Here is a 57339-nt window from a genome sequence, read left to right as displayed (position 1 = left end):
TTCTACCCGTATAGTGATGTTGCTAGAACCAATTGAGAACCGTGTTGGCGATCGAATCTCCTGCCTGTGATCCGATTATTCCGCCAACGACTCCGCCAATGACGCCGCCGATGGCTGCGCCGGCGGGACCCCCGATGCATACGCCGATCGCTGCGCCTCCCTTTGCTCCGAGAGTGGCTCCGCCCCAAGCTCCAGCAGCCGAGAATGCGCCTTTAGTCCCCGCGCGGGCTACCTTTTCTCCTTCTCCTAGCGAGGGGTTATGAGAGTCCTTCTGCCACTGGCCATAAGCGCTCGTAGCAAATGACAGCACGGTGCTTCCTCGTCCCGCCCATTTCAGGGCAGGTTGGGCTCTACTGGCAGCATTGGCGATCTTCGCTGCTGTGGTTCCCTTGGCGCTGGTTGGGAGCTTCCAATTCTCCAACTTGCTGTCGTGCAGCGCGTGACGAATTCTGCCGACGGGCCGCCCATTGTGGGCTCCGTGATGGGCGATAGGCTTTCCCTTGGAATTTGTCCATTCTAGATTGGCTTTGCCTTGGTGAAGACTAAGGCCTTGTGCGGCAGTGGTGATATTATCGGCTCGGTCGACACCCCATGAGATGATGCTTGCCGCAACCATCCAACTGCCACCATTGAGGGAGGGCAGCACTGCATTCACAAATGGATTGTTCTCCCCCGTGATGGCTGCGCAGGCGTCCGAGAAGGTCTGGCGCGCCTCCGTCTCCTTGGTGCGAATGTCACTGGTCTCGGTCTCCAATGTGTTGTACAGGGCGATCTTCGCCTGCTCGTCGCCGTCCTGCTGCACCTGCTCGGCGTTAGCTGGGTCCGGGCCGTCAGGGAAGGAGCTGGTCGGCTCGTTAATGAGCTCCCCCGACAGCGAGAGGCCTCCCGCGGTCGCCCGATCCCGAATATCCGCAAGACTCGCCTTGACCGCATCCAGGGACGAGGCGAAGTTCTCCAGAGCGGTCTTGTAGCTGCCCAGGTCCGCCACAAGATCCTCACAGGAGGTGATCGCCTGAGAAGCTGTCGTGGTCGCGCTCCCAGCAGACAGCCCCTCCAACTCGCACAGGGCGGTGCGCCCGCTGATGAGGTTGTCCTCGCAGGAATCCACGTGCGTCTTAATGGTGCCGATATCAGTCGCGGAGGACCTGATATCGCTGGGCGTGGCGTCAAGATGCGTATCGATGCTCATAGCAACCTCCCTCACTACCTGTGGGTTCGATGACTGCCGTCGACGGCCGCGGCTGCACCTCTAGTAGTTGCGCAGAGGGTCCAACCTGGTGGTGCGGGGACCCCGAGACGACGACGAGCGTCCCGGCACTGCGGTGCTCGACTGAGGCGCGACTCCTCCAGCACCGGGGCCCTGGCCGGATCTGGCCGAAGGGCCCGGAGGGGTTGTCCAGGAGGGCGCCTGGGGTCCCACGAGCGAGGGCCGGCCCATTGAGGATGCCGGCGTGCACATCGCCGCCTGCGAGTCCGCCGTCGACAGGCTGCTGTCCGCCGCGGACAGGCTGCTGGACAAGGAGGGGATCGTCGACTGCAAGCCGGACAGGGCCGACTGGAGGTTGGACACCACGGTGGCCGTCGCAGAGACCGACCAGCCGCACCCCGACGGGGAGCTCACCGAATCACCACTGATGTTGGCGCTCGCCAGGTCGAAACTGTTGGTGGCGCTGGAGGCCTGACTGTGACTCCACTGCAAGCTGCTCATGATGCCCTCATGCTCGATGGGACGTGCGGGACAAGGCAGGAGGCTATCACCCGATCACGGTCGGGTCACGGCGGGAGGGTCTCCCAGCCCGAGGGCCCCGCCCGTCGCGGGCGGGCTCCGCGGCCCGGGCCGGCCAGGACGGGCGGCCTGCTTGTTGACTCCCGACAGCCTAGGCTAGGCTTGCCTTGCTTGTATTTGTCCAGATATGACATGGAGATCGGGTGTTCCTCGCCAACCTGCTCATCGCCCTGCGAGAAGGCCTGGAGGCCGCCCTCGTCGTCAGCATCCTGGTCGCCTACCTGGTCAAGACGGGGCGCCGGGACGTGCTGCCCAAGCTGTGGATCGGCGTCGGGCTGGCGGCCCTCATCCCCCTGAGCGTGGGAGCGGTCCTGACCTGGGGCCCCAAGACCCTGACCTTCCAGGCCCAGGAGATCCTCGGCGGCACCCTGTCCTTCATCGCCGTGGGCATGGTCACCTGGATGATCTTCTGGATGGGCCGCAACGCCCGGGAGATGAGGCAGGGGCTGGAGTCCTCCCTGTCCAGGAGCCTAGCCGAGCGCGCCTCCGGGTGGGGGGTGGTGTGGATCGCCATCATCGCCGTGGGGCGCGAGGGGGTGGAGACCGCCCTGTTCGTCTGGGCCACCGTGCGCTCCAGCATCGAGAACTCGACCATCCAGACCACGCTGGGGGTGGTCACCGGGCTCGCGCTGGGCATCGTGCTGGGCTGCCTCATCTACCTGGGTGCCGTGCGCATCAACTTCCACCTGTTCTTCGCCGTCACCGGGTACTTCCTGGTGGTGGTCGCGGCGGGCATCGTCGCCTACGGCGTCGGCGATTTCCAGGAGGCCAGCGTCCTGCCGGGCATCATGAACCACGCCTGGGACCTGTCCGCCCAGCTGCCCGCGCCCAGCTCCCCCCTGTACTGGCTCTACGTGGTCCTCAACGCCATGTTCCAGGTCAACCTCCAGCCCACCGTGCTCCAGGTCGTGGGCTGGGCGCTCTACATCGTCCCCGCCCTCATCCTGCTGACGCGGAAGATCCGCGGTACCCGGCCCCGCAGCGCCGGCGCCGTCACCTCCCCGCAGCCCTCGACCACCTGAGAACCACCTGAGGACCACCTTAGGCGCACGGCGGCGCCGCGAGGTCCGCCGCGCGCCGGCCGTCCCGCCACCCGCACCATCCGACCGAATCACACCTCCGACCGAAGGAAGACAGATGTCGATCCCGAGCATCAAGCGCCGCAGCCTGCTCACCCTGCTCCCGCTCACCGCCCTGGGACTGGCCGCCTGCGCCGACAACCCCAGGAACTCCACCGGCTCGGGGGCCTCGGCCTCCGCGGGGGCCCAGGCCGTCACGGTCACCATCACCGACGACGGCTGCGAGATCTCCCCGGTCTCCTTCCCCGCCGGCCTGGTCACCTTCACCATCACCAACCAGGGCACCGTCCCCAACGAGTTCGAGGTCCTCACCGACGACAAGCTCCAGATCGTCTCCGAGCAGGAGAGCATCGGCCCCGGCACCACCGCCACACTGACCACCGCCCTGAAGGAGGGCACCTACTACGGCGCCTCCAAGCCCAACATGGTCGGCGAGCTCAAGGGCGTCACCGAGCTGACCATCACCCCCGGCCAGGAGGTCGCCGTCAGCGACGACATCGCCAAGCTGGAGGAGGAGGCCGTCAAGAACTACACCGCCTACGTGCGCGACCAGGTCGGCCAACTGCTGACCGCCACCCAGGAGTTCGTCGAGGTCTACCTCTCCGGCGACGCCGAGAAGGCCAAGACCCTCTACCCCCTGGCCCGCCAGTACTACGAGCGCATCGAGCCCACCGCCGAGGCCTTCGGCATCGAGGAGGCCGGCGACCTCGACGCCGCCCTGGACCTGCGCATCCAGGACCTGGCCGCCGACGCCGGCAAGCCCGTGACCGACGCCAGCGTCATCGAGGGCTGGACCGGCTGGCACCGCATCGAGGCCGACCTGTGGATCACGGACGCCTCCAGCACCTTCAAGTTCGCCGACGACGCGGCGCGCAAGAAGATCGCCGACCAGCTCAACACCGACACCCAGTCCCTCTACGACCTGGTCTACGGCAAGATCAAGGGCGCCGGCGACAAGGACTTCGCCCTGGAGCTGACCGACGTGGCCACCGGCGCCTCCACCCTCATGGAGGAGGTCGCCCTGACCAAGATCGTGGGCGAGGAGGAGACCTTCTCCCACACCGACCTCTACGACTTCAAGGCCAATGTCGAGGGCGCCCAGGTGGCCTTCGGCAACGTCAAGGACATCGTGGTTCAGAACGACCCGGATCTCGCCGACAAGATCGAGAAGCAGTTCAAGGCCGTCGAGGACCTGCTCACCCCCCACGAGTCCAAGAGCTCCGAGGGCCAGGTCGCCTACGTGGACTACTCCACGATCGCCGCCGTCCAGAAGGACGCCGGGGAGAAGCCCGCCGACACCGACTACACCGATGTGCAGCGCAAGTTCTCCGACGCCGTCAACGCCCTGAGCGAGTCGCTCTCGCAGGTGGCCAGCAAGGTCCTGCACTGAGCGCGGCCGAGATCACCCCGGAAGGAGGAGACAGCAGTGAGTGGTCAGCCGTCGTCGGGCGCCTCCCAGCCCGTCGGAACCGGTGAGGCCGAGCAGCCCCTGAGCGCCGGCAGCCCGGCGCAGGAGCCGGCAGCCGACCCGGCCGGGGGACCGGCCGAGGAGCAGACCCCCAGCCGGCGGATGGCCAACCGCCGCACCATCTTCACCAGCGCCGGCCTCGGCGCGGCGCTGGCGGGGCTGGCGGGCGTGGCCGGGGGGCGGGCCTGGGTCTCCTCCCAGAGGGCCGCCGACGACACGATCCTCACCGTCTACCCCTTCCGGGGCGAGCGGCAGGCGGGCATCCTCACCCCCGCCCAGGACAACATGTTCACCGCCGCCTTCACCGTCTCCACCACGGATGTCGAGGAGCTCAAGGCCCTCCTGACCGAGTGGACGGTGGCTGCCGAGCAGATGTGCGCCGGAGAGCTGGTGGGCGGGGAGCCCAGTGCGAACAAGCAGATGCCGCCCAAGGACACCGGCGAGGTCTGGGGCTACAAGCCCAATGGCCTGACCATCACCTTCGGCTTCGGCAAGAGCCTGTTCGTCGATGAGGAGGGCCGGGACCGCTTCGGCCTGGCGGGCAGGCTGCCCGGCATCCTCGACGAGGGCATGCCGACCTTCGCCCACGAGCAGCTCAGCGCCAGCCAGAGCTACGGGGACTTGCTCATCCAGGCCTGCTCCAATGACGCCCAGGTATGCGTCCACGCCATCCGCAACCTCACGCGGATCGCCTTCGGCACCGCCACCCTCAAGTGGAGCCAGATCGGCTACGGCCGCACCTCCTCGACCTCCGTGGAGCAGGAGACGCCCCGCAACCTCTTCGGCTTCAAGGACGGCACCAACAACATCAAGGCCGAGGACGAGGCCTCCGAGCTCGACGAGCACCTGTGGGTGCAGCCCGGTGACGACGGGGCCGCGGACTGGATGGCGGGCGGCACCTACTATGTGGCCCGCAAGATCCACATGTTCGCCGAGATCTGGGACCGCATCCGGCTCATCGAGCAGGAGCAGATCATGGGGCGCGACAAGCGCTACGGGGCGCCGCTGAGCGTCGTCGACCCCACCGAGTCCTCCCAGGAGTTCACCACGGTGGACTACGAGGCCACGGGCGAGGACGGCGAGGCGCTGGTGCCCGCGGACTCCCACATCGCCGTCGTCGCCCCCGAGCGCAACCAGGGGCGGCGGATGCTGCGCCGCGGGTACAACTACACCGAGGGCAACGACACCCTGGGGCGCCTGGAGACGGGGCTGTTCTTCGTGGCCTTCGTGCGCGACCCGCGCACCAACTTCTACCCCATTCTGGACCGCATGACGCAGACCGATGCCCTGGAGGAGTACCTCCAGCACCTGGGCTCGGCGCTGTTCGCCGTGCCACGGGGCATCAAGGACGGCGAGACCATGGTGGGCCAGGCGCTGTTCGACTGAGCGCGCATGCGGCGCCCCACGCCCCGTGGCGGTGGGGCACCGCATGCGGCCATGGCCCGGAGCCCGCGGCGGCTCCACCAGGGCGGTCCTCCCGTGCAGGAGCGCGCAGGAGCATGATGGCCCCATGCGCGACCTGACCGACCTCACCCGCCCCACCACTCCCAGCCGCGCCATCCAGGAGCGCATGGCCGCCGAGACCGCCGAGCGCTCCGCCGCGGCCGGCCCGGCCACGGCCCTCCAGGACGGCGCCGGCGCCCCGGCGCCCCTGCGCTCCCGCCTCGCCGAGGCCATTGAGCGGCTCGCCCCCCGGATCGTCGAGCTGTCCCACGACATCCACGACCACCCCGAGACCGGCTACCAGGAGCACCACGCCGTCGCCGCCGTCGCCGGCCTCCTGCGCGACCACGGCATTGAGCCCGCCGTCGGCGTCTACGGCATGGACACCGCCCTGCGCGCTGGCATCGGCTCCGGCCCCGCCGGCACCATCGCCATCCTGTGCGAGTACGACGCCCTGCCCGACATCGGCCACGGCTGCGGCCACAACGTCATGTGCGCCAACTCCACCGGCGCCTTCCTGGCCCTGGCCGCCCTCGAGGCCGAGCGGCCCGGCACCCTGCCCGGCCGCGTCATCCTCCAGACCACCCCCGCTGAGGAGAACTCCACCGCCAAGGAGATCCTCGCCGTGCGCGGCATGCTCGAGGGCATCGACGCCGCCATCCAGACCCACTCCTACGCCCACGACCTCACCCACCAGACCTGGCTGGGGGTGCGCCGCCTGAGCGCCGCCTTCCACGGCGTGCCCGCCCACGCCTCCTCCCAGCCCTTCATGGGCCGCAACGCCCTGGACGCCGCCACCCTGGCCCTCACCGGTCTGGGCCTGCTGCGCCAGCAGATCCTGCCCATGGACCGCCTCCACGCCGTCGTCGCCGACGGTGGGCGCGTGCCCAACATCGTGCCCGAGCGCGCCGAACTATCCATCATGGTGCGCTCGAAGTACCCCGAGACCCTCAAGGACCTCGTCACCCGCGTCGAGGAGCTCCTCCACGGGGCCGCCCTCATGACCGGCACCGGCGTCGAGATCACCACCGACCCCCACTCCAACGAGATGCCCGTGCGCGACAACGGCCCGCTCCTGGCCGCCTGGGTGCGCTCCCAGCGCGAGCGCGGCCGCGAGCCCCTGCCCGCCGGCGTCCTGCCCGAGACCATCGCCGCCGGCACCGACTTCGGCAACATCTCCCAGCGCGTCCCCGGCATCCACCCCCTCATCAAGGTCACCGACGGCCCCGACGTCGCTCTCCACACCCGCGAGATGGCCCGGGCCGCCGGCTCGGCCACCGGGGACCGGGCCGCCGTCGACGGCGCCTACGGGCTGGCCGCCGTCGCCCTGGACTGGCTGCACGACGCGGGCCTGCGCCGGGCCGTGCGCGCCGACTTCGAGGCCAGCGGCGTCGTCGACGTCGAGGGGTTCTGGCAGGAGGGGCGCCCGGACCAGTGACCGGGGCTCGGCCCGGTGGGCCCGCGCCGGCCGGGGGCGGCCCGGCCGGCGCAGTGCGCCGCCTCAGGCGGTCAGGGCCTCGCGCATGACGTCCAGGCCCACACTGCCCAGGCGCAGGGCCCGGGTGTGGAAGTCCTTGAGCGAGAACTCCTCCCCGCGCGCCACCGCCGCGGCCCGGTCCGCCTCCCGGATGCCCTCCCACAGGCGCTGCCCCACCGCATAGGAGGGCGCCTGCCCCGGCCAGCCCAGGTAGCGGTCCAGCTCGAAGCGCAGGAAGGACTCCCGCATGGCCGTGTTGTGGCGCAGGAAGGCCCAGGCCGAGCCCTCATCCCAGAGGCCCTCGCCCACGCCCTCCAGGCCCGCCAGCTCGGGGGGACGGCGCTTGCCCAGGTGCACCCCGATGTCCAGCACCACGCGCGCCGCCCGCAGCCGCTGCGCGTCGAGCATCCCCAGGCGGTCGGCCGGATCCTCCTGGAAGCCCAGATCCGCCATCAGCTGCTCGGCGTACAGGGCCCAGCCCTCGCCGTGCCCCGAGACCCAGCAGCACTGGCGGCGCCAGGTGTTGAGCTCCTCGCGCAGGTAGGTCTGCATCCCCACCTGGAGGTGATGGCCGGGAACCCCCTCGTGGAACACCGTGGTGCGCTCCTGCCAGGTGGAGAACTCCTCGGTGCCCTTGGGCACCGACCACCACATGCGGCCCGGGCGGGAGAAGTCATCCGAGGGCCCCGTGTAGTAGATGCCGCCCGTGGTGCTCGGCGCGATCCGGCACTCCAGGGCGCGCAGCGGGGCGGGGATGTCGAAGTGGACGCCGTCGAGCGCCGCGATCGCCTCATCGGAGGTGCGCTGCATCCAGGCCTGGAGCGCCTGCGTGCCGTGCAGCATGCGCGCCGGGTCCGCGTCGAGGCGCTCCATGGCCTCGCGCACGGTGGTGCCCGGGCCGTAGAGCTCCTCAGCGATGGCCCGCTGCGCGGCATCGATATCCGCCAGCCGGGCCCGACCCCACTCATAGGTCTCATCAAGGTCGATCCGTGCCCCCAGGAACTCCCGGGAGAAGCGCTCATAGCGCTCCCGCCCCACGGCGTCCTGCGTTCCCGCCTGCGGGGCCAGCTCCTCGGCCAGGAAGGAGGCCAGATCGGCGTAGGCGCCCCGGGCCGCCCGCGCCCCGGATCCCAGCGCCGAGCGCAGCGGGGCCTCCAGGTCGCCCGGTGCGCCCTCGATGAGGGCCGTGTAGGAGGAGGCCTCGCCCGCCTGCTCCGCGGCCTGGGCGATGCAGGCCTCCACCTGGCGCCTGGCCGCCACATCCCCGCGGGAGGCGGCCAGGCGCAGGGACTGGGTGTAGCCCGCCAGGGCCCGGGGCACATCGGCCAGGGCCGAGGCGATCTGCTCCCAGTCCTGGGCGGTGCCGGTGGGCATGAGGTCGAAGTGGTCGCGCAGGGCCTGCACCGCCGAGGTGATGTTGTTCAGGGCGCGCAGGTCCTCCCCGGCTTGGGACAGCTCGCGCTCCAGCCCCAGGCGCTCGCGCATCGCCGCCAGGGTCACGGCGTCGACCCCATCAGCGGGCTCCAGGCCATCGAGAGCGGCCAGGGTCTCGCGGTTGAGATCATCGAGGGCCGCCAGGCCCTCGGGGGAGTAGTCGTCCAGGGCGCCGCGGGGCCCCGGCAGCCCCGCCGTGGTGGCGAACTCGGGTGACAGGCGCGCCAGCCGGGAGACATGCTGCTCGGCGACGGCGTCGATCGCCGAGGGCGTGCGGCTGGGGGCGGGAGCATCGGGAGTACTGGGGGCATGAGGCATGGCCGCACCCTACTGCACATCTTCAAGGGGGTAGGAGCGCGCAGACCCCGACTTTCCCGCATGATTCCGTCGGCCTCCGGTCTGAAGATGTGCAGCGCTGGGCCCGTTGCACATCTTCAGCAGTGTCCGGATCTCCGCGACCCCGGAATCCCGCGGATCATGGGTGTCACGGCTGGGCGGGCGGCCCCGAAGATGTGCAGGGGGCCAGGCCCATGCGCTGGAAGGACGCGAGCGCCCCACGGACCGCGCTCACGACGTACTCCCTCCCGCTCATCACGTGCTCGTAGGCCAGGCGAAGAGGGATGATCCCCCGGGCGATGAGCCGCTGGTCGCGCTCGTGGTCGTGGCGCATCTGCTCCGGTGTGCTGTGGAAGGCGAATCCGTCCGTCTCCAGGTCTAGGAGCTCCTCCACCAGAATGTCGAGCTCTCCCACTCCATCGATGATCACTCCAGTACGGACCCTGAAGCCCGCCTGGACCACGTAGGTGCGGGCCATCGTCTCCAGGATGGAGCGGGCGTGCGGATCGGCTTGAGTGATGAGGCGGCGCGCCCTGCTGGCCCACTGGCCCTGGAGCAGCTCCTCCAGGTCGGGGATCGTGACATGGCGCTGGTTGAGGGCGGAGTCCAGGACGGCCAGGGCATCGATGCCCTCCACATCCGGGCACATGAGGGTCCTGGCCACTGCCTCGGTGGGCGCCACAGTCGGGATGCCCTCGACCATGGCGGGCGTGATCCTGCTCTCGCGGTGGATGCGCACCGGCGCGGTTGGCCGGCTGCGGGTGCTGCGAATGCCGTGATTGTGCTGGAGTGCCAGGTGGGTCCGCACAGGGAGCTCCCGGGTCGGGTAGCCGTAGAGCCGGGCGGCACTCACGCAGGTGACATGGCCGCGGAACCGTCGGGCATTGACGGTGCGCCTGTCAGTGCCGGGCAGCTGGAAGAAGGACGGCGCCGTCTGCGAGAGCAGGTCGAGCTCCGCGGCGGCCTTGAGGATCCGAAGATCCTGGGCGGAGTGCGGTATCTCGTCGAGGTAGGCCGCGCCGCCTGCCGCTGCGATGGCTTGGATGACAGGTTGATCCAGGAGATGATCCACGGCGTTTGCAGTCTTTGTTGAAGTCATTTACCTATGTTTAGTGATGCTTGTTAGGTCTGCAAGGGCTGCGCAAGGCCTGTGGATAACCCCGTTGCACATCTTCAAAAATAGTCCATCTGGTTGAATGGCGGAAAGCCGCGGATCGTCCGAGCAGTGTCGCCTCATAGGGCCTCCAAGATGTGCAGCGCGGGGTCCGTTGCACATCTTCAAGGGGGTAGGAGCGCGCAGGCCCCGACTTTCCCGCATGATTCCGTCGGCCTCCGGTCTGAAGATGTGCAGCGGCCCGGGGCGCAGGGCACGATGGGGCCATGAGCACGACCCACCTGCCCGAGCCCCGCGCCGCCGAGCCCGGCGCACCCCGCCGGCCCTACCGGGTCATCGCCGTGTGCACCGGGAACATCTGCCGCTCCGCCATGGCCGAGGCGGTCCTGCGCGACCGCCTCGAGGCGCTGGGCGTCCTGGGCGAGGCGGAGGTGGCCTCCGCCGGCGTCTCCGATGAGGAGCGCGGCAACCCCATGGACTCGCGCGCCCGCGCCGTCCTCCGCGAGGCCGGCTGCACCAGCGGCGCCGCGGCGCAGACGATCAGGGAGCACCGGGCCCATCGCATCACCGACGCGGAGATCCTCCAGGCCGACCTGCTCCTGGCCATGACTGCGCGCCACCACCGGGAGCTGGTCCGCCGGGCGGAGCGCCTGGGCGCGGACGCCTCCCGCATCCGCATGTACCGCTCCTTCGACCCCCAGGCCGCCCCTGGTCAGGGCGGTCAGGACCTCGACGTGCCCGACCCCTGGTACGGCACGACGGCGGACTTCCTCGACACCCTGGAGGTGGTCGAGCGCGTCAGCGGCGCCCTGGCGCCCCTCCTCCAGGAGCGGGTCCGGGAGTAGGGCGCGGGCCCGGGCCCGGTGCCGCAGCGCCGCTCCGGACCGGCTCGCGCTCAGCCCAGTCGGGCCCGCAGCCAGGCGGTGACCGCCTCCAGGTACTCCTCGCGCGCCGGTCGGGGCGAGAGCACCAGGTCGTGGCACCCGCCCGGGATCTGGCGGAGCGTGACATCGCCGCCCAGGAAGGAGGCGCGCTCGATGATCTGCTCCACCGAGAGCACCACATCGGTGCTCCGGGCCTCCTCCAGGGTCGGGTTGTCCGACCCCGACGCCGTCGAGCAGCACACCAGGATCGGCACTGTGATGCCCAGGCCGTGGTGCACCTCGCGGTGCAGGCGCCGCACCCCGGCGAGGAATCCCGCGCGCACCGGGAAGGACTCCAGCGGCTTGAGCTCCAGGTCCCAGTCCCACTCGCCCGACCAGTCGCGGTGCAGGGCCTCGACGTAGGCGTGGGGCTTGTCCTTGCGGCCCGAGCCCGGCTCATCGATGGCGCGCTCAGGGTCCCGCCGTGAGATCAGATCCACCAGGGCCGACCCGTAGGAGCGCACGAGGGCCGAGCCCCGCAGGTCCAGCCACGGCGAGTTGAGCACCAGCGCATCCACGCTCCCGGGATGATCCGCCGCCCAGATGGCTGCCTGGAGCCCACCGGTCGAATGGCCGTTGAGCACCACCGAGGCGTGCCCGTGCTCGGAGCCGATGATGCGCAGCGCCTCGGCGATCTCCTCATCGTGGACGCGCAGGTCTCGCACATCGTGCGGGGAGGGGTGGCCGACGCCCGCGCGGCCGCAGGAGCGCAGGTCCAGGGCGTAGAACTCATAGCCGGCATCCAGGTAGGCCTGGGCCAGGTGGGTCTGGAAGAAGTAGTCGCTGCGCCCGTGCAGGTAGAGCACGGCCCGCCGGTGGCGGGCGCCCGCAGCGCGCTGGTGGACCAGGACCGCATGGTCGGCGCCGGGCGCCTGGGGCGACTGGGCCACCGGGATGCGCCGCGCCACCCACGGCTCCCCCAGGATGTCCACCGACTCCAGGGGGCTCGACGGCGGAGGCGGCGGTGCCGGGGCGGGGGTGGCGGGGGCGGAAGGACCGGAGGCGGTGCTCATGGGCCCATCCAAGCACGTGCCGACGGCCCTGGGTCGCCAGCCCCACGTACCGCCCGCATCCGCCGGCGCCCCCTGCCCGGCCGTGCTGCCCGGCCGTGCTGCCCGCTCAGGCTGCCCGCGGCGTCCGTGGCCGCAGTGCTGAGAGGCATCGCAGGGCCGAGCGTCGGAAGGCATCGCGCGGGTGCGGGCTCGGGTGCGCCACCCCCGGGACAAGCGTGACCTTCGTCCCTTGGCGGGGCGGGGAGTTGCCTGGCCCGTTCTCCTCTGCGTACTTTGTACCCGACCATCCAGAGCAGCCGAGAGACCTGGCTCGACGACGCTGCAGCAACCCCCTTCGCGGTGAGGGTGCTTCCGCCAGGACCGATGGAGGAGCGCGTGAGCCGATCACAGACAGCCCTAGACGAGCACAGCACCGACCCGCCCGCCCCGACGGCCAGCGCCCCGGAGCCCACGATCTCCCTGCGCGAGGTCCACAAGGTCTACCAGTTGCGCGGCCGTGACCCGGTGCACGCCCTCAACGGCCTGAGCCTCGACGTCGCCCCCGGCTCCATCCACGGCATCGTCGGCACCTCCGGGGCGGGCAAGTCCACCCTCGTGCGCTGCCTGACCTCCCTGGAGCGGCCCACCTCCGGGCATGTCTATGTCGAGGGCAAGGACATGACCGCCCTGTCCTCCCGCGAGCTGCGCGAGGCCCGCCGCCGCATCGGCATGGTCTTCCAGCACGCCAACCTCCTGGAGCAGCGCACCACCGCCCAGAACATCGCCTACCCGCTGGCGCTCGCCGGCGTGCCCCACGGCAGCCGCCACCAGACCGTCTCGCGCATGCTCAGCCTGGTGGGACTGGCCGACCGGGGCGGCTCCTACCCCTCCCAGCTCTCCGGCGGCCAGAAGCAGCGCGTCGGCATCGCCCGCGCCCTGGCCGACGACCCCGCCGTCCTGCTGTGCGACGAGCCCACCAGCGCCCTGGACCCCGAGACCACGCGCTCCATCCTCGGCCTCATCAAGGACGTGCGCGACACCCTGGGCCTGACCGTCATCATCATCACCCACGAGATGAGCGTCGTGCGCCAGGTCTGCGACTCCGTCAGCCTCCTGGACGCCGGCCGGATCGTGGAGGGCGGGCGCCTGGAGGACGTCGTCCTCGACATCGGCTCCCGGCTCTCGCGCGAGATCGTCCCCTTCCCGGCGGTTCCCGAGGGCTCCGTCCCCCAGGGGCACGGCGTCATCGACGTCTCCGTCACCGCCCACCCGGGCCAGCCCGCCGCAGTGGCCCTCATGTCCATGGTGGCCGAGCTCGGCGGCGACATCGCCGCCGGGGTCTTCGAGACCATCGGCGCCGCCCAGATCGGCCGCCTGGCCATCACCGTCCCGGCCCACGACGTCGAGAGCGCCGTCACCGCCCTGCGCCAGGCCGGAATCACCGCGGAGGTCCGCCCATGAGTGCCCTGACCGCCACCGGCCCCCTGGCCTCCCGGCTCCTCCTGGGGGCGGCCAAGAGCTCCAGCACCTGGTTCGACAACCCGGTCATCCAGCGCAAGCTCGGGCTCGCCACCGCCCAGACCCTCCAGATGACCTTCGTCTCCGGGGCGCTGACCATCCTGTTCGGGCTGCTGCTCGGCCTGGCGCTGGTGGCCACCGGCAAGCGGGGGCTGCACGCCAACGCGGGGGTCAACATGGTGCTCTCCCAACTGGTCAACATCGGCCGCTCCATGCCCTTCATCATCCTCATGGTGGCCATCGTCCCCCTCACCCGCCTCATCGTCGGCACCTCCCTGGGATGGCAGGCCGCCTGCGTGCCCCTGACCATCGGGGCCATCCCCTTCTACGCCCGCCTGGTGGAGACCGCGGTGGGCAACGTCGAGCACGGCAAGGTGGAGGCCGCCCTCATGATGGGCGCCTCCGAGCGCCAGATCACCTGGGGCGTCCTGGTGAGGGAGGCCCTGCCCACCCTCATCCAGGCGGCCACCGTCACCATCATCACCCTGCTCAGCTACTCGGCCATGGCCGGGGCCGTGGGCGGCGGCGGCCTGGGCGACCTGGCCATCCAGTACGGCTACCAGCGCTACCAGCTCGACGTCATGGTCATCACCGTCGTGCTCATCCTGCTCATCGTCGCCGCCATCCAGGTGGTCGGCGACATGCTCAGCCGGCTGGTGGACCACCGCTGAGGCGCCCGCCAGCCGGAGAGCCGCAGGCACCGGCCCAGCATCATCACGACCCCAAGCCCGGCCCCGCCCCACGGCGGTGGGCACCACCCGCCCACCAGGCCGCTCCATCCCGGGCGGCAGGCCCTGCCCCGAAAGGAACCCCCATGTCCGCAACCATCACCCGTCGCACCTTCTCCGTCGGCCTGGTCGCCGCCGTCGGCGCCACCCTGGCCGCCTGCGGCTCGGACTCCGGCGTCAGCGGCATCACCAAGGAGGGCGAGACCTCGGTCATCTCCGTGGGCGCCTCCCCCCAGCCCCACGTCACCATCCTCCAGTTCGTCCAGGACAACCTGGTGGAGGGCTCGGGCATCAGCCTGGACATCGTGGAGATCAACGACTACCAGACGCCCAACACCTCCCTGGATGACGGCTCCCTGGCCGCCAACTTCTTCCAGACCCCCAACTACCTGGCCCAGCAGATCAAGGACAAGGGCTTCGACTTCGTGGCCATCTCCGATGTCCACATCGAGCCCCTGGGCCTGTACTCCTCCAAGGCCTCCTCAGTGGAGGAGATCCCCTCGGGCGGCGAGATCATCCTCAACTCCGACCCGGCCAACACCGCCCGCGGCCTCAAGCTCCTGGCCCAGGCCGGGCTCATCGAGCTCGACGCCGCCGTGGAGCAGCCGGCGGACACCGACATCACCTCCAACCCCAAGAACCTCACCTTCACCACCGTTGACGGGGCCCAGGTGGCCCGCTCCATGCAGGACGCGGATGCCGCCGTCATCAACGGCAACTACGCCATCGAGGCGGGCCTGGTGCCCAGCAAGGACGCCCTGGAGCTGGAGAAGGCGGAGAACAGCCCCTACGTCAACCAGCTGGTGGTGCGCACGGAGGACAAGGACAACGCCGACCTCAAGAAGCTCGCCGAGCTGCTCAACCGCGAGGAGGTGCGCTCCTTCATCCAGGAGACCTGGACCGACGGCTCCGTCCTGCCCGCCTTCTGAGGGCCGCTCCTCCCGCCGTTGCACATCTTCAGGCCCCTTCCGGGGCGGCGGCCCCGACTTCTCCGCATGGATGCGTCGGCGTCGCGGCTGAAGATGTGCAACGGCGCCTGCGCTGCACATCTTCAGCGCCGAATCGGAAGCGAGCGCCTGGGCGAACCGCGCAATCATGCGCCTCCGCTGGCCGGTCGATAGTTGAAGATGTGCAACGGGCAGGGGTGGGCGGGGCTCAGGCCGCCATGGCGGCGCCCAGCAGCACCAGGCGCAGGGTGCGCTCGGTCGCGTCGGCCAGGAGCTCCTCCGCCCGGTCCACCGCCTCCCCGAGATCCATGGGAGCCGGGATCATCCCCGCCACCGCATCGATCCCGGCGGCATGGACATCCGCCGCGCCCCGGCCGATCGTGCCCGCCAGGGCGATCACCGGCTTGCCCGCCCGCTTGGCCCGGCGCGCCACCTCGGCCGGGATCTTCCCGCGGGGGGTCTGGAAGTCCACCGCCCCCTCGGCGGTGAGGACCAGATCCGCCTGGGCGATGAGCCCGTCCACATCCATGCCGCAGCGCTCGGCATCCATGAACACCTCGAACCGGGAGAGCAGCTGGGCACCGGTGCCCGCCGCGAGCCCGGCCCCCAGGCCGCCAGAGGCCCCCGTTCCCGGCCCGGTCAGCAGGTCGCGTCCTGCCACCTGCTCGGGGAAGGCGCCGGCCAGCAGCCCCGCCCAGTGCGCCAGCCCGGCATCCAGGGCCTCGACCTGCTCGGGCGTGGCCCCCTTCTGCGGGCCGAAGACCCGGGCCACCCCGCGCTCCCCGGTGAGGAGATTGTGCATATTGCCCGCCACCAGGATCTCTGTGCCGGCCAGGCGGGGGTCCATGCCCGAGGTGTCGATGCGCTCCACCCGCGCCAGGTTGCTGCCGGTGGGCTCGAGCTCCCCGCCCCGGGCGTCCAGCAGCCGGGCGCCCAGGGCCACCAGCGCCCCGGCCCCGCCGTCGCAGGTCCCCGAATCCCCGCAGCCGATGATGATGCGGCGCGCCCCGGCATCGAGCGCCACCGCGATGAGCTCGCCCACGCCGCGAGTGGTGGTCGCGCCCGGGTCGCGCACATCGGCGGGCACCAGGCGCAGCCCGGCGGCCGCCGCCATCTCGATGAGCCAGGTGCCCTTCGAGGCGCCCCCGAGCCGGGCCAGGTGTGAGGTTACGGGCCGGCCCACCGGCCCGGTCACGCGCGCCGCCACCAGCTCGCCGCCGGTGGCGCGGGCCATGGTGGCGGCCGAGCCCTCCCCGCCGTCGACCAGCGGGAGCTCGCTGACGACGGCGCCGGGCAGGACCCGGCGCACACCGCGGGACACCGACTGGCAGACCTCCTCGGGGGACAGGCTCTCCTTGAAGCCGGAGGGGGCGATGACGATACGTGTGGGAATGGTCGTGGACATGGAATCCTCCAGTGGTTCGAGCGGTTGCGGATGCGTCGGTGTCGGATGCGGTCTCATCGGAGGCGGTGGACGGTCTCGGGCGGTGGTCCGGGCAGTGACTCAGTTGGGGGATCGGTCGGTGGTGCGGCCGGGGAGCCAGCAGGGCGCGGTCGTCGTGGCTGCGGGGCGGCTGCCGGTGGGTGCCGGAGGCGCGATGGGCGGCGGGGCCCGCGCCGCTACCAGCTCAGGCCCAGCAGCGGCCAGAGCCAGGCGCTGCAGGCCAGGACCAGCAGGGCCGTGACGGGCCCCAGGATGAGCGACAGGCGCCGCAGGTCGGCCGGCGTGAAGGTCTCGATCTCCTCGGCGGAGGCGAACATGGCCACCGGCTTGGCCGAGGAGGGAAGCGTGTGGCAGAAGCCCGCCGCCGCTGTCGAGGCGAAGGCCGCGGCCGCCGGATCCACGCCGACGGCGGGGGCCAGGGCCACCACGATGGGCACCAGCACCGCGGAGCGGGCCGAGCGGGACTGGATGACCAGATGGGCCGCCGTCGAGAGCAGGACCACGGCCACCATGAAGGGCCATGGGGAGCTGATCGACAGGGCGGTGAAGGCCGTGGAGGCCACCCACTGGGCCGCGCCGGTGCTCACCAGGGCGTCCCCCATGGCCAGGGTCGCGGCCATGAAGACCAGCAGGGACCAGGGCGCCTTGCTCAACGCCTTCTTCAAGGACACCGCTCCGTAGCCGGGAAGGGCCGTCACCAGCACCCCCACCAGGGCCACGATCGCCGGGTCGACGCCGTGCAGGGACTCGGTGCACCACAGGACCACCACCGTGCCCAGCAGGAGGGCCGCCCGGTTCTCCGCCTGGGTCAGGGGGCCGGTCAGCGGTGTGGGGGAGTCCGCGGCCAGGTCGTGCAGATCGATGCTCACGCGCCGGCGCATATCCGACCGCTTGGTGAACAGGGCCAGGATGAGCTCGGCCGCCAGGTGGCTGGACAGGGCCGCCAGGGGCAGGCCCAGCAGCAGCCAGCTGGCGAAGGAGAACTCCCTCCCGCCGGCCGAGGCCACGATATGCGCGGTCACCAGGTGCGCCCCCGCGCCCAGGAAGGAGCCGACCGCTGAGAGCAGGATGACTGTGGGGAAGAGCAGGGACAGGGCGTGGACCAGGCGGGCTCGGGCCCGGCGCAGCCCCTCGTCATCCTGGGGCCGCGCCCGCAGCGCCTTGGCGATGGCCACGAAGACCGGCAGCAGCAGGGCCGCCCGCCCCGAGGTGGAGGGCGCCGCGAAGACCGTGCCCACGATCGCGGCGGTGATGAGGTGGAAGAGGACTCGGGGCCGGTTGGTGCCGGTGACCAGCCAGGCGGCGGCCCGGGCGGTCAGGCCCGAGGCCGTCACGCCCACGGCGATGACGAAGGCGGCCACGAGTAGCCAGATCGTGTCATCGCCGAGGCTGGAGAACAGGTCCTCCGGGCTCAGGGAGCCGCTGAGCACCAGGGCAGTGCCCGCGCCCAGGGACACATAGGTGTCGTCGACCCTGGTGAAGGCCCAGGCCCAGACGGCCGTGATGAAGATGATCAGCGTGATGGTCGCCTGCACCGATGGCCCTGCGGGCGTGAGCAGGTGGGCGGCGGCGACGCCCAGGCACAGTGCCAGGGCGACCGCGGAGGGCAGGATGCGGCCCCAGGGCAGGCTCCGCCCTCGCGCGTCCTCCTGCTCGGGGTCGGGGACCAGTGAGAGCGGCAGGGTCTCGAGGATCGTCATGACACGCCTCCCGTGCCGGGGCCGGGCCGGGGCGGCACCGGCGGATCCGGGCGCGCCGACGGCGGGGGCGCGGGGATGCGGGCCGAGGGCGCCGGGCGCACCGCCGCCGGGGCGGTCCGGCAGGCCGTGGCCCCCGCGCGCCGTGGCTGGGCGCCTGCCGGGATGCCGGCGGCGCCCGGGGCCGGATCGGCCTCCTCGTGCCGGCGCAGCGACCAGTCCGGGCCCGCCGGGATGCGGATGCCCACGGTGGCCCCCTGCCCGGGGTCGGACTGGATGAAGACCGTGCCGTCATGGGCGTCCGCGATCGCGCGCACGATCGCCAGGCCCAGGCCGGCGCCGCGCTGCGGCTCTGCGTCCTCGACCTGGGTGAAGCGCTCGAAGAGCCAGGCGACGTCCTCCGTGCCGACCCCGGGACCGTCGTCCGTCACCGAGATCTCCAGGCCGCTGCGGCCGTAGCCGTCCGTCGTCGGCGCGACACGCAGCTGGAGGGGGCCGGTGCCCCCGTGCTGGAGGGCGTTGCGGGCCAGGTGGGACACGGCCTGGCGGATCCGCTGGGCATCGAGGGCCGCGGTGCCCGCCGCCAGGACCTGGGGGCGCCAGCGCCCGGGGGCCTGCGCCTCCAGGTCGGCCTGCAGGGTGCCGGCCAGCTCCAGGACCTCAACCCGCTGGTGGGGGTGCACGAAGTCGCGGCGCTCGGCCTGGGCCAGGGTGTGCAGATCGTCGAGGACCCCGAGAAGACCGGCGATCGTCGAGCGCTGCGCCAGGTTCTGACGGGTTGCGGGCGCGGCCGCGAGCTGTGCGTCCATGGCGGCCAGCGGCTCGGCGAGCTCATGGTGGGCGCGTGTGACGAAGTGGGCCTGGCTGGCGAAGGCCTCCTCCAGGCGGTCGAGCATCCCGTTGAAGGATGAGGTCAGGGTGGCGATGTCGTCGCGGCCGTGGACGGGCAGGCGGTGGGTGAGGTCCTGCTCGGTGATGGAGCGCGCCGCCTCCCCCAGGGTGCGCAGGGGGCGCAGGATCTGCCGGGAGACGAGCAGGCCGATGAGCCCGGTGAGGATCAGGACGGCGGCGCCGATTCCCACCATGAGCCAGATCGTGGAGTTGAGCGTGCTCACGTGCGGCCCGGTGAAGCTGATGGCGATGAAGGACAGGTGCTGCTGGGGGTCCTCCGGCTGGAGCTCGACCCGGGCCCAGCGGATCTCCCCGTTGCCGTACTCGATGGCTCCCGAGGGGGACTGGATCATCTGGGTGAACAAGGGGTCGGACAGGCTCAGGTCGAGCCTGGGGGTGCCCTCGCCCGACAACTGCTCCGCCTTCCCGGTGGAGTGGTTGACCACGACGACGGACTCGTGCTCGGCGAACTGCTGGCGGGACAGGAAGACCTCGACCAGGCTGGTCGTGGAGGTGAAGGGCTTGGAGGTGGCGGGGTCGAGCCCGGTGGCGGCGAAGCGCTGGAGCTCGGTGACCTCCTGGGTCACCTCCTCATTGGCCCTCTGGGCGATGTCGGCCATGAGGGTGGAGCGCACGGAGACGACCATGGTCACCAGTCCCAGCGCGACCACGAACAGCATCCAGGCCACGATGCGCAGCCGTGCGGGGATGCGGGAGCCGTCGGTTCTCGGGGAGGAGGCGCTCTGCACGGTGGTGGGCATGGGATCAACCCCCCTGCGCGCCGCCACTGAGGTGGACGGCGTCGGGCGCCTGGGGCGGGCCCGGCATGAAGGCCAGGCTCTCTGCGGCCAGCGCCAGCAGGACGGGGATGAGCATGACGGCGGCGAGAGCGAGAATACGGCGTGCGCTGTTCATGTCCTCCATCCTGCCCGGATCGGTGCAGGGCTGCCCGAGATCAGCTTTAGTGTTTTCTTATGTAGAGGGCGGGTGACGGCGTCAGTGGACGCGTGCGGCTCCGGGGCCCCGCGGTCATGAAGCCGTCACGTTTGAGTCAAGAGTTGGGAACGAGCGCCGTGGGCGCATTGCCGGCCGCCCAGGGGCGGGCATAGCCTCTGCCTCCCGCTGGACGTGCCCGGCGGGGAGGAGTGGAAGAAAGGGAAGCGGCGGCTTGATGGGATTGACTGCCCGGCTCAGGGGAGCGCTGGACAGGCACCGGTTCGTCCTGGTGGTCTTCGTGGGAGCGATGGTGGTGCTCCTGGCCGTGGTGATCCCGGCCCGGGCGCAGGCGGTGCGCACTGGCGACCTGCAGGTCTCGGTGCGCGTCACGGGGGCGCCGGCGGCGCTGGTACGGGACTACCTGCTGGACTACACCTGCACCGATGGCCAGGCGGGCACGGTCAGCGCCCGGGGCTCGGGCGCGCCGACGCTCATCGAGGGGGCCTTCCCCGTGGGGACCCGCTGCACGGTGATGGCCGACGCCGAGGAGCTGGCCCTGCCCGGATACGTCGTCGAGCCCGAGCAGGGCCGGGAGGCGGCCGGGAGCTCAGTGGTCATCGCCGGTACCGCGGGCGGCGGCCCGACGCCTGCCGTGGTCGAGATCGACTACCGGGCGGCCCGCTGAGGGGCGGCCCCTCACCGGCGACTGGCCCGGGACGGTAGTGTGGGCGTGGAAGGGGGCCCGATGATCCGCAACATTCATGAGCGCACGATCCAGGCCCCGGCCTCGGTCCTGGCCCCTCTGCTTGACGGGCTGGGCCGGGACGGCGACCGCCTGTGGCCGGCTGGGAGCTGGACCCCCATGGTGCTGGACCGCCCGCTGGCCGTGGGCGCTGACGGCGGGCACGGCCCCATCCGCTACCGGGTGGTGGAGTATGAGCCGGGCAGGAGAGTGCGCTTCGTGTTCCACCCCGCCACCGGCATCTCGGGGATCCATGAGCTCGCCGTGGAGGCCCTGGGGGAGGACCGCTGCCGAATGCGCCACATCCTGCTGGGCCGGGCGCGCGGTGCGATGCGCGCGCTCTTCCCCCTGGTCGTGGAGCCGCTGCACGACGCCGTCATCGAGGATCTGCTGGACAACGCCGAGCGCGAGGCTACCGGCCGGGTGCGGCGCCCCGCCAGGCACCCGGCCTGGGTCGGGCTGTGGTCGCGCCTGGAGCGGGGCCCTGGGTCCGGGGGCTGATCGGGGCGGCGGGGAGCCGGCCCCGCCCCCGGCGCGCCGGACCGCCCGCACCGCCTTGGAGCCGGGTCCTCCTGACGGAGTCGGGTGTGAGCGCCTGGGAGCCAGGAGTCAGTCGACGATGCCGTAGAGGCGGTCCCCGGCGTCGCCCAGACCGGGGACGATGTAGGCGTGCTCGTTGAGGCGCTCGTCTACGGCGGCCGTGACCACGGTGACATTGGCCCGCTCGCCCACGGCGGCCTCCAGGGTGGCCACTCCCTCGGGGGCGGCGATGAGGCACAGGGCGGTCACGTCGCGGGCCCCGCGCTCCAGGAGGTAGTCGATGGCGGCCACCAGGGTGTGCCCGGTGGCGAGCATGGGGTCGATGACGAAGCACTGGCGGCCCGAGAGGTCGTCGGGCAGGCGGTTGGCGTAGGTCTCCACCTCCAGGGTGTCCTCGTCGCGCTTCATGCCCAGGAAGCCGACCTCGGCGGTGGGCAGCAGCCGTGTCATGCCCTCCAGCATTCCCAGGCCGGCCCGCAGGATCGGCACCACGATGGGCCTGGGGCTGGCGATTCGGCGGCACTGCGCCACGGCGACAGGGGTGGTGATCTCGACCCCCTCGGTGCGGACATCGCGGGTGGCCTCGTAGGCCAGGAGGGTGACGAGCTCATCGACGAGCTGGCGGAAGACCGCCGAGGGGGTGCTGGAGTCCCGCAGCACGGAGAGCTTGTGGTCGATGAGGGGGTGATCGGCGATGTGGAGGCGCATGGTCCCAGCCTACGATGCGCGCCGCCCCCCGCTCCCCTCACTTTCGACAATTTGCATGAGATCGTACTTCTCCAGGCCTGGAAAAGGCCGATCTCATGCAAATTGTCGAAGGTTGGGGGTCGGGGGTCCCAGGTGGCGGGGGAGGGGCCGCACTACCGTCGGGCCAGGCGCATCGGGGAGCCGATCCGCAGCAACGATGACAGGCGACAGGGGAGGCCGTGGGCGCACAGGCAGGCGTGGAGGATCATGACTGGAGGGGTCGGCGCGGCGGCCATCGCCCCGGCTGCCCCGACCGGGACGGCCCGCCGGCGCTGAGCACTATCGAGACCCACACCGCCGGGGAGCCCACGCGCGTCATCGTCGGCGGCGTGCCCGAGGTCCGCGGGCGGGACATGGCCGCCAAGCGGGAGGACCTGCGCCAGCGCCTGGACCACCTGCGCCGCGCCCTCATCCACGAGCCCCGGGGGCATGCCGACATGTTCGGCGCGGTGGTCCTGCCGCCCGCCGACGAGCGGGCCGATGTCGGCGTCGTCTTCATGGACGGCGGCGGCTATCTCAACATGTGCGGCCACGGAACCATTGGCACCGTCACCGCCGTCCTCCAGACGGGCATGGTGCCCTCCCGTGAGGGCCTCAACCCCGTGGTCCTGGACACCCCCGCCGGTCTCGTGCGCACCGAGGCGCTGGTGGAGGGCGGCGCGGTCACGCAGGTCTCCTTCGTCAACGTCCCCGCCTTCGCCTACCGGCGCGAGGTGCGCCTCGAGCTCCAGCCCGGGCGGGGCGGGGCGGTGGTGTGCGATATCGCCTTCGGCGGCAGCTTCTTCGCCATCGTGAGCGCGGCTCAGCTGGGGGTGCGGGTGAGCGTCGAGGACCTCCCCGCCCTGACTGAGGCGGCGCTGCGCCTGCGCGAGCGCATCAACGAGGAGGTCCAGGTCCGCCACCCCGACCTGCCGCACATCACCGGCGTCGACCTGGTCGAGGTCTACGAGTCCTCGACCACCCCGGATGTGGACTGGCGCAACGTCGTGGTCTTCGGCAGTGGGCAGGTCGACCGCTCGCCGTGCGGCACGGGTACCTGCGCCCGCATGGCGCTTCTCCACGCTCAGGGACGGCTGCCGGTGGGCCGGGGGCTGGTCCAGGAGAGCCTCATCGGAACCCATCTGCGCGGGGAGGCTCTCGGGACGACGACGGTGGGCCAGTACCCGGCGATCATCCCCCGTGTCACCGGGTCGGCCTACGTCACCGGCTACAGCCAGATGCTCCTGGATCCCCGTGATCCCGTGCGCCACGGCTTCGTGCTCGGGCAGGAGTGAGCCGCTCCCCTTCCTTTCGACAATTTGCGTGAGATCGTACTTCTCCAGGCCTGGAAAAGGCCGATCTCATGCAAATTGTCGAAAGTGGGGGTCATGGGGCGTCTTGCTGGCGTTCAGGCAACTCTCTGGCTGCATCCATACGGTGAAGCGTCAACAACATTCCGGCCGCCCTGGCGCCTGACGGAAGGAGCCCCATGTCCCCAGCATCCGCATCGCCCTGCCCGCCTCCCGCCCTCCCCAGCCGCCGGAGCGTCGTCGCCGGGGCCCTGGGGGCATGCGCCCTGGGCGCCCTGCCGGCGGGGGCCTCCGCCGCTCCCTCCCCCGCGGTAGCGGTCACCCCGGACACCGAGACCCAGCTGCGGACCATCACCACCACGGACACCGGCACCCGCGTCATCGCCACCCGCACCGATGTGAGCAGCGACAAGAAGGTGATGGCCGCCGACCTCTTCGCCCACCCGGCCGACGGCAGGCTCAAGATCGCCCTGGGAGTCGTGGGCGTGAGCAACCACCTGCAGATCATCGATGCCGCCACCGGCGAGCTCGACGCCGCCCTGACCTTCACCGGCCTGTCCGACGGCGCCGGCGTGCGCGAGCTCGTCTACGCCCCCGGGGCCGAGGCCATCATCGCCACCTGCGGCACCAGGATCATCAAGGCCGGTGTGCGCGACCACGCCTGGAAGGACCTGGGCGCCGTCGTCACCGACCAGGGCAAGCGCTGGGCCCAGGGCTACGAGCCCCGCCTCGACTCCGAGGGCATGGTGTGGATCGGCAACCACCCCGATGCCGGCGTGGTGAGGATCGACCCCGTGGGGGAGAGCGTCACCTACGGGAGTGCCACTGCGGGTGAGGACGCCACCTACACCCGCCACATCGCCGTCATCGCGGACACCGTCTACGCGGGCGTGGGCCACGCCGCCCCGCGCATCGTGGCCTTCGACCGCAAGGACCCGGGCCGCATCACCACCACCATCCGCCACCCCCGGGCCGCGAGCGCCGGCTTCGCCCACTACCTGACCGCCCTGGACGAGACCCGCCTGGCCGTCGAGCTGCCGCTGGGCTCCCCCAACGACGGGCGCAGCCTCATCTACGACACCTCCTCAGGCACCTGGACCCAGACCGAGGTCTACCCCTTCAACTTCCAGTACGCCCCCCACCCCACCAGGCCCGGGCACAGCCTGGCCATCCAGGGCAAGGGCGATGGCACCGGCGTGCTGTTCACCATGGATAACGCCACCGGCCGGAAGGTCGCGGAGATCACGGTCATCCCCAACCGCTACGCGCGCAGGATGATGGCGGTCCCCGGCCGTGGCGCCGTCGTCGGCATCGTGGCCTCCACCGAGGCGGGATGCCAGTACATCGAGGTCGACGTCGAGGCGGGCGGGGTCGTGGCGCAACGGGACCTCGCCGTCGCCGCAGCCGGGCTCATCAGCCAGGCGCCCTTCATCCCCGAGGATGAGAACGCCCTGTACGTGGGTGCCTACCAGGGGCGCACCCTGACCCGACTCGACCTCAGTGGCGGTGATCTGGGCGCGGCCGAGGCGCAGCGGACCCCGGGCACCCAGGGGCAGGTGGAGTCCATGGCCACCGACGGCTCCACCCTGTGCTTCGCCAGCTATGAGCAGGCCCGCGTGTGGCGCGCCTCCCGGCCCGGGCTGGGCGAGGCGGCCCTGATCGCCGACCTGGGCTCCCACCAGCAGTCCCGGCCCTTCGGCCTGGCCCTGGCCGGGGGGAGGCTGTGCGTGGGCACTGCTGCGCGATCGGGGATCAGAGGGGGCTCGCTGTCCCTCATCAACCCCGCCGATGGCACTGCCACAGTGCTCACCGACCTCGTTCCCGGCCAGTCCGTGGTGGGCCTGGTCGGTGACGGCGAGGACACCGTCTACGCCACGACCTCCATCAAGGGCGGTGACGGCGATGGCCAGGGCCCCGGCCACGTCCTGGCCTACGACGCGCGTCGGCAGCGCGAGCTGTGGAGGGTCCAGGTGGCCGGGGAGAACGTCCTCAACAGCCCCCTGCTGGTGGAGGGCGCCCTGTACGTCGCCGTGCCCTGCGGCGTCCTGGTGATGGACCCCGCCACCGGCGGTCTCAGGGAGTACCTGCGGTTGCGGCCCGACCCGAGGCGCAAGAGCAGCATCAGCGGCTACCGGCTCTCCACCCTGTCCTACTGCGCCAAGGAGGGGCTGCTGGTCCACACCGGTGCCGGCAAGACCTGCGCGATCGACCCCGTGGCCAGGACCGGCTGGCTCCTGGCGCTGAGGACCGACTGGTCGGTGGTCCAGTCCAGCACCGGGCGGGTCTTCGTCAACGCCCCCGAGACCGAGGTCAGGGAGGTGGCGCTGCGGCCCTGAGGGGCCGGGCGCCCAGGGCCGGGGCCGGGCGATGCTGCCCTTGCGCGTGCCCTTACGCGGCGGCCCGCAGCCAGGTCAGGACCGCGCGCACGCGCCGGTTGTCCTCCCCGGGCGGCAGGTCCAGCTTGAGGAAGACGTTGGCGATGTGCTTGGCCACCGCCCCCTCGGATAGGACCAGCCGCTGCGCGATCTGGGAGTTGGCCAGGCCCTCGGCCATGAGGGCCAGCACCTCGCGCTCGCGTTCGGTGAGCCGGGACAGCCCCGGGTGGGCCGAGCCCGCCTGCGGGCCGGTCCCCCGGGCGCCCGCACCGGGCCCGTGCCCCCCACCTGCGAGAATCCTGGCGATGACCTCGGGATCGACGACGACGCCGCCGGCGACCACCAGCTCCAGGGAGCTCATGAAGTCGGCGACGCGGCCCACGCGCTCCTTGAGCAGGTAGCCCACAGCACCGGCGTCGTCCTCCAGCAGGGTGCGCACATAGGGCCCGGCCACGTAGGCCGAGAGCACGACCACCGGCAGTCCGGGGTGGGCGCGCCGCAGCTCCAGGGCTGCCTGCAGGCCGTCGTCGGCCATCCCCGGGGGCATGCGCACATCGGTGACGACGACGTCGGGCAGGGCGCCGACGGCCGCAAGGTCGTGCACCGCCCGGCACAGCTCCGGGGCGCTGCGGGCCTGGGCCACCACCTCGTGGCCCGCGGCGCCCAGCAGCCCGGCCAACCCCTCCCGCAGCAGTGCCGCGTCATCGGCCAGGACGATCCTCATTGGCGGATTGTCCCATGCTCAGCGGCCCTCACCATGGCAGGGTCATGGGGGCCCGGATGATCACGCGGGTGCCCTGCCCCGGCGGCGAGACGACCTCCAGCGAGCCCCCCACCGTCTCCAGGCGCTGGGCCAGGCCGGCCAGGCCGGTGCCCGCAGGCTTGCCGGTCAGGCCCGGTGCCCCCGGGGCGCCTCCCACCCCGGTGTCACCCACCTCCGCCCGCACGCCGGTGGGACTGCAGGACAGGCTCACCCAGGCGCGGCCGCATCCCGAGTGGCGGGCCGCATTGGTCAGCGACTCGCTGATCGCGAAGTAGATGGCGGTAGCGGTCGGTGAGGGCAGGGCGCAGTCCTCGCCCGAGGCCGTCAGGGCGACGTCGAGCCCCGAGTCGGCGCACAGCTCCCGCACCCCCGCGAGGAGGCCGTGATCGCGCAGGGTAGCAGGGCTGACCGAGCGCACCGTGGCCCGCAGCTCGCCCAGGGCCGTCTCGGCCAGCTCCTGGGCGCGGTCGATCTGGGCGAGCAGGCTCTCCAGGCCCTCGACGCTGCCCGGGGTGCCGGAGCCGTGCGGGCCCTGCGCGGCCCCCGGGCCGGCAGGCGCCCCCCGCCGCGCGGTGGCGTGGGAGGAGCGGTCCGGGGCGGGCCGGGGCGAGGTGAGGGACTGGGCGGCCAGGCGGGCCGATCCCAGGGTGAGGGTCAGTGCGGTCAGGCGCTGCTGCGCCCCGTCGTGCAGGTCCCTCTCGATGCGGGTGCGCTCGGCCTCGAAGGCATCCACGAGGGTGGCCCGGCCGCGGCGCAGGTCTCCCACCTGGCGGCCCAGGGCCGCGGCGCGCTCGGCCTCCCGGTCCCGGCTCAGTGCCGAGACGGCGCTCGTGCGCAGCAGGCCGATCCCGCCGAGCATCATGGCCGCGCACATCCCCATCACCAGTGCTACCAGCGGGGTCCACCACAGCTGCCAGGGCTCGGTCAGCCGGGTGCTTCCGATCTCGACGGTGAACCCGCCACTGGTGGCGGCGCTGATCGGCATGAGCAGGAAGAGGACCGCCAGGAGGGCCAGGAGGCCTGCGAGCATCGATGCGATCCCCGCCAGGACGGCGACCAGGGCCAGGGGCAGGTCCTGGCGCCAGAAGGGCGCGGTGGCCACGCGGCCCGCGGCCCATCTGGGCCAGGGCTCCTCGCGCCACCGGCCCGAGGGGGCGTCGGCGCCCGCGCAGCGGGCCAGGAGCCGTTGGGCCTCGGCGACCAGGGTGATCGACACCGGCAGGAGGGGGCCGATCGCGACCAGGACGGCGGTCAGCGGCCAGCTCACGGCCTGGCCGAGCTCGATCAGCCCCAGGAGCAGTGCTTGTCGGCGGCGGTGCGCTGTGCCTGTGCCTGTGCCTGTGCCTGGGACCGAGCTCCCCGTGGCTGACAGCCCGATGGCGCGCACGGAGCCGCGGGAGCGGGCGGCGCGGGTCCGGCGCTGGATGGTCCGGCCCGGCCGCATCGACGCAGGGGAGGGGGAGAGCGGCATGACCAGGGACAGTACTGGCTGCTGGCAGCCCCTGCACGGGGGCCGGCACCCGTGCGGGGTGGAGCCCGCTCCACCCTCAGCCGGGCAGGCTGGTCCAGTGACTGCGCCGAGGCTCCTCTGATGCGATCTCCCCATGACATCACCATTTCCTCACAGCCCGATGACCCTGCCGGAGGGCCCTGGCCCCGAGGCGTCGGCAATGCCCCGGGCCCTCCGCCCGGATGCCCGACCCCAGGAGGCGCGGGGCGCGGGAGCCCGCCCCCAGGGTTGGGCCCCCGCCTGCCCGCCCGTGCAGCCGACCCCGGCCCGGGCCCCGCAGCAGGTGATCACAGTGGCCGCCGTCGGCCTGCACCGGAGCTTCCGCCTCCCAGGACGGCGAGGCGCTGAGGTCAGTGCGCTGGCAGGCGTGAGCCTCCACCTCCCTGCGGCCAGCCTGACGGCGCTCGTGGGCGCCTCCGGCTGCGGGAAGACCACCCTCCTGCAGTGCATCGCCGGCCTGGACCGCCCCACCTCCGGCTCCGTCAGCCTCCTGGGCAGGCCGACCTCCCGGATGCGGGCCGGGGCCCTGGCCGCCTTCCGCGCCCAGCACGTCGGCTTCGTCTTCCAGGACGACAACCTCGTCACCTCCCTGTCGGCGTGGGACAACGTGGCCCTGCCGGGGCGCCTGCGCCGCCGGCCGCTGGGCCGGGACCAGATCGGCCAGGCCCTGGAGCGCGTGGGCCTGACCGCCCAGGCCCGCCACCTGCCCCACCAGATGAGCGGGGGCGAGCGCCAGCGGGTGGCCATCGCCCGCGTGCTGGCCTCGGCGCCGGACATCGTCTTCGCCGACGAGCCGACTGCGGCGCTCGACGTCGGCTCCGGTGACGCCGTGCTGCACTGGTTCGAGGAGATCGCCGCAGGCGGGGCCACCGTCCTCATGGTCACCCACGATGCTGCTGCCGCCGCTCGGGCCCAGCAGGTCCTGGTCATGGAGGGAGGCAGGATCGTCACGGGCCTGGAGGGAGGCGACCCGCAGGCCGTCTCCGCCGCCGTGCTGGGAGCGCGCCGGGGGCGGACGGCATGATCCGCCTCCTGGTGATGGATCTCAGGCGTCATGCCGGGACCTGGGTGTGGACGGCGGTCGTGGCCCTGGTGGCCGGGGCCGGGGTCTGCGCCCAGCTCCAGATCGTCGAGGGGATGGCGCGGCTCGCGCGGGCCTTCAAGCAGCCCGATGCGGGCCATGCCGTGGCCTGGGTGCTCATCACTGCGATCGGCATTGCGGCTGCCAGTGTCCTGAGCTCGACGGCCTCCCTGGTGATGGCGATGAGGCGCCGCGAGCACGGCCTGTGGAAGGCGCTGGGGATGAGGCCCTCCGCGGTGCGCCGGGTGGTGCTGGGCCAGCTGGGCCTGCTGGGGGCGGCGGCGGGAGCAGCGGGCCTGCCAGGGGGGATGCTCCTGGCCCCGTCCGTGCTGCAGGTCTGGAGATGGGACCAGCACGAGAACCTCTTTCTGCGGGCGGTGGAGCCGCAGGCGGTGCCGGCGCAGGTGGGTGCGGGTGCCCTCGCGGTCGCGCTCTTCACCATTCTTGGGGGGCTGCGGGCGGCGCGCGAGGCGGCGGCTCCGGAGTCGGCGCTCCTGGCAGGCCGCGTGCCGGATGCCCCCGGCGGTGTCCGATGGCGGGCCGCACTGGTCCTGCGGGTCCTGTGCGCCCTGGGCTCGGGCATTGGCTATGCGGCTCTGCTCGCCATGAGCCACAACGCCACCCCCAGGAGCCCTCAGGCCGTTCTCTCCGCCCTGGGATGCGGGCTGGCGTGCCTGTGCCTCGTCATCGCCTCGACCCCGTGGGTGGTGCCAGCACTGGAGAGGCTCCTGGCCGCCGCCGTGCCGGGATCAGGCTTCCGGGTCTTCATCGCGGGGCGGACCTGCGCCCAGGAGTCCGCCCGCTCCACAGCCACGGTCATGCCCTTCGCGGTGGCGATCGGCGTGGTGGCGATCATCTACGGGGGCCAGGCGGTGGAGCTGACGTCCAGCGGCTTCCTCTCCCTCCTCTGCCTGCCCTTCCTGGTGGCCTGGATCGGCGGGGTGGCGGTCATCGCCATGGGTGCCGGGCGTCGTCGTCGTGATGCGGCCCTGCTGGAGGCGGCGGGTGCCAGGCGCGGTGACCTGGTGGCCATCGAGATCATCGAGGGCCTCGTGCACGCCCTGGTGGCCATCGCTCTGGGCGCCGTGGTGAGCCTGGGCACCTCCCTGGCCATGAGCACCGCCTCGGGCAAGCCCTTCCTCGAGGTGGTGGGGGATTCCCCCTGGAAGCAGCTGGCCATCATCAGCGCGGCGACCCTGGGCACCATCGCCGTGGCTGTGGTGGGCTCCTCGCGGGGTCGGGGAGCCGGCCCGGGCCTGGTGCTGCGTGCCCAGGACTGAGGCCGCCCCTCCTCACTTTCGACAATTTGCATGAGATCGTACTTCTCCAGCCCCGGAAAAGGCCGATCTCATGCAAATTGTCGAAGGTTGGGCGGGGGCCAGTCGGGCTCAGACCGTCTCGGAGGTGCTCAGGTACTCCAGCCAGCGCTCGTAGTGGTCCAGGACGTCATGGGCGACCTGGTCGACCGTCCAGTCCATGAGGTCGTAGCCCTGGCCGCCTCCGCGCGGGCGCACCTCCAGGCGCACGGTGAGGTCGTCCGCCTCATGGACGACGGCGCCATAGGCGGGCACCGGGGCCTGGACCATGCGCACCACGTAGCGGAAGGAGTCCAGGCCGAAGGACCGCTCCACGGCCAGCGGATCCTCCTCCGGCGGGGCGGGGGTGCCCGGGGGGCTGACCACCAGGGTGGCGCGCCCCAGGAAGTTGCGCTCGTCGTCGGGGTCCTGGGCCTCCTCGCCCTCGACGTAGACCTGCGCGAGCAGGCTCTCCTTGCGCAGCTCAGCGGCCACCGCCTCCAGCGCGGGCACGATCCGGCCCTCCAGGGCGCGCTTGGCCCGGGCGGGGGAGACCGTGTCGAAGGTGTGGGAGAGGCGGTCGCGCCAGGAGATGCGCTTGAGACCCGCCGCGGTCCCCGTGAAGCCCAGGGCACGGTTGCGGTAGGCCATGGAGCGGGCCTCGGCGTGGGTGGCCTCCGTGCTCAGGGCCCGCCACAGGCCCACCATGACCGTGATGATGACGAAGGAGAAGGGCAGGGCCATGACGATCGTGGCCTGCTGGAGGATCGGGATGCCGCCGGCCAGGAGCATGGCGATGGTCAGGATCCCGGTGAGGGAGGCCCAGAAGATCCGCAGCCAGGCCGGGGCGTCCTGGTGCTCCCCCCGGGCGCGCACGCACAGGTTGGACATCACCAGGGCCCCGGAGTCGGCGGAGGTGACGTAGAACAGGATGCCGATGAACAGGGCCAGGGCGATAAGGCCCGTGCCCCCGGGCATGGAGTTGAGCAGGAGGTAGAGCCCCTGCTCGGGCTGGCTGACAGTGGCCTGGGCGAAGGCGGTGTCCCCGGAGCGGATGAGGCTGAGCGCCTGGTTGCCGAAGATCGAGACCCACATGACGATGTAGCTGAAGGGCAGGGCCAGGGAGCCCAGGACGAACTGGCGGATGGTGCGGCCCCGCGAGATGCGGGCCAGGAACATGCCGACGAAGGCCGCCCAGGTGATCCACCAGGCCCAGAAGAACAGCGTCCACCCGTTGAGCCAGGTCTCGGGGCGGTTGTAGGCGTAGGTCTCCAGGGTCAGCAGCGGGAACTGGGTGGCGAAGTCCCCGATGGATCCCACCAGGGAGTCCAGGAGGAAGGCGGTGTTGCCGGTGACCAGGACCCACAGGGCCAGGCCGATGGCCAGCAGCACGTTGATGTTGGACAGGATGCGCACCCCGCGGTCCACGCCCGAGACGGCTGAGACGGTGGCCATGAGGACGGACAGGGCGATGAGGCCGATCTGCGTGGGGGCGCCCTGCGGCAGCCCGAACAGGATGCTCAGGGCGACATTGAGCTGGACCACGCCGACGCCCAGGGACGCGGCGATGCCGAACACGCCCCCGATGAGCGCCGCGGTGTCGATGAGGTCCCCGGCCAGGCCCTCGACCCGGTCGCCCAGCAGGGGGCGCAGCGTGGAGCGCACCGCCAGGCTGTCGCGACGGCGGTAGGCGAAGTAGGCCATCGACATGCCCACCAGGGAGTACAGGCCCCAGCCGGAGATGCCGTAGTGGAAGAGGGTCAGGACGATGCCCTGCCGGGCGGCGGCGATCGTCTCGCCCTGGCCCGTGGGGGGAGCCATGTACTGGGCGACGGGCTCGGCGATCGCGAAGAACATGATGCCCGTGCCGATGCCGGCGGCGAAGAGCATGGCGGCCCACGAGAAGGTGGAGAAGTCCGGGGTGGAGTTGCTGGGGCCCAGGCGCACGGTCCCGAAGTGTGAGAAGGCCAGCGCCACGACGAAGACGAGGACCGCCGTGACCAGCAGGATGTAGAAGGACCCGAACCAGCGGCCCGTCCAGTCCACGGCGGCGCCGAAGGCCCCCTGGAGGCCGACCGGGTTGATGATCGCCGCTCCTGCGACCACCGCGATGACGATCGCGGAGGCGAGGAAGACCACTCGGTTGAGCGGTCGGGGCTGGACGGCTGTCTCGGTGGTGGTCATGGAGGAATGCGTCACGGAGGTGCTCCGTTCCTTCCCGGGTCCTTGATGACGATCAGATAACTATTGAGACTTTTCCAGGTTTGGCGGGATGCTTCAAGCCGAGGCGGCGGATTCTGGCGGATACGGGCGCGGCGTCCTCGCTGCTGGCGAAGACTTACCATGTTCCTGTGAAGTGGATCATACTATGGATCGGATGGCTTCGCGGAGGGCCGCCGACCAGTGGGTGCGGGCCGCCCGGCCCGGGGCCGCCCGGCTGCAGCCCGGGCCCGGCAGGGACGGCGGGCTGAGGCCCGTCCCGGTGGCGGGTGTGCCAGGCTGGGCCGGTGAGACGGATCGATGGGGCCGACCCGGCAGGGGCCGTGGATGCGGCCATGGCCCGCGCCCTGGAGCTGGCCCGGGACGCGGGGCGCGCCGGTGAGGTGCCGGTGGGCGCCGTCGTGCTGTCAGGCGGCGGCAGGGTGCTCGCCGAGGCCGCCAACGCCCGCCAGGCGCAGTGCGATCCGACGGCGCACGCCGAGATCCGCGCCCTGCGCGCCGCCGGGGCCGCCCTGGGCGACTCCCACCTGGATGGATGCACCCTCGTGGTCACCCTGGAGCCCTGCACCATGTGCGCGGGGGCGATCGTTCTGGCCCGTGTCCGGCGCCTGGTCTTCGCGGCCTGGGAGCCGCGGACCGGCGCCTGCGGCTCGGTGCGCGACGTCGTGCGCGACTCGCGGGCCAACCACCGGGTCGAGGTGCATGCCGGACTGCGGGCCGAGGACTCCCAGGCCCTCCTGACCGGCTTCTTCGCCCAGCGCCGCTGAGGCCGGCCTCCGTGCCGCCGCCCGTCCCGCGCCGCCCCGGCCCGGCGGGGCGGTGATGCAGACCGCAGCCTCCTGGGATTGGGCGCGGGCCGGGCGGGCGTGTACCCTCGACGCCTGAGGTAGCGTGTCCGAGCGGCCGAAGGTGCAGATCTCGAAAGTCTGTGTGGTTCATAGCCACCCTGGGTTCGAATCCCAGCGCTACCGCGCCGGCCCCCGGCAGCCCACGGGCTGCCGGGGGCCTTTTCCTCGCCCCGATCCCGTGCTGCGCGCCATCGGCGCCCAGCGCAGACCCGAGGTGACGGCGCATCGGTGGAATCATGCGGATCCATCCAGTAGCCGCCAGTGCGGATGCGCAGCGGGGAGGCAGGCGGGTCAGGACGGGTCCTCGGGCCAGGCGTGCTTGGGATAGCGCCCCCGCATCTCGGCGCGCACCTGCGGGTAGCCCTGCCGCCAGAAGGAGGCCAGGTCATCAGTGACCGCGACGGGCCTGCGGGCCGGGGAGAGCAGGTGGAGCAGCACTGGCACCCGCCCATCGACGATCCGCGGCGCGGCCTGCCAGCCGAAGCAGTCCTGGACCGCCACCGCCAGCGTGGGCCGCTGCCCGTAATCCACCCGCACCAGCGCCCCCGAGGGCACCTCCAGGCGCTCGGGCGCCAGCTGCCCCAGGCGCGCCGCCTGGGGCCAGGGCAGCAGTGCCCGCAGCGCCTGCTCCACATCCACCTGCGTGAGGCTGAATCGCGACGAGGGGGCCTCCGCCGCCCTGAGCACCGCCGGCACGAGCCACTCCTCGGCGCGCTCCAGCAGACCGCCCTCGTCCACCGCCGGCCAGGGGTCGCCCAGATGGGCGTGCAGGAGCGCCAGCCGGGCGCGCAGCCGTGAGGCCCCCTCGCTCCAGGCAAGCACCTCCAGGCCCTCGTCGCGCACCCGGGAGACGACGGCCCGCGCCACCTCCTGCGGATCCAGGTCCGCCCCGGCGGCGCGGCTCAGGGCGATCGCCCCCAGGGCGCGCACGCGCTGGCTGCGCAGGGTTCCGCCCCGCCAGCTCAGGTGCTCGCGGTGGTCCAGCCAGGGGGCGGCCAGCTCCAGGGCCATGTCCTCGCTCAGCGGGGCTGCCGCCCGGATGAGGCCCTCGCGCCCACCGGTGGGGGAGCGGTCGATCTCTGCCACCGCCAACCACCGCTGCCCGGACAGGGGCGAGCCCTCCGGAAGGCGCGCGCCGTTGCCCGCCACCGTGATGTATCGGGCCGGGGAGCCGGGCCCCGGGTCATCCCCACGGCGCTGGGTGATCCATTGGGGGTGGGCCAGCCCCACCACCAGGGCGATCGCCTCCTGGGCGTCGAGGGGGAGCCGCGATCCCGCCGGTGAGGGGAGGGGCCCCATGCCCTTCCCGGCAGCACGCTCTCCGACGTCCCGCGCTCCCGCGGCCCGCTCCAGGCGGCGCGCCTCCGCGCGCCACGGCCCACTGCCGGGACCGCCGTCACGCAGGCGCCGGGCCAGGGCGGGCAGGTCGGCGTCGGCGGTGCGCAGGTCGGCCGTGAGCAGGGCGGTGGCCTCCGCGGCGCGGCGGCGCCCCAGGACCGGTGAGGCCGCCAGCAGGGCCCGTGCGGGCCGAACATCGGCCGCAATGCCCGCCACGGCGCGCCCCAGGGGCGTCAGGGCGCCGTCGTCGACCAGGCCCAGGGAGGCGAGGGTCTCACGGGCCGAGGCCATGGCCGCTGCCGGGGGCTCATCGATCCAGACCAGATCGTCGTCGGGGGCGCCCCAGGCGGCCAGCTCCAGGGCGGTGCGCGTCAGATCCGCGGTGAGGATCTCCGGCGTGGGTGCCAGCGGCGCCCGGGCCCAGTCGGTGGGCGAGCAGCAGCGGTAGACGACGCCGGGCCCCTCCCGCCCCGCGCGGCCGGCCCGCTGGATGCCCGAGGCGCGTGAAGCGCCCACGGTCACCAGCCCGCTCATGGAGCGGGCCACATCCAGGCGCGGCTCACGGGCCAGCATGGCATCCACGACGATCCGCACCCCCGGGACCGTCAGGGAGGACTCGGCGACGCTGGTGGCCACCACGATGCGCCGCCGGCCGGGGGCGCTGGCCGACAGGGCCGCGTCCTGGGCGGCGGCGGGGAGCCTGCCGTGCAGGGGCAGCACCTCGACGCCGTCGGGCGCGCCGGTGCGCAGGCGGCGGACGACCTCATCGACCTCCCGGGTGCCGGGAAGGAAGACCAGGGCATCGCCCTCATGGGACGCCAGGGCCCGCAGGGCGGTGCCCGCCACATGGGTCAGGAGCTCGCGGGGAACGCCGCGCGGCCCCAGGCGCCCGGCGCGGCAGGGCGCCCACACCTCCTCAACGGGGTGCAGCCCGCTGCGGGCCTCCACGATGCGGGCATCCAGGAGCTCGGCCAGGCGCCCGGCCTCCACGGTGGCCGACATGGCGACCAGGGGCAGGTCCTCGCGCAGGGCGCGCGCATCCAGCAGCAGCGCCAGGAGCAGGTCGCTGTCCAGGGAGCGCTCGTGCACCTCGTCCAGGACGACGGCGGATACCCCGGTCAGCTCGGGGTCGCACTGGAGCCGGCGCAGGAGGAGGCCGCTGGTGACGATCTCGATGCGGGTGGCGGGCGAGGCCCGGCGCTCACCGCGCACCGCATAGCCCACCGTGGCCCCGACCTCCTCCCCCAGGAGGCGGGCCAGGTGCCGGGCGGCGGCGCGCGCGGCCATGCGCCGCGGCTGGGTGACGATGATGCGGCCCGGGGCGGGGGCCCCGCGCCTTGGCCGGGCCCGGGGGCTCCCGGCCTCCGCATCCTCCGGGCCCGCCCCGGTGCGGCCATCGCCCTGGACTCGGAGGTGGTCGTGGACGGCCACGGGCACGAGTGTCGTCTTGCCGGTGCCCGGGGGCGCGGTGATGATGACGGGCCGGGTGCCCTGCGCCAGGGCCGCTCGCAGCCCGGGCAGGGCTGTGAGGATCGGCAGGTCGGGCGGTGAGGAGAGCAGGGCGGCCAGCGGGTCGGGGCGGCGGTCCGGGCACATGCCCCTATCCTCCCCTGCTGCACATCTTCAGCAGTCGACCCATCGGTCGAACCGCAGGATTCCGCGGTTCCGGTCCCGGCGCCCCGCTCCCGGGGCCCTGAAGATGTGCAACGGCAGGGGCGCTGCACATCTTCAGGGGCGCATGGCGCCTGCGATCCCGACCTTTGCGCATGATCCCGTCGGGCTCGCGTTTGAAGATGTGCAGCGGGGTGCCTGAAGGGGTGGGGGCGCATGCGGGATATTCCGTGCACGGCATCGCGCTGGCGCGGGCCTGCGGCCGTCCTGGATAACGGTGCGCCCTCCCGGCGCCGCGGCGCCGGGCCGGCGCCCTGGTCGTTGTCGGCATGGCCCGGGCCCGCCTTCTGCGTCAGCGCGGGAATGAGATCTCCCGGTGAATGACAGCGCTGCCATGCCCCAGGGGATTCAGTTGTTACTCAACTGCAACTATTGATGCTCCTCTAGGTTTTCTCTAGGGAATGTGGCTATGCCTCGTTGAATCGCACAGATCGGGTTGTGCATCTGCCTGTACTCTAGCGGGCAGAATTTGTTGAACTCATCAAAAACGGAGGACCTCATGGCTGAGCAGGCGGCTGCCCCTGGAACCTGGGATGAGGATCCCTCCGGCGTCTCCATCCTTCTGGCCACCGGGCGGGCCCGGCACGACCTGCTGGTCATCGCCGACCCCGCGCTCCTGGGGGGCCTGGACTCCGCGTGGGGGCGCCCCTCGGCGCGCGTGCGCCTGTCCTTCCTGCCCGGGGTGTGCGCCCCCGTCGCCCCCGGGCAGGAGGATGCCCTGGTCTCCTACGAGCGCGACGGCCTGAGCGTCCTGGTGGCCCGCGGCCGCACCAGCCCCATTGAGGGGAAGTCCGCCCGGACCACCACGGCCCTGGCCCGGATCGTCGGGGCCGCCGGGGTGCGGGCCGCCCTGCTGGTGGCGCGGGCCTCCTCCCTGGGCGCGGCGGCCCCGGCCGACCTGCTGGCCGTCGGCGATCACATCAACCTGTCCTGCGCCCCGCTCTTCCCCGCCGATGGGATCGTCTCGGCGGCCTGGGATGAGGCGCTGACCGCCCGCCTGGCCCGCCTGCGCGGCGTGCGGGGCATGGGCGTGGTGGCCCTGACCCCCGGGCCCATGCTCCCCACCCCCGCCGAGGCCCGGGTGCTGGCGGGCATGGGCGCCGACGCCGCGGTGACCGACACGGTGGCCGAGGGCATGACCCTGGCGGCCGCAGGGGTGCCCACGGCCGCGCTGGCCGTCATCGATGAGGTCCTGGCCGAGCCGGCGGCCCAGCCCTCGGGCCGCCGGGCCGCCCCGGCCTCCGCCTCGCGCCTCCAGCGCCCCGCCGCGACGGTGGTGCGCGACGCCATCGAGGCCGTCCTCGGCGGCCTGCGCGCCTGAGCCGGTGTGAGGAGCCGATCTGTGGGATTGCGCCCCTGCTGGGGCGTGATGGCGCTAGGGTCACCGCCGTGAAGCCTTTCCTGTTCCTGGCCACCCGCGACGACGACGAGCCCGCCGACGCCGAGTACGAGGCGTTCCTGGCGCGCACGGGCCTCGATGAGTCCTCCCTGGTGCGGCTGCGCCTGGAGGCCGAGCCGCTCCCCGAGCTCGACCTGGAGGACTGGTCGGGGATCCTCGTGGGAGGCTCACCCTTCAACGCCAGCACCCCCGAGGACCTGAAGTCCAGTGTCCAGCTGCGTGTGGAGGCCGAGCTCAGAGGCCTGCTGGACCGCGTGGTGGAGGCGGACTTCCCCTTCCTGGGGGCCTGCTACGGGGTGGGGACCCTGGCCTGCCATCAGGGGGCCGTCATCGACACCACCTACCGCGAGGAGGTGGGGGCGCCCGAGATCACGCTGACCCGGGCCGGCCGGCAGGACCCGATCTGCGCCGGCATCCCGGAGGTCTTCCGGGCCTTCGTGGCGCACAAGGAGGCGGTCACCGTGCCGCCTGAGCATGCGGTCATCCTGGCCACGGGGCAGGACTGCCCGGTCCAGATCTTCCGGGTGCGCTCGAACCTCTACGCCACCCAGTTCCACCCCGAGCTCGACGGCGACTACCTGGCGCACCGCCTGAGCTTCTACGCCAACCACGGGTACTTCGTGCCCGATGAGCTTCCCGCCCTGCAGGCCCGGGTGCGCGCCCAGGACGTCAGCGACTCCTGGAAGGTGCTGAGGAACTTCGTGGAGGTCCACGCCCGGGACTGACCGCCCTCATGGGGCCGGCCAAGCGATGATGCGCTCGGGAGCCCGGGGTGGCGGCCACCGCGCGGCCCCGATCCAGAGCCGCCGCGGCGGCGCCAACGGGCCTGCAGGGGCTTCTCAGTCGCGGGAGAACTGGGCCACGAAGTTGCGGATGATGCGGCCCGCCTGGTGGGGCTCCTCCGAGCGGGCCTTGGACAGGATGTCCTCGCTCAGGTCCGGGTCCCCGTAGCCGGCCTCGTCGTAGATGCTCACGCGCTGCTTGAAGCGCTCGACGTCGAGCTCGGGGTTGAACTGGGTGCCGTAGACATTGCGGCCCACGCGCACCATCTGCACCGGGCAGTCGGGGGAGGAGGCCAGCAGCGTGGCGTGGGCGGGGACCTCGCCCACGCCCTCGTCGTGGCCGACGAACACCGTGAAGGCCTGGGGCAGCCCGGCCAGAAGGGGGTCCTGGCGCCCGTCGGCGGTGAGGAACACATCCGCCGAGCCGAGCTCCTCGGCGTACTCCGGGCCGGCCGCCGTCCCCAGGTAGCCGGCCAGGACCTGCAGGCCGAAGCCGGTGGCCAGCAGGGGCACCCCCTCCTTGAGGGCCACCGCCAGCAGGTCGCGGACCTGGCGCTCCACATCCAGCTGGCTGCGGGTCTTGGCCCTCGCCGGGGTGGTGATGTTGTAGGGGCTGCCCCCGATGAAGACGCCCGAGACCCGCTCAACGGAGACATCGCGCAGGAAGTCGGCCTCCTCCAGCTGAAGGTGCTGCAGGTCCTCGCGGGCCAGCCCGCTCTGGGCGAGGAAGGAATCGTACTCGTCCTGCGCCACCTCCAGCTCGGAGCGCGTGGACACCATGATGAAAGGCTTCACGGGCCCACTGTAGAGCCTGACGGGCGGGCAGGTGGCCGCATGCCACATCCCGCCCCGCCCGGGGGGCGCTCACGGGCTGATCGCGGCCGCCCAGGCGATCCACAGCCAGAAGGCTGTGCTGGCCGTTCCCACGACCACCCCCATCCACGCCTGGGCCTGGCCCGTGCTCCACGTGCGCCTGAGCCGGCGCAGCGCCCACCACCCCAGGCATGCCGCCAGGAGGCCCGCGCCGGGGATGAAGGGCAGCAGGGCGAGCACCAGCGCCATGGTGGCCACGCGGTCGGTGCGGGGCTGGGGGGCCTGGTAGCCGGGCCCGGAGAAGACCGCGAAGGGGTTGATCTCCTCGGTGCCGGGGAAGACGAAGCCCTCAGGGAGCCTGTCGTAGGACAGGTCCACGGGCACGCCCCCGACCATGCCCACCGTCGGCGGACCGCCGATCGTGCCGGTGGGCCCGGAGGCGGCCCGCCCCTGGTATCCGGGTGAGGTGCTCATGGGCCCATCATGCCCGCCCCCGGACGGCCCGGGCTCCTCCGCCGGGAGGAGCCCGGGCCCGTGGCGCCGATGCGCGGGGCCCGGCGTGCGATACCACACCGCTGCGAGGCCCGTGGCCGGGTCCCGGTGCGTCTATGCTGAAGTTCCGGTGGGTTCCGCCGGATCCTGCCGTGATTCTGGCCGTGCCAGCGCCCGGTCCCATGCTCAAGGGCCCCGAGCCCGCGCGCCGGCTGTTCCTCGTCCTGCAGGAGACAATGTGTCATCATCCCCCTCCTTCCGCGGCTGGCGCCTCCATGGCGACGGCCGCTCCATCGCCCCCGGCGAGGTCGTCGCACCTTCCGAGCGCCTGAGCTGGCCGCGCACCGTGGGCATCGGCGTCCAGCACGTGGTGGCCATGTTCGGGGCCACCTTCCTGGTTCCCCTGCTCACCGGCTTCGACCCGGCCACCACCCTGTTCTTCACCGGCGTGGGCACCCTGCTGTTCCTGGGGATCACCAGTGGCCGCCTGCCCAGCTACCTGGGCTCCTCCTTCGCCCTCATCGCCCCCATCGGCGCTGTCACCGGCTATGTCGCCGACGGCGGGGGCCCGGTCGACCCCCACAGGGCCTCCCTGGCCCAGGGCGGGATCATCGCAGCCGGCCTGTCCCTGGCGCTGGTGGGCCTGGTGGTCCACCTGGCCGGCTCGGCCTGGATCGACCGCCTCATGCCGCCCATCGTCACCGGCGCCATCGTCTCCCTCATCGGCTTCAACCTGGCGCCCTCGGCCTGGAACAACGTCAAGCAGGCGCCGGTGACCGCCGTGGTGACCATCGCCTCCATCCTGCTCATCACGGTCCTGTTCAAGGGGATCGTCGGCCGTCTGGCGGTGCTCATCGGAGTGCTCATCGGCTACGCCACCGCCATGGCGCGCGGGGAGGTGGACTTCTCCGCCATCGCCCAGGCCCCCTGGCTGGGCGCCCCCCACTTCCGCGCCCCCGCCTTCGACCCCTCCCTCCTGGGCCTGTTCATCCCGGTGGTCCTCGTCCTCCTGGCGGAGAACATCGGGCACGTGAAGTCGGTGGCCGCCATGACCGGGGAGAATCTCGACGACGTCACCGGGCGCGCCCTGCTGGCCGACGGCCTGTCCACGGCCCTGGCCGGCAGCGGGGGCGGCTCGGGGACCACCACCTACGCGGAGAACATCGGCGTCATGGCGGCCACCCGCGTCTACTCCACGGCCGCCTACGTCGTGGCCGCGCTGAGCGCGCTGGGACTGTCCATGCTGCCGAAGTTCGGGGAGATCATCGCCACCATCCCCGCCGGGGTGCTGGGCGGGGCCGCCACGGTGCTGTACGGGATGATCGGCATGCTGGGGGTGCGCATCTGGGTGCAGAACCGCGTGGACTTCTCCGACCCCGTCAACCTCAACACCGCCGCCGTCTCCATGGTGGTGGCCATCGCCAACTACACGCTGGTCAGCGGCGGCATGACCTTCGAGGGCATCGCCCTGGGCACGGCCGCGGCCATCGGCATCTACCACCTCATGCGGTGGATCTCCCGGATGAGGGGCACCAACCTGGAGCAGGCCTCCCCGGCCTCCGCGCCCGCAGGCACCGAGCTCGAGGGCCCCGCCTACTCCACGCGCGTCGCCCACATCGAGCGCGCCGAGCCCTCCGAGGCGGCGCCGGACGGGCAGGACTGAGCGGCGGGGACTCCGGTTCCCGGCCTGTCATCGGTCCGCGGTCAGCACCCGCGCCCCATGGCGACGACGGCTGAGCCCTGAGGCCCTCTGAGGGGTCGGGGCTCAGCCGTGCTGTCATCCGCCGCCATCGGCTGCTGACGGCTGCGCCGTCGCCGGGGCCCGCCCGCCGTCCCGGCGCCCGGGGGCTGCTCAGCCCTCCTTGGCCGCGGAGGAGGCGGCCACGCAGTTGTCGGGGGCCGCGATCGCCTGCCCGGAGCCCAGCAGCTGGATCTCGTCGGCGGGCAGGACCGTGTGGGCGTACTCGTCGCCCAGGACCACCGAGACGGTCGGATCAGCGGGCTCCAGCGTGGTGTCGATCTGCACCGTGGAGTCGGGGAAGATCTGGGTCATCGAGTAGGCGCCGGCCAGGCCGGCCTCGGAGGCCATGATCTGGACATTGCCCTTGTACTCGCCCTGCGGCCAGTCCGCAGCGGTGACCACGGTCAGCCCGGCGTCGGTGAGCACCTCCTCCACATTGCTGGCCAGCCCCACGGTCTCCGAGCCGTTGTAGACATTGATCGTCAAGGAGGCCAGGTCCACCGTCGTGGCACCCTCCGGAGGGCAGGGCGGCGGGGTGTAGGCCACGGTCTCCTCCGCCTGGGCGAAGCCCGGCCCCTTGATCGGCAGCGCGCCGGTCCACACCAGCAGCGACACGGCCACCAGACCGGCCATGACGACGACGAGGGAGCCGATGACAGTGGTCTGACGGCGCATCATGCGTCGACGGTACTCGGTGCGGGGGTCTGCGGGAGTGCTCACGCCCTCCAGGGTAGTGGACGCTCCCGCGAGCCGTGATGCTCCCGCATCTGCCGCCTCACGCCCCGGGAGGCGCGGGCGCCAGGCGGGGGACTCCGTCGTCGGCGACCTCCAGGATGCGCGCATGGATGGCGGTGCGCCCCTGCAGCGCGGCGCGCAGGGCCCGGTGCAGCCCCGTCTCCAGGTAGAGCTGGCCGCGGTAGGACACCACGTGGGCGAACAGGTCGCCGTAGAAGGTCGAGTCGTCATCCAGCAGGCTGCGCAGATCCAGGGTGGCGCGCGTGGTGGTCAGGTCGGCGAGCCGGACCTGGCGCGGAGCGATGACCGCCCACTCGCGCTGAGTGGTGACCCCGTGCTCCGGATACGGGGCCGTCTCACGCACTGCCTTGAAGATCACGGCGCCATCTTAGAGGCCCCGGGCGCTCCCGGCTCACTGCGGGAAGGACTCATGGTGGTGACGATTCCCGCCAGTGCCCGCCGGGCCCATCGACAGCCCCCGCGGCGGTATCCGAGGGCCTCCCCTCGCCTCGGGGCGCCCGCCGCGCCTCGGGCGCTGTACCCGGCGGATAACGACCCTGTAACGTGCTCCAGTGTGGGCGGCGCGCCCACGCCCTCGCGCACCACCCGGGTGCTGCTGGAAGGAAGAGGAAGCAGTAGTCATGAGCGAACAAGGGAGCACCCCTGACCAGGCCCTTGACAGCTTCGCCGACCACTGCGCCAGGTGGTTGAGATCCAGTGGGGCCCAGGAGCTGGTGGTGGAGATCGATGCCCTGGGCCGCCGCTCGCACTGCACCCACCGCGCCCTGCGCCGCAGCGGCCTGCTGCGGCGGCTGCGCTGGGTGGAGGGCGGTGTTCCCCGTGAGATCGTGGACAGGGCCATCGAGCTGCGCCGGGCCATGGCCCGGCCCGGGAGCGGTGCCTGGACCACCGCCTTCCTGTCGATGAGCACCCGCGACTACGAGATGATCTCGGACTTCGCCTACGACCGTCGGCCCTACCTCCTGCCGCCATGCACCGGTGAGGACTGCGCCGAGGAGCGGCGCCTCTTCCCCCGGGAGGAGGCCTCTACCCCCGAGTGGATGGAGGCCCTGGTGCGCGACCACCGCAGGCGCGAGGACCGCGACGGCCCCCGCCGCGGCGATGAGGGCGGTGCGCATGAGGGGCTCGGCCCCAGGACCGTGCTCCGGGCCCTCAAGCCCCTGGGAAGGGCCCTCGGCGCGCGAGTCGCGGCGCCGCAGGAGGCCGTTCCCCAGTAGGGCCGGTGCTCCCATGCGCCGTCCCGGGCGCCCCCGGGCGGTATCCGACCACGACCGTCGGACAACGACGACGGCGCCTCGCCCCTCAGGGCGAGGCGCCGTCGTCGTTCCGAGGCCGGCTGGGGATGGCGGGGCTACTTGGCGGTGCCCTTGGCCGAGCCGGTCAGCTCGGAGCCGTCGGAGGAGGTGATGAGGCAGGAGACCTTGCGGTCCCCAGCGTCCCAGGTGTCCTGGGAGGGGGAGAGGTAGGTGGTGCCGTACTCCGACTCCTCGTAGGCCACACCCACATAGTCGCTGAAGCCGGTGCCCAGGCAGGCGGACTCGGCCTCGGACTCGATGGTGGTCTGATCGGGGAGCTGATCGGCGTTGAGCTCGACCTCGGCGTAGACCTCGTAGAGGTGGGGCTCGGAGCAGTCCACCACGGTGACCTGGCCCACCTGCTCAGAGGACTCGCCGAGGTCCTTGATGCACTGGCCCACCGAGATGTCGGTGGAGTGGGTGCCGCCGGTGATGGACTGGATCACACTGCACCCGGTCATGCCGGCGGCCAGGATCGCAGCGGTAGGGATGATGAGGAGTGGCTTGAGTTTGCGCATGCTCGGATCGTAGCGACCCGGGAGATCCGCTGCATTGCGCCATTATGGGGACGACTCCCCATGTACTCCCCATGACTGCCCATGTGCATGGGTAGTGCGGTCTACTGGGCCGCGCCCTTGGCCGAGCCGGTGGTCTCGGTCTCATCCTGGGTGACCACCATGCAGGAGATGAGGCGGTCGCCGTGATCCCACGAGGCCTGGGTGGGGTAGAAGTACGTGTAGGTGTAGGTCTGCGAGGCCTCGGCGCTGATGCCGACGAAGCTCTCGAAGCCGGCGCCGCAGGTCTGCGCGGCGGTGGTCTCGATCTCCTGCTCGGAGGGCAGGGCCGTCCCGGTCATCTCGGACTCGGCGTACACCTCGTACAGGTGCGGCTCGGAGCAGTCCACGACGGTGACGTCACCGACCGCCTCGCCGTTCGCGGCGGATCCCAGGTCCTTGAGGCAGTTGCCGACCGCGACCTTGGTGGAGCTGACGGAGGAGGTCTCGGGGGCGCTGGGGCTCCGGGTGGGGCTGGCGGTGCGCTCGCGGGCGGCGGCGCCGTCATCAGTGCTGTCGTCGCCGGTGGTGGCCTCGCTGGATCCGGTGGTCTGCGCCTCGGCCTGGGAGTCCTGCGAGGGCGGGGTCGAGACGGCCTGGTCCTGGCAGGCGCTCAGGCCCAGGGTCAGCAGGATGGTTGCGGGGATGGCGATCAGGGCGCGGGTGGTTGTGCTCATGTGCTCACCATGCCAGCGGCCTCCCCCGGCGTCTGCGGGTAGTCATGGGCAGCCCTGCCCATCGTCGCCGCGCCCCCGGCGGGCCTCCGGTGCTCGGCTGCTTGGCGAGCAGGGCCGAGCGGGGCCTGGCGGGGCGGCCGGGAGGGGGCTGGAGGCGGAGCGGTCCGAGTTCTTCGTGCCCGGTCCCGGATCATCACCGGAAGGCCGCTGCCCCCGCCGACGTCGGTCGGCGGGGGCAGCGCTCAGGGCGGAGGATGGGGGATTCGAACCCCCGAGGGCTTGCACCCAACACGCTTTCCAAGCGTGCGCCATAGGCCACTAGGCGAATCCTCCAGGTGTGCTGAGCAGGAGATCCCGCTGCAACAGGAAGGGAATATATCGGAGACCGGGGGGCCGGGGCTACCCGCTGGCCGCCCGACGGCGGTGGGATCAGTCACGCGCGAGGGCTCGCCCACCGGGCCCTTCTAGGTTCTGCGCGGCCCGGGAGTCGGGTACACTCGTCCCCGGCCCCTCGTGCGGCGTCATCCAGCGAATCCCCCAGGACCGGAAGGTAGCAAGGGTAAGCGGGCTCTGGCGGGTGCGCGAGGGGTCCTTATGCGCCGGCCTGCGGGGCTCGCGCTCCCGGCGGGGCCCGGCCTGCGGCAGCGGGCGCGCCCACGCCGCCAGAGCACGGCGGCGGCCGTCGTCGGGAGGACTCCGACGACGGCCGCCGCGTGACGCTGCACCACGATTCCCGGCGCGTCGGACCGGGTGGCGGGCGGGGTCGGGCCCAGTGCCCCGCTCATGCCCGCCACGATGAGCGAGGGCCCCTCATGCCGTGGAGGCCCGGTGGATCCCCGCGATCGTCGCATCGAGAGTCGCATCGAAGTCGGCCTGGTCCTGCCCATCGGACAGGCCCTCCAGGAGGGCTCGGGAGAAGCTGGCGATGAGGCCGGGGTTGCGGGCCAGGCGCGCGTTGGCGTCCTCGCGCTCGTAGCCGCCTGACAGCGCCACCACCCGCATGACCCGGGGGTGGCCCATGAGTGGGGAGTACAGGCCGTTGCGACTGGGGATCGTCACCTTGAGGACGACATCGCGGCCCTCGCCCAGGGCGTCGAGGCGGCGGGTCAGCTCGGCGACGAGCAGGTCCTCGGCCTCGGCCTTATCGGGGGCGTGGATGTCCACCTCGGGCTCGATGATCGGGACCAGGCCGGCGTCGAGGATCCTCTCGGCGATCTCGAACTGCTGCGCCACGACGGCGCGCACGCCGGCCTCCTCGGCGCCCAGGATGACCGAGCGCATCTTGGTGCCGAAGATGCCGGCGGCCACGGCGCGCTCCAGGAGGCCCTCCAGGCCGGGGATCGGCTTCATGAGGCGGGCGCCGTCGGCCTCATCGGCCAGGCCCCTGTCCACCTTGAGGAAGGGGACGACCCGCTTGACCTCCCACAGGTACTCGGCGGTGGGGCGCCCCTCGACCTGGGCGTCCATGGTCCGCTCGAAGAGGATGGCTCCGATGATGCGCTCGGAGGTGAAGGCCTGGGAGGTGATGATGCGGCTGCGCATGGCGTGGACCAGCTCGTACATCTCGGCCTCGTTGGTGTAGCGATCGGCGCCGATGCCGTAGGCGGCCAGGGCCTTGGGGGTGGAGCCGCCGGACTGGTCGAGGGCGGCGATGAAGCCCGCGCCGTGTCGGATCTGCTCGGCCTGCTGCTGATTCACGTGGTGTCCTTCGCGCGTGGGGATGGGTGCGGTGGGGGCCGGTGGGCCCGATAACAGCACCATACATGATAATCATTCTCAACAACATGCCCGGTTGCACATCTTCGCGCCGGCCTGCCCCCGGCCCATGGCGCCGTAGCGCCAGATCCGGTGCCGCGGGCACCGCTGGGAGCCGTGAAGATGTGCAGCACGGGCCCCGCTGCACATCTTCACCCGGGCGGCTCGGGCCGGACCCGCGGAATCATGCGGATCGTCGGTCTGGGGCCCGGGCCGCAGGAGCCGAAGATGTGCAGCGGCGGGGCTGGGGTTCCGGGCTAGAGTTCGGAGTGTGACCACCGCCCTGTACCGCCGCTACCGCCCCGACGCCTTCCAGGACGTCATCGGGCAGGACCATGTGACCGCCCCGCTCATGGCGGCCCTGCGCGCCGACCGCGTCACCCACGCCTACCTCTTCTCCGGGCCGCGCGGCTGCGGCAAGACCACCAGCGCCCGCATCCTGGCGCGCTGCCTCAACTGCGCCCAGGCGCCCACCGACACCCCCTGCGGGCAGTGCCCCTCCTGCCGGGACCTGGCCACCGGCGGCCCCGGGAGCCTGGATGTGGTGGAGATCGACGCCGCCAGCCACAACGGCGTCGACGACGCCCGCGATCTGCGCGAGCGCGCCGCCTTCGCCCCGGCACGCGACCGCTACAAGATCTTCATCCTCGACGAGGCCCACATGGTCACCGCCCAGGGCTTCAACGCCCTGCTCAAGCTCGTGGAGGAGCCCCCCGCCCACGTGAAGTTCATCTTCGCGACCACCGAGCCGGAGAAGGTCATCGGCACCATCCGCTCGCGCACCCACCACTACCCCTTCCGGCTCGTGCCCCCCGACATCCTGGAGGGCTACCTGGGGCACCTGTGCGCGGCCGAGGGGGTCGATGCCGGCCCGGGCGTCTTCCCCCTGGTGGTGCGGGCCGGGGGCGGCAGCGTGCGCGACACCCTGTCGGTGATGGACCAGCTCATCGGCGGGGCCCTCGACGGCGCCGTGGACTACCAGCGCGCCGTGGCCCTCCTGGGGTACACCGATATCACCATGCTCGACCAGTGCGTCGATGCCATCGCCGCCGCCGACGGCGCCGGGGTGTTCCGCGTGGTCGACCGGGTCGTCACCTCCGGGCACGACCCCCGCCGCTTCGTGGAGGACCTGCTCCAGCGCCTGCGCGACCTGCTGGTCATCGCCCTGGCCGGGGACCAGGCGGGCCCGGCGCTGGGCTCCCTGCCCATCGATGAGCTCTCCCGCATGGATGTCCAGGCCCGCACCCTGGGGGCAGCGGCCCTGTCCCGGGCGGCCGACATGACGGCGCAGGCCCTGACCGCCATGGTGGGCGCCACCTCGCCCAGGCTCCAGCTCGAGCTGCTCGTGGCCAGGCTCATCGTGCCCGCCGCCGGGGCCCAGGGCGCGGGCGCCGCGGCCGTCGCAGCGGCTCCTGGGCCGGCGGGCCCGGCCGGTCCCGCCGGTGGCCCGTCCGGCCCCGGTGCTCCGAGCCCGAGCGGCGCGGCCCCGGGATCGGGGCGACGGCTGGCGGCGCAGGCCGCCCGCCAGGCATCCATGGGCTCCGCACCGGAGTCCCCGCCGGCCGCTGGCGGCGAGGGCTCCCCGGGAGGCGGGGCGCCGCCCGGGCAAGGTGGCGCGGCTGCCGGTGGCCCGGCCCGGCCCGGCGCCGCGCAGCCACTAGATGGCAACGCCCCCGGGAGGCGGACCGCTGCCCCGGGAGCGGCCGCATCCCCGGGTCCTGCGCCGGTCCCAGCCGCCGGCCCAGCCGGGATGGCGCCTGTGGCCTGGGATGAGGACGAGGCGCCCGCGCTCCCGGGGGATCACCGGGTCTCCGGCGCCCGCGGGGGAGCCGGATCGCCGGGGCGGGCACCAGCGGCGTCATGGCAGGAGGCCGCCCCGGGCCCAGCGGCGCCGTCGACCGGCGCGCCCACCGGGGCGCCCTCGGGGCCCGGCGCAGCGGAGGCCGAGATGCTCCGGACCCGCTGGGAGGAGGTCCTGGAGGCCGCCAAGCGATCGCGCCGCGCGACGTGGGCGCTGGTGGGCCCCAACTCCCGACCGGGCACCTTGGCCGACGGCGTCCTGACCCTCCTGTTCAACGCCCCCGGACTGGTGGGCGCCTTCGAGAACGGCGGGCACGGCCCGATCCTTGCCGCCGCCATCCACCAGGCCCTGGGCCTGCAGGTGGAGGTGCGCGCGATCCTCACCGGTGATGATGGCCCTGAGGGCTCCGGTGGGCCCGGGGGCTCCGGTGGGCCCGGGGGCCCGAGGGGCGGCCGAGGGGGCGGTCCCGGCGGAGGAGCCGGGGCCCGGGGCCCGCAGGGCCTCGAGGGCTCCGGGGGCCCGGGCGGGGCGAGTGCCCCCGGTGGCTGGGATCGCAGCGCTGGCGTCGTCGGCCGTTCCGGCCCCTCCGATGACTGGGAGGCCGAGCCCGCCCCGGAGGAGTGGGAGGCGCCGCCCCCCGCCGGCACCGCGGGCCACGAGCCTTCCGGCGGCGCGGGCCGTGCGGATGCCGCGGACCCGGCGGGCGCCGAGCCCCGGGGCGCCCGGACCGGGACGGTCCCACCCGCGCAGGACGACCAGCAGTGGGGCGCGGAGGCGATTCCTGGTGAGCAGGCCCCCGCCGAGTCGGCCCCCTCGCCCGGGGCAGCGGTCCGGGCCGAGCCTCATCGGCCAGTACCGGCCACCACCGGGGCCCCGCCGAGCGATGACGGCTGGGGCCCTGTTGCCATTCCCGGGGCGGGGGCGGGCCTCTCGCCGCAGGGCCAGGATGCCGCGGGCCCCGGCCCGCGGGGCGCGGCAGTCCCGCCCGCAGGCTCTGGGCGCGCAGTGGAGGACGACGGCTGGGGCCCCGTGGCCACCCCCGGCGGCGCAGCACTCGGCCAGGATCGGGCGCAGCCCCAGACCGGCCCGCCCGGTGCGGGCGCGCAGGACCCCCGGGATGACGGGGATCCGGAGGAGGGCGAGTCCCGCCTGGCCACCGTCCACCGCCTGCGGGCCCTGCCGCCGATCCCGGCGGGCACCCCGGCGGGCCCGGCGTCAGCGGGCAGTCCGGCGGCCCCAGGCCCCGCCGCGACAACGGCCGGGGCCGCCGAGGCCGTGCCCGCGCAGACGGCCGGCCCCGCTGGAGCCGATGATCCCGGCAGCGCCCCCGGGCCGAGGCCCGCCTCCTGGGAGGGGCACTCCACCTTCTCCGACGGCGTCCCCCTGCCCGAGGAGCCCGGCGATCCCGACGGCCCGACCCCGCAGGATCCGGCGACCTGGGCGCCGTCGGGCATGGCGGGCTCCAGGCTCGCCGCCGCCATGGCGGCCGCCCGGGCCGCCGCGCAGAGCGAGGACGCCTCCCTGGCCGATGACACCCCCAGTGACGATGACGAGGATGCTGAGGATGCGGGTGTTGTCGGCCTGGAGGTGGTCAAGCGCATCCTGGGGGCCACTGTCATCGAGGAGATCACCGTGACCCAGGAGGGGCACTGAGATGCCGGCGATCTACGAGGGCGCTGTCCAGGACCTCATCGACGAGTTCGGCGAGCTGCCCGGGATCGGCCCCAAGTCCGCTCAGCGCATGGCCTTCCACGTCCTGGCCGCCGATACCGCCGCCGTCGAGCGGCTCATCGAGGCCCTGCGCGCGGTCAAGGCCAGGGTCCGCTTCTGCGAGACCTGCGGCAATATCGCCGAGGAGGCCCAGTGCGGCGTCTGCCGGGACCCCCGCCGCGACCGCCGGGTCATCTGCGTGGTCGAGGAGCCCAAGGACGTCGTGGCCATCGAGCGCACGCGCGAGTACCGGGGCCTCTACCACGTCCTGGGAGGGGCCATCGACCCCATCAACGGGGTGGGGCCCGATGACCTGCGGGTCCGCGACCTGTTCACCCGCCTGGGCTCGCAGGAGGTCGAGGAGGTCATCCTGGCCACCGATCCCGATGTCGTCGGCGAGGCCACCGCCGCCTACCTCACCCGCATGCTGCGCAGCATGGAGGTGCCGGTCTCGCGCCTGGCCTCCGGCCTGCCGGTGGGCAGCGACCTGGAGTACGCCGATGAGGTCACCCTGGGCCGGGCCTTCGAGGGGCGTCGGCGGGTGGAGGACTGAACCGGCCTCCACCCATGACGGTGGCGGTTGTGGAGGTCCTTCGGGCTCTGCGTGCCGCGGCGTGCTCCTCAGGCCAGGCGGATGCCGCGCGGCAGGGCCTTGGCGGGCACCGCCAGGCGGCGGGCCGCTGCGCTCGCAGCGCCGGTGCCCAGGAGCGCGAGGAGCAGCAGACTGGCCGGCCAGAAGGCGAGGTGCGCCAGCGAGGAGCCCCTGGAGTCCTCTGGAGGCACGCTGTCGAACTCCGAGTAGGTGCAGTAGTCCTCCGTTTTGCTGGCGGGCTCGGGTGTGCGCATCGCATCGACCTCCTCCCCGATGGCGCCCAGCGGGCTGTCGGGTGAGTACCGGGGATTGCCGCTGCTGTGGCGTGCGGAGACGTCGCTGAGGATGATGAAGGGATTGGGCGCCAGCAGCCACCAGATCCTCTCCACGCGGTAGATCTCCTCGGTGCGGACGCTCCGGGTGCATTGCGGCTCGGTCTCATCCTCTGGTGCGCCGGGCTGGTCGGGGGAGGAGGACAGGGAGTGGATGGTCACCTCCTGGGTGTCACGCACCGCGGGGACGAGGACGACCATCGCCAGCGGGGTGCCGATGACCAGGGCCGCCACCACCAGGTAGGTCAGGACCGTGGACGCGGAGGTCCGCGCCGTCAGCGCGGAGAGCCCCAGGCCGATCGCGCACACGCTGGCCAGCGTGATGAGCAGCACCCCCAGGTGGGCCAGGAGCACCCAGGCCGAGGCCCCGCCCCCGGCCACCAGCACGAGCAGGAAGGGCAGTGCCACGGCGAGGAAGGCCAGCGCCGCCAGCCAGGCGGCCATGAGCTTGCCCAGGGCGATCTGCGCCGGCCTGAGCGCGGTGGCCTGGAGGAGCGCCAGGGTGGCGTCGGCGCGGTCGCCGTTGATGGAGGTGGAGGACAGGGTGGGGGCCACGATGAGCCCGATCCCCATGACGAAGCACACGATGAAGTCGTAGAGCCAGGGGGTGGCCCTGCGCAGCGGCTCGCCAGTGGACAGCATCAACAGGGTCAGCCCACCGCAGACCAGCAGGAGCACGAGGGCCCAGATGAGGAGCATGATGCGCCACCGCGTGGATCGCACCCGCTGGCGCAGCTCGAGCTGTGCGACGGTCCATACGCCGGTGCGGTTCATCGGCGCTCTCCTTCCATGGCGAGATAGGCCTCCTCCAGGGCGCCGGTGAGGGGGCCGAAGGACACGACGTCGATCCCCGCCTCCACGGCCTGGCGCAGGATCCGGGCGGCTGCCGCGTCGTCGCTGACCGTCAGGCGCAGCCCGTCGGGCCCGACGGCGGTGAGTGCCAGGCCGGCCTGGCGGGCCCACTGGGCCGCCTGCTCCCCATCCAGGGCGCGCAGCCGCCAGGTCCGGCGCACCGGCATGGGGCCGATCGGGCGGGGAGAGCCGGGCGGCGGCGCCTGCCCGGGCGCGCCGGACGGGGGCGGTGCTCCTGGCGGGACGGTTGAGGCGGCGGGGGCCGGCTCGACGGCGACGGGCCCGCCAAGGGCCTGGCCGCGGGCCATGAAGACGGCGCCGTCGACCATCTCCTCCAGCTCGCCCAGGATGTGGCTGGAGATGAGGATCGTGGTGCCTGCGCCGGCCAGGTCCCGCAGCAGGGCGCGCAGGTCGGCGCGGGAGCGCGGGTCCATGCCCGAGGCGGGCTCGTCCAGGAGCAGGACCCGGGGCCGGTGGATGAGGGCGCGGGCCAGGCCCAGGCGCTGCTTCTGGCCTCGGGAGAGGACCCGCGCGGGCTGGTGGGCCATCTCCTGGAGGTGGACGGCGGCGAGCATGCGCCCGGCCGCCTGCCGGGAGGCGGCCCGGTCCATCTGCTGGGCATCGGCGAAGGTCAGGAGGATCTCGGTGCAGGTCAGGGAGTCCCAGGTGCCGAAGGCGTCGGGCATCCAGCCCACGGCCCGGTGGACCTCCTGGGGCTGGGCGACGGGATCGAGCCCGGCGATGCGGATGGTGCCGGAGTCGGGGGCCAGGAGGGCGGCCAGCATGAGCAGCAGGGTGGTCTTGCCCGCGCCATTGGGGCCCACCAGGCCGGTGACGCTGCCCGAGGGCACCGTCAGGCTCAGCTGCTGGACCGCCGGGAACCGGCCGAAGAAGCGGGACACCTCCGTCACTTCGATGCTCATGGCCCCAGGGTAGCGATCGGGCCATGCGTGGCATGGGTCCAGTGGCATGGGTCCAACGGACCTGCGGGGAGGGCCGCCGTCCTCCCGGGCCTGGGCGCTCTCCGCGCCCGCTCGGCGGATGCCCACTCGGCCTGCGCTGCTCTCCCATCGATGGTGGCGCCCACTGGCAGTGGGTCCTGCGTCACGGGGTGAGCGGGGTGGTGGGCGGGTTGTCGATGGTGCGCGTGTGGTGGGGTAGCCTGCGTGTGCCGGCTCCGGCCGCATCCCCTCCTTCTCATCACCCCTACCAGACCTCGCACCTGCCCTCCCGGACTCCTGCCGGGCCGGCGCGATCCCGGGCCCGCCTGCTCCGGGGCGCGACGGTGATCCTCCCGGCCGCGTCGGGACCTGTTGGGCTGGGCAGGTGAGGAACAGCCATGGAACTGGATAACCGCGATATCGTCCTCAAGGCGCTTCTGGGCGTCCTGCCCAGGTGCCTTGAGCCCTATCTGCGCGCCAGGATCGAGGACTCCGGCCCTCAGGCGCGCGATCTGGCCGATCTGGCCGACCTCTCCGTCCAGATCGACCTGCTGACCAGGCGCGGCGGCGATGGGCGCCACCTCTTCCACCTCCCTGCAGGCCTGGCGGGCAAGCTCCACGAGGTGCGCCGCTTCCGCAATGAGGCGGACCACGGCGAGGCCTTCGACGACGGCAAGGCACTGGCGGCGCTGGTGGCGGTCGGCGAGGTCCTGCGCCTGATCGGCTCCCCGCAGGGCCGCGAGGAGGTGCACGAGCTCATCCGCGCCCTCGGCCTTCCCGGCCCGGCCGATGCGCCCCGGGCCGGGAAGGCCCCGGCGCCGCGCCAGTACCGCCCCGGCCCGGCTGCTCGCGGGCGTGGTGCGCCGCCGGCTCCCAGCGCCCCTCAGGCCGAGGCGGCCGGTGCCCCAACCGGCGGTGCGGCCGGTCGGGCGGTCCCGCCACGGATCGAGTGGTGGAAGCGGAGCCTGCTCGACCTCACCCTGCGCAATCCCCTCATCAACCGCCTCTCGCACTCCACCGACGCGCCCATCGAGCTCGAGGTCCCCCAGGATCTGGTGGGGCGACTGGAGGATCTGGTCAACGACCGCGAGCTCATCGTCCTGCGCCCGGCCCACTACAATCCGGGGCCCGGCGCCCAGGAGGAGGGCCGGGCGGCCCGTCTCCTGGCCGAGCACCGCCAGGTGGAGACCTCACTGGCCCGCAAGGACTACACGGCGACCCTCCAGGCCCTGGCGGCCCGGGCCCAGACCATCGTGGACGATACCGGGGCCAACAACCTCTACCTGGCCATCGGGACCCTGGAGTGGTCGCTGGGCGGGCGGCAGGTCCGCTCCCCGCTCATCCTCATCCCCGTCACCCTCCACCGCACCGGGCAGGAGGGCGATGAGTACGGGATAGCGCTCGATGAGACAGGGGTCTCCACCCCGAACCACTCCTTCCTCACCAGCTTCGCCCAGGAGACCGGCATCGAGCTGGCAGAGCTCGCCCAGCCCCTGCACGACGAGCACGGCCTCGACCTGGAGTCCACCCTGGACCGGGTCCGCCGCAGGCTCCGCCAGGAGGGCCGGCACGACGCCGTGTCCTCCACCGTGCACCTGGGACTCTTCCAGTTCTCCACCTACCGGATGTGGCGGGACCTGGATGAGCACTGGCCGACGATCGCCGCCAACCCCCTGGTGGGTCATCTCGTCCAGGCGCCCCCGAGCCCCTTCGCCGATCCGGCCGGCGCCGCGCCGGAGGCGGACATCGACGCCGTCATCGAGGCCCTGCCCCTGACGGCTGATGCCACGCAGGCCCGGGTGGTGGCCGAGGCCGTGGCCGGGCGCAGCTTCGTGGTGGAGGGGCCGCCGGGAACAGGGAAGTCCCAGACCGTCGCCAATCTCATCTTCCGCGCCCTGGCCACGGGGCGCACGGTCATGTTCGTGGCGGAGAAGAGATCGGCGCTCGACGTCGTCGCCCGCCGCCTGAGCCGGGAGGCCGGGATCGGCGGACTCGTGCTCAACCTCCACGACAACCGCATGAGGCCCTCGGCGGTGCGCCAGGCCCTGCGCGAGGCCCTGGACCTCAGGCCCGGCCAGGTGCCCGGGAGCCTGAGCGCCGACCGCCGGGCCATCGCCGCGATCCGGGAGCACCTGGAGGCCTACCGCGCCGGGGTGCACGGGCCCAACTGCGTGGGCCACTCCTACTACGAGGCGCGCGCAGAGCTGGTCCTGCCGGGGCAGGCGGGCGCCGGGATTCCTCCGGAGTCGGAGCAGTGGTGGGCAGGTGGGCTCCCGCAGGGGCGCGACGCCCTCGCCTCCTTCCTCCAGGGCGCCGGCCTGGAGGAGGCTGCTGCGGACCTGCTCGCCCCGGGCCCAGGTGGGACGGGCGGCCTCAGGCGCCAGGGAGCGGCTCCCGATCTGCGGGTGCTGGATGCCGCGACCAGGAGGCGGGTGGCGCAGGCCTCCTTCGTGGAGCGCTCCCGCCGGGCCGGGCTGGAGGCCTTCGACGCGGCGGCCCACGCCCGCCTGCTGGGCTCCTACCGTCAGGTCCAGGAGCGCCTGCGCGGGGCACTGGCCGCCGAGCTGCTCAGCGTGGTCGCCCGCAAGCGCGAGGAGGCCCTGGCCGGTGCAGGCCAGCGGGCCCAGGGGCTGCGCGAGGAGATCCATCGCCGGCGCCGGGGCATGAGCGTGCGCGAGATCATGGACTCCTACGGGGACCTGGTCACCGCCCTGACCCCCTGCATCCTGGTCTCCCCCGATTCCGTGGCCCGCTTCTTCCCCGCCGACCGCCAGTTCGTGGACATCGTCGTGTTCGACGAGGCCTCCCAGATCCCGGTGGCCAATGCCGTGGGGACCATGGGCCGGGGCCGCTCCGTGGTCGTGGTCGGGGACCCCAAGCAGATGCCGCCCACCGCGGTGGCCAGCGCGGCCGCCAGGGACGCGGGGGAGGGAGGCCCCCGGGAGGAGGACTCGATCCTCACCCAGTGCCTGGCCGGCGGCGTGCGCCGCCACCGCCTGACCTGGCACTACCGCAGCACGGTGGAGTCCCTCATCGCCTTCTCCAACGAGCACTACTACGACGGCGCACTGCACTCCTTCCCCAGCCCGCTGGGGATGGAGGCCGGGCCCGATGACTCCCCGGGTGGCCACGGCATCTCCATGCGCCGGGTCAAGGGCCACTACATCCGGGCCGAGGAGCGCTACAAGTACCCCCGGGCGCGCCCCGGGACCAACCCCCAGGAGGCCCGGGAGATCGTCATGGAGGTCATCAGGCGCTTCGAGGCCTCGCCCGAGCGCGCCCCCTCCCTGGGCGTCGTCACCTTCAATCTGGAGCAGAGGGACCTCATCGAGCAGCGCCTGCGCGCCGAGGGGCCGCCGCGGGTGGTCGAGGCCCTGGACGACCCCGATGGCCTGCTGCTCAAGAACCTGGAGAACGTCCAGGGCGAGGAGCGCGACACGATCCTGTTCTCGGTGACCTATTCGGCCAACTCCCGCGGGGAGCTGCCGCTGACCTTCGGGCCGCTGAGCCGGGCCGGTGGGGAGCGGCGCCTCAACGTGGCCATCACCAGGGCCCGCCGCCAGATCATCGTCTTCGCCAGCTTCGACCCCGAGGACCTGCGCGCCGAGCGGTCCGCCCATCAGGGGATCAAGGATCTGCGCGCCTACCTCGAGATGGCGCGGGACGGGGGCGCGCCGCCCTCCTTCTTCTCCGCTCCCTCCCCCGCCCGGTCGCAGGTGGACTGGCACCGCCAGGAGATCGCCGAGGAGCTGCGGGGAGCCGGGCTTGAGGTCAAGACCGGTGTGGGGCAGTCCTCCTTCACCATCGACCTGGTGCTCTCTGGCCCGGGGCGGCCCGATCACCCGCGGGTGGCCGTCCTGCTCGACGGCCCCCAGTGGTCCGGGCGCATGAGCGTGACCGACCGCGACCTGCTGCCCGTCGATGTGCTGGAGCGCATGGGCTGGCCGCGGGTCGAGCGCATCTGGGCCCCCGAGTGGGTCCGGGACCGGCAGGCGGTCATCGACAGGATGGTGGACGCGGTCGGTGGCAAGCCCCCGGCACCCCCGGCCCCCGCGGCAGCTGGGGCCTGCGGGGGGAAGAAGGGCTCGGCAGCCCCCGGCGGCCCTGCGCCTGCGGGGGCTTCCAGTGCCCCGACACCGCCCGGGGCCCCCGGGGCCGCGCCTGCTGCGGGCACCACCGTGACTGCTGGCGCCGTCACTGGCGCCGCCGCCCCTG

At 72.6% G+C, this 57339-nt stretch carries 45 protein-coding genes, 2 tRNA genes, 1 other RNA gene and 1 riboswitch (1 of these 49 cut by a window edge); of the genes, 25 read left to right on the top strand and 23 right to left on the bottom strand.

The window, feature by feature from the left end; all coding sequences use genetic code 11:
• Nucleotides 1–22: 22 nt before the first annotated feature.
• Nucleotides 23–1189 (bottom strand): hypothetical protein, encoded by a 1167-nt coding sequence (locus tag J5X07_RS01175; protein WP_208478384.1) that lies wholly within the window; start codon nucleotides 1187–1189, stop codon nucleotides 23–25.
• 262 nt (nucleotides 1190–1451) lie between these two features.
• On the opposite strand from J5X07_RS01175, the gene J5X07_RS01170 reads away from it, so the two are divergent.
• The 5 genes from J5X07_RS01170 to J5X07_RS01150 all read left to right on the top strand — a co-directional run bounded on the left by J5X07_RS01170 (nucleotide 1452) and on the right by J5X07_RS01150 (nucleotide 7214).
• Nucleotides 1452–1682: a hypothetical protein gene (locus tag J5X07_RS01170; RefSeq protein WP_124934031.1), complete on the top strand. Its 231-nt coding sequence runs from the start codon at nucleotides 1452–1454 to the stop codon at nucleotides 1680–1682.
• Nucleotides 1683–1929: 247 nt separating this feature from the next.
• Entirely contained in the window at nucleotides 1930–2808 is an 879-nt protein-coding gene (gene efeU / locus J5X07_RS01165) for an iron uptake transporter permease EfeU (protein WP_208478383.1), read from the top strand.
• 121 nt (nucleotides 2809–2929) lie between these two features.
• Nucleotides 2930–4255: an iron uptake system protein EfeO gene (gene efeO / locus J5X07_RS01160; protein WP_208478403.1), complete on the top strand. Its 1326-nt coding sequence runs from the start codon at nucleotides 2930–2932 to the stop codon at nucleotides 4253–4255.
• 36 nt (nucleotides 4256–4291) lie between these two features.
• The gene (gene efeB / locus J5X07_RS01155) at nucleotides 4292–5719 is read left to right on the top strand and encodes an iron uptake transporter deferrochelatase/peroxidase subunit (protein ID WP_481736479.1); all 1428 of its coding nucleotides are present in this window, start codon (nucleotides 4292–4294) and stop codon (nucleotides 5717–5719) included.
• Nucleotides 5720–5843: 124 nt separating this feature from the next.
• On the top strand, nucleotides 5844–7214 hold the full coding sequence (locus J5X07_RS01150) for an amidohydrolase (protein ID WP_208478382.1): 1371 nt from the start codon (nucleotides 5844–5846) through the stop codon (nucleotides 7212–7214).
• A 63-nt stretch (nucleotides 7215–7277) separates the two neighbouring features.
• Here the strand turns inward: J5X07_RS01150 and J5X07_RS01145 are convergent, their stop codons facing one another.
• Both J5X07_RS01145 and J5X07_RS01140 read right to left on the bottom strand, forming a co-directional pair.
• Nucleotides 7278–9005, bottom strand: a complete 1728-nt coding sequence (locus tag J5X07_RS01145) for a DUF885 domain-containing protein (protein WP_208478381.1) — start codon at nucleotides 9003–9005, stop codon at nucleotides 7278–7280.
• A 166-nt stretch (nucleotides 9006–9171) separates the two neighbouring features.
• Nucleotides 9172–10122, bottom strand: coding sequence for an endonuclease domain-containing protein (locus J5X07_RS01140; RefSeq protein ID WP_208478380.1), 951 nt, complete (start codon nucleotides 10120–10122; stop codon nucleotides 9172–9174).
• A 281-nt stretch (nucleotides 10123–10403) separates the two neighbouring features.
• Between J5X07_RS01140 and J5X07_RS01135 the strand changes: the two genes are divergently transcribed.
• Entirely contained in the window at nucleotides 10404–10982 is a 579-nt protein-coding gene (locus tag J5X07_RS01135; RefSeq protein WP_208478379.1) for a low molecular weight protein-tyrosine-phosphatase, read from the top strand.
• Between the two features lie 50 nt (nucleotides 10983–11032).
• Here the strand turns inward: J5X07_RS01135 and J5X07_RS01130 are convergent, their stop codons facing one another.
• Nucleotides 11033–12073, bottom strand: a complete 1041-nt coding sequence (locus tag J5X07_RS01130; RefSeq protein ID WP_208478378.1) for an alpha/beta hydrolase — start codon at nucleotides 12071–12073, stop codon at nucleotides 11033–11035.
• Between the two features lie 280 nt (nucleotides 12074–12353).
• A riboswitch (SAM riboswitch) is annotated at nucleotides 12354–12443 on the top strand.
• Between J5X07_RS01130 and J5X07_RS01125 the strand changes: the two genes are divergently transcribed.
• The 3 genes from J5X07_RS01125 (at nucleotide 12437) to J5X07_RS01115 (ending at nucleotide 15227) form a co-directional block, all read left to right on the top strand.
• Entirely contained in the window at nucleotides 12437–13513 is a 1077-nt protein-coding gene (locus tag J5X07_RS01125) for a methionine ABC transporter ATP-binding protein (RefSeq protein ID WP_208478377.1), read from the top strand. It overlaps the preceding riboswitch by 7 nt.
• On the top strand, nucleotides 13510–14241 hold the full coding sequence (locus tag J5X07_RS01120) for a methionine ABC transporter permease (protein ID WP_124934022.1): 732 nt from the start codon (nucleotides 13510–13512) through the stop codon (nucleotides 14239–14241). Before J5X07_RS01125 ends, J5X07_RS01120 begins: the two co-directional genes overlap by 4 nt.
• Nucleotides 14242–14384: 143 nt before the next feature.
• Nucleotides 14385–15227: a MetQ/NlpA family ABC transporter substrate-binding protein gene (locus tag J5X07_RS01115; RefSeq protein WP_124934021.1), complete on the top strand. Its 843-nt coding sequence runs from the start codon at nucleotides 14385–14387 to the stop codon at nucleotides 15225–15227.
• Nucleotides 15228–15453: 226 nt separating this feature from the next.
• Here the strand turns inward: J5X07_RS01115 and J5X07_RS01110 are convergent, their stop codons facing one another.
• From J5X07_RS01110 to J5X07_RS01095, 4 genes are all read right to left on the bottom strand, one after another.
• The gene (locus J5X07_RS01110) at nucleotides 15454–16650 is read right to left on the bottom strand and encodes a glycerate kinase (protein WP_124934020.1); all 1197 of its coding nucleotides are present in this window, start codon (nucleotides 16648–16650) and stop codon (nucleotides 15454–15456) included.
• Nucleotides 16651–16865: 215 nt separating this feature from the next.
• Nucleotides 16866–18389, bottom strand: coding sequence for an SLC13 family permease (locus J5X07_RS01105; protein ID WP_124934019.1), 1524 nt, complete (start codon nucleotides 18387–18389; stop codon nucleotides 16866–16868).
• On the bottom strand, nucleotides 18386–20038 hold the full coding sequence (locus J5X07_RS01100) for a sensor histidine kinase (protein ID WP_208478376.1): 1653 nt from the start codon (nucleotides 20036–20038) through the stop codon (nucleotides 18386–18388). Before J5X07_RS01100 ends, J5X07_RS01105 begins: the two co-directional genes overlap by 4 nt.
• Before the next feature lie 4 nt (nucleotides 20039–20042).
• Nucleotides 20043–20192 carry a hypothetical protein gene (locus J5X07_RS01095; protein WP_185732043.1) on the bottom strand — a complete coding sequence of 50 codons (150 nt, stop codon included), beginning with the start codon at nucleotides 20190–20192 and terminating at the stop codon, nucleotides 20043–20045.
• Nucleotides 20193–20448: 256 nt separating this feature from the next.
• Between J5X07_RS01095 and J5X07_RS01090 the strand changes: the two genes are divergently transcribed.
• Both J5X07_RS01090 and J5X07_RS01085 read left to right on the top strand, forming a co-directional pair.
• The gene (locus J5X07_RS01090) at nucleotides 20449–20898 is read left to right on the top strand and encodes a DUF5979 domain-containing protein (protein WP_124934017.1); all 450 of its coding nucleotides are present in this window, start codon (nucleotides 20449–20451) and stop codon (nucleotides 20896–20898) included.
• A 60-nt stretch (nucleotides 20899–20958) separates the two neighbouring features.
• A complete protein-coding gene (locus J5X07_RS01085) occupies nucleotides 20959–21456 on the top strand; it encodes an SRPBCC family protein (RefSeq protein WP_124934016.1) in 498 nt (165 codons plus the stop codon).
• A 108-nt stretch (nucleotides 21457–21564) separates the two neighbouring features.
• Here the strand turns inward: J5X07_RS01085 and upp are convergent, their stop codons facing one another.
• Nucleotides 21565–22203 carry a uracil phosphoribosyltransferase gene (gene upp, locus J5X07_RS01080; protein ID WP_208478375.1) on the bottom strand — a complete coding sequence of 213 codons (639 nt, stop codon included), beginning with the start codon at nucleotides 22201–22203 and terminating at the stop codon, nucleotides 21565–21567.
• 218 nt (nucleotides 22204–22421) lie between these two features.
• On the opposite strand from upp, the gene J5X07_RS01075 reads away from it, so the two are divergent.
• Nucleotides 22422–23516, top strand: coding sequence for a proline racemase family protein (locus J5X07_RS01075; RefSeq protein ID WP_208478374.1), 1095 nt, complete (start codon nucleotides 22422–22424; stop codon nucleotides 23514–23516).
• Nucleotides 23517–23710: 194 nt separating this feature from the next.
• Nucleotides 23711–25867 (top strand): outer membrane protein assembly factor BamB family protein, encoded by a 2157-nt coding sequence (locus J5X07_RS01070; RefSeq protein ID WP_208478373.1) that lies wholly within the window; start codon nucleotides 23711–23713, stop codon nucleotides 25865–25867.
• Nucleotides 25868–25919: 52 nt separating this feature from the next.
• On the opposite strand, the gene J5X07_RS01065 is transcribed toward J5X07_RS01070, so the two are convergent.
• Nucleotides 25920–26630, bottom strand: a complete 711-nt coding sequence (locus tag J5X07_RS01065) for a response regulator transcription factor (RefSeq protein ID WP_124934011.1) — start codon at nucleotides 26628–26630, stop codon at nucleotides 25920–25922.
• Between the two features lie 28 nt (nucleotides 26631–26658).
• The gene (locus tag J5X07_RS01060; protein WP_208478372.1) at nucleotides 26659–28140 is read right to left on the bottom strand and encodes a sensor histidine kinase; all 1482 of its coding nucleotides are present in this window, start codon (nucleotides 28138–28140) and stop codon (nucleotides 26659–26661) included.
• A 406-nt stretch (nucleotides 28141–28546) separates the two neighbouring features.
• On the opposite strand from J5X07_RS01060, the gene J5X07_RS01055 reads away from it, so the two are divergent.
• Complete coding sequence (locus tag J5X07_RS01055; RefSeq protein WP_244925069.1) at nucleotides 28547–29203, top strand: ABC transporter ATP-binding protein; 657 nt, start codon at nucleotides 28547–28549, stop codon at nucleotides 29201–29203.
• A 14-nt stretch (nucleotides 29204–29217) separates the two neighbouring features.
• Entirely contained in the window at nucleotides 29218–30540 is a 1323-nt protein-coding gene (locus J5X07_RS01050) for an FtsX-like permease family protein (protein ID WP_208478370.1), read from the top strand.
• Nucleotides 30541–30648: 108 nt separating this feature from the next.
• Here J5X07_RS01050 and betT read toward each other — a convergent pair whose 3' ends face one another.
• Entirely contained in the window at nucleotides 30649–32739 is a 2091-nt protein-coding gene (gene betT, locus J5X07_RS01045) for a choline BCCT transporter BetT (RefSeq protein WP_208478401.1), read from the bottom strand.
• Nucleotides 32740–33110: 371 nt separating this feature from the next.
• On the opposite strand from betT, the gene J5X07_RS01040 reads away from it, so the two are divergent.
• Both J5X07_RS01040 and J5X07_RS01035 read left to right on the top strand, forming a co-directional pair.
• Entirely contained in the window at nucleotides 33111–33542 is a 432-nt protein-coding gene (locus J5X07_RS01040) for a nucleoside deaminase (RefSeq protein ID WP_124934039.1), read from the top strand.
• Between the two features lie 118 nt (nucleotides 33543–33660).
• Nucleotides 33661–33746: transfer RNA gene (locus tag J5X07_RS01035), tRNA-Ser, on the top strand.
• A 168-nt stretch (nucleotides 33747–33914) separates the two neighbouring features.
• Here J5X07_RS01035 and hrpB read toward each other — a convergent pair.
• Nucleotides 33915–36557 (bottom strand): ATP-dependent helicase HrpB, encoded by a 2643-nt coding sequence (gene hrpB / locus J5X07_RS01030; protein ID WP_208478369.1) that lies wholly within the window; start codon nucleotides 36555–36557, stop codon nucleotides 33915–33917.
• A gap of 574 nt (nucleotides 36558–37131) precedes the next feature.
• On the opposite strand from hrpB, the gene J5X07_RS01025 reads away from it, so the two are divergent.
• Together J5X07_RS01025 and J5X07_RS01020 are read left to right on the top strand one after the other, a co-directional pair.
• On the top strand, nucleotides 37132–37953 hold the full coding sequence (locus J5X07_RS01025; RefSeq protein WP_208478368.1) for a phosphorylase family protein: 822 nt from the start codon (nucleotides 37132–37134) through the stop codon (nucleotides 37951–37953).
• 68 nt (nucleotides 37954–38021) lie between these two features.
• A complete protein-coding gene (locus J5X07_RS01020) occupies nucleotides 38022–38756 on the top strand; it encodes a glutamine amidotransferase (protein ID WP_208478367.1) in 735 nt (244 codons plus the stop codon).
• Nucleotides 38757–38870: 114 nt separating this feature from the next.
• Here the strand turns inward: J5X07_RS01020 and J5X07_RS01015 are convergent, their stop codons facing one another.
• Nucleotides 38871–39608 carry a glutamine amidotransferase-related protein gene (locus tag J5X07_RS01015; protein ID WP_208478366.1) on the bottom strand — a complete coding sequence of 246 codons (738 nt, stop codon included), beginning with the start codon at nucleotides 39606–39608 and terminating at the stop codon, nucleotides 38871–38873.
• A 69-nt stretch (nucleotides 39609–39677) separates the two neighbouring features.
• A complete protein-coding gene (locus J5X07_RS01010; RefSeq protein WP_243896161.1) occupies nucleotides 39678–40100 on the bottom strand; it encodes a DUF4190 domain-containing protein in 423 nt (140 codons plus the stop codon).
• A gap of 256 nt (nucleotides 40101–40356) precedes the next feature.
• Between J5X07_RS01010 and J5X07_RS01005 the strand changes: the two genes are divergently transcribed.
• Complete coding sequence (locus J5X07_RS01005; protein WP_208478365.1) at nucleotides 40357–41781, top strand: uracil-xanthine permease family protein; 1425 nt, start codon at nucleotides 40357–40359, stop codon at nucleotides 41779–41781.
• A 189-nt stretch (nucleotides 41782–41970) separates the two neighbouring features.
• Here the strand turns inward: J5X07_RS01005 and J5X07_RS01000 are convergent, their stop codons facing one another.
• Nucleotides 41971–42579 (bottom strand): LytR C-terminal domain-containing protein, encoded by a 609-nt coding sequence (locus tag J5X07_RS01000; RefSeq protein WP_341769359.1) that lies wholly within the window; start codon nucleotides 42577–42579, stop codon nucleotides 41971–41973.
• 55 nt (nucleotides 42580–42634) lie between these two features.
• Nucleotides 42635–42973, bottom strand: a complete 339-nt coding sequence (locus J5X07_RS00995; RefSeq protein ID WP_124934002.1) for a type II toxin-antitoxin system VapB family antitoxin — start codon at nucleotides 42971–42973, stop codon at nucleotides 42635–42637.
• Nucleotides 42974–43235: 262 nt separating this feature from the next.
• Here J5X07_RS00995 and J5X07_RS00990 point away from each other — a divergent pair, with 262 nt between their 5' ends.
• Nucleotides 43236–43832, top strand: coding sequence for a hypothetical protein (locus tag J5X07_RS00990; RefSeq protein WP_208478364.1), 597 nt, complete (start codon nucleotides 43236–43238; stop codon nucleotides 43830–43832).
• Between the two features lie 134 nt (nucleotides 43833–43966).
• Here the strand turns inward: J5X07_RS00990 and J5X07_RS00985 are convergent, their stop codons facing one another.
• The 3 genes from J5X07_RS00985 to J5X07_RS00975 form a co-directional block, all read right to left on the bottom strand.
• Nucleotides 43967–44428, bottom strand: a complete 462-nt coding sequence (locus tag J5X07_RS00985) for a septum formation family protein (RefSeq protein ID WP_208478363.1) — start codon at nucleotides 44426–44428, stop codon at nucleotides 43967–43969.
• A gap of 101 nt (nucleotides 44429–44529) precedes the next feature.
• Nucleotides 44530–45141 carry a septum formation family protein gene (locus J5X07_RS13205; RefSeq protein WP_124933999.1) on the bottom strand — a complete coding sequence of 204 codons (612 nt, stop codon included), beginning with the start codon at nucleotides 45139–45141 and terminating at the stop codon, nucleotides 44530–44532.
• A gap of 248 nt (nucleotides 45142–45389) precedes the next feature.
• Nucleotides 45390–45474, bottom strand: a tRNA-Ser gene (locus J5X07_RS00975).
• Nucleotides 45475–45643: 169 nt separating this feature from the next.
• Here J5X07_RS00975 and ffs point away from each other — a divergent pair.
• An RNA gene (ffs, locus tag J5X07_RS00970) (signal recognition particle sRNA small type) lies at nucleotides 45644–45738 on the top strand.
• A 213-nt stretch (nucleotides 45739–45951) separates the two neighbouring features.
• On the opposite strand, the gene J5X07_RS00965 is transcribed toward ffs, so the two are convergent.
• Nucleotides 45952–46839, bottom strand: coding sequence for a fructose bisphosphate aldolase (locus J5X07_RS00965; RefSeq protein ID WP_208478362.1), 888 nt, complete (start codon nucleotides 46837–46839; stop codon nucleotides 45952–45954).
• A 328-nt stretch (nucleotides 46840–47167) separates the two neighbouring features.
• Here J5X07_RS00965 and J5X07_RS00960 point away from each other — a divergent pair, with 328 nt between their 5' ends.
• Both J5X07_RS00960 and recR read left to right on the top strand, forming a co-directional pair.
• The gene (locus J5X07_RS00960) at nucleotides 47168–50350 is read left to right on the top strand and encodes a DNA polymerase III subunit gamma and tau (protein ID WP_208478361.1); all 3183 of its coding nucleotides are present in this window, start codon (nucleotides 47168–47170) and stop codon (nucleotides 50348–50350) included.
• 1 nt (nucleotide 50351) lies between these two features.
• Nucleotides 50352–50960: a recombination mediator RecR gene (gene recR, locus J5X07_RS00955; protein ID WP_124933996.1), complete on the top strand. Its 609-nt coding sequence runs from the start codon at nucleotides 50352–50354 to the stop codon at nucleotides 50958–50960.
• 68 nt (nucleotides 50961–51028) lie between these two features.
• On the opposite strand, the gene J5X07_RS00950 is transcribed toward recR, so the two are convergent.
• Nucleotides 51029–52105 carry an ABC transporter permease gene (locus J5X07_RS00950; protein WP_124933995.1) on the bottom strand — a complete coding sequence of 359 codons (1077 nt, stop codon included), beginning with the start codon at nucleotides 52103–52105 and terminating at the stop codon, nucleotides 51029–51031.
• Nucleotides 52102–53106, bottom strand: a complete 1005-nt coding sequence (locus tag J5X07_RS00945; protein ID WP_208478360.1) for an ABC transporter ATP-binding protein — start codon at nucleotides 53104–53106, stop codon at nucleotides 52102–52104. The genes J5X07_RS00950 and J5X07_RS00945 overlap by 4 nt, the downstream gene beginning before the upstream one ends.
• 416 nt (nucleotides 53107–53522) lie before the next feature.
• Between J5X07_RS00945 and J5X07_RS12765 the strand changes: the two genes are divergently transcribed.
• Nucleotides 53523–57339, top strand: the 5' portion of a protein-coding gene (locus J5X07_RS12765) for a DUF4011 domain-containing protein (protein ID WP_243896159.1). It continues 665 nt past the right edge of the window; 3817 of the gene's 4482 nt are visible here — the first part of the coding sequence; it begins with the start codon at nucleotides 53523–53525; its stop codon lies off the right edge, out of view.

The sequence above is a fragment of the Actinomyces bowdenii genome, from assembly GCF_017592395.1.
GTDB classification, from domain to species: Bacteria; Actinomycetota; Actinomycetes; order Actinomycetales; family Actinomycetaceae; genus Actinomyces; species Actinomyces bowdenii.
This window is presented reverse-complemented; position numbering and strand designations above follow the sequence as displayed.

Bases quoted from the DNA above. Each gene is read 5' to 3' on its own strand.
- J5X07_RS01095 (WP_185732043.1), bottom strand. From the start codon at position 20,192: ATGAACAGCGCACGCCGTATTCTCGCTCTCGCCGCCGTCATGCTCATC.
- J5X07_RS01010 (WP_243896161.1), bottom strand. From the start codon at position 40,100: ATGAGCACCTCACCCGGATACCAGGGGCGGGCCGCCTCCGGGCCCACC.
- J5X07_RS00945 (WP_208478360.1), bottom strand. From the start codon at position 53,106: ATGAGCATCGAAGTGACGGAGGTGTCCCGCTTCTTCGGCCGGTTCCCG.
- J5X07_RS01040 (WP_124934039.1), top strand. From the start codon at position 33,111: ATGGCCCGCGCCCTGGAGCTGGCCCGGGACGCGGGGCGCGCCGGTGAG.
- J5X07_RS01145 (WP_208478381.1), bottom strand. From the start codon at position 9,005: ATGCCTCATGCCCCCAGTACTCCCGATGCTCCCGCCCCCAGCCGCACG.
- J5X07_RS01125 (WP_208478377.1), top strand. From the start codon at position 12,437: ATGGAGGAGCGCGTGAGCCGATCACAGACAGCCCTAGACGAGCACAGC.
- J5X07_RS13205 (WP_124933999.1), bottom strand. From the start codon at position 45,141: ATGAGCACAACCACCCGCGCCCTGATCGCCATCCCCGCAACCATCCTG.
- J5X07_RS01150 (WP_208478382.1), top strand. From the start codon at position 5,844: ATGCGCGACCTGACCGACCTCACCCGCCCCACCACTCCCAGCCGCGCC.
- J5X07_RS00950 (WP_124933995.1), bottom strand. From the start codon at position 52,105: ATGAACCGCACCGGCGTATGGACCGTCGCACAGCTCGAGCTGCGCCAG.
- J5X07_RS01110 (WP_124934020.1), bottom strand. From the start codon at position 16,650: ATGTCCACGACCATTCCCACACGTATCGTCATCGCCCCCTCCGGCTTC.
- J5X07_RS00985 (WP_208478363.1), bottom strand. From the start codon at position 44,428: ATGCGCAAACTCAAGCCACTCCTCATCATCCCTACCGCTGCGATCCTG.
- J5X07_RS01175 (WP_208478384.1), bottom strand. From the start codon at position 1,189: ATGAGCATCGATACGCATCTTGACGCCACGCCCAGCGATATCAGGTCC.
- recR (WP_124933996.1), top strand. From the start codon at position 50,352: ATGCCGGCGATCTACGAGGGCGCTGTCCAGGACCTCATCGACGAGTTC.
- J5X07_RS00990 (WP_208478364.1), top strand. From the start codon at position 43,236: ATGAGCGAACAAGGGAGCACCCCTGACCAGGCCCTTGACAGCTTCGCC.
- J5X07_RS01065 (WP_124934011.1), bottom strand. From the start codon at position 26,630: ATGAGGATCGTCCTGGCCGATGACGCGGCACTGCTGCGGGAGGGGTTG.
- betT (WP_208478401.1), bottom strand. From the start codon at position 32,739: ATGACCACCACCGAGACAGCCGTCCAGCCCCGACCGCTCAACCGAGTG.
- J5X07_RS01050 (WP_208478370.1), top strand. From the start codon at position 29,218: ATGGATCTCAGGCGTCATGCCGGGACCTGGGTGTGGACGGCGGTCGTG.
- upp (WP_208478375.1), bottom strand. From the start codon at position 22,203: ATGCGCCTCCACATCGCCGATCACCCCCTCATCGACCACAAGCTCTCC.
- J5X07_RS01085 (WP_124934016.1), top strand. From the start codon at position 20,959: ATGATCCGCAACATTCATGAGCGCACGATCCAGGCCCCGGCCTCGGTC.
- J5X07_RS01130 (WP_208478378.1), bottom strand. From the start codon at position 12,073: ATGAGCACCGCCTCCGGTCCTTCCGCCCCCGCCACCCCCGCCCCGGCA.
- J5X07_RS01140 (WP_208478380.1), bottom strand. From the start codon at position 10,122: ATGACTTCAACAAAGACTGCAAACGCCGTGGATCATCTCCTGGATCAA.
- J5X07_RS01105 (WP_124934019.1), bottom strand. From the start codon at position 18,389: ATGACGATCCTCGAGACCCTGCCGCTCTCACTGGTCCCCGACCCCGAG.
- J5X07_RS01060 (WP_208478372.1), bottom strand. From the start codon at position 28,140: ATGCCGCTCTCCCCCTCCCCTGCGTCGATGCGGCCGGGCCGGACCATC.
- J5X07_RS01090 (WP_124934017.1), top strand. From the start codon at position 20,449: ATGGGATTGACTGCCCGGCTCAGGGGAGCGCTGGACAGGCACCGGTTC.
- J5X07_RS01025 (WP_208478368.1), top strand. From the start codon at position 37,132: ATGGCTGAGCAGGCGGCTGCCCCTGGAACCTGGGATGAGGATCCCTCC.
- J5X07_RS01070 (WP_208478373.1), top strand. From the start codon at position 23,711: ATGTCCCCAGCATCCGCATCGCCCTGCCCGCCTCCCGCCCTCCCCAGC.
- hrpB (WP_208478369.1), bottom strand. From the start codon at position 36,557: ATGTGCCCGGACCGCCGCCCCGACCCGCTGGCCGCCCTGCTCTCCTCA.
- J5X07_RS01115 (WP_124934021.1), top strand. From the start codon at position 14,385: ATGTCCGCAACCATCACCCGTCGCACCTTCTCCGTCGGCCTGGTCGCC.
- J5X07_RS01120 (WP_124934022.1), top strand. From the start codon at position 13,510: ATGAGTGCCCTGACCGCCACCGGCCCCCTGGCCTCCCGGCTCCTCCTG.
- J5X07_RS01100 (WP_208478376.1), bottom strand. From the start codon at position 20,038: ATGCCCACCACCGTGCAGAGCGCCTCCTCCCCGAGAACCGACGGCTCC.
- J5X07_RS01135 (WP_208478379.1), top strand. From the start codon at position 10,404: ATGAGCACGACCCACCTGCCCGAGCCCCGCGCCGCCGAGCCCGGCGCA.